The sequence below is a fragment of the Bacillota bacterium genome, assembly GCA_040757205.1.
In the GTDB taxonomy this organism is placed as follows: domain Bacteria; phylum Bacillota; class Desulfotomaculia; order Desulfotomaculales; family Desulforudaceae; genus Desulforudis.
In genome coordinates, this window is sequence record JBFLXL010000003.1 from 111,778 (window position 1) to 168,910 (window position 57,133).

Below are 57,133 nucleotides of genomic sequence, written 5' to 3' on the forward strand. Positions count from 1 at the left end.
CTGACCACGGTCGACGGCCTGTTCGCCGCCGGTGACGCCTCCGGCGCGTCCAGCCACAAGTTCTCCTCCGGTTCGCACGCGGAAGGCCGTATCGCCGCCAAGGCCGCCTGCAAGTACCTGGTCGACAAGAACCCCGACCTGCCGGCCCTGGACCCGGCGGTGGTCGAGGCCCTGAAGGCCAAGACCCTGGCTCCGCTCGACCGGTACGTGGAGTTCAAGGACTTCACCACCGCGCCGGAAGTCAACCCGAACTACATCCTGCCGAAGCAGTACAAGCACCGCATCCAGAAGCTGATGGACGAGTACGCCGGCGGCTGGGGCTCCAACTTCACCACCAGCAAGATGCTGCTGGAGAAGGGCATGGAGTACCTGCAGATGCTGAAGGAAGACTCCGAGAAGCTCGCGGCCCGCGACCTGAACGAGCTGATGCGCTGCTGGGAGAACGTCCACCGCACCTGGGTGGCCGAGTCCCACATCCGCACCATCCTGTTCCGCGAAGAGACCCGTTGGCCGGGCTACTACTTCCGCGCCGACTTCCCGAAGATGGACGACAGCTGGGAAGTCTTCGTGAACTGCAAGTGGGACCCGAACACGGGCGAGTGGGAAGTCTTCAAGAGAGACATCATCAAGCTGTAGCTTCCAGAGGGGAAACGCGGGCGAAATCCGGGGATTTCGCCCGCCACTTTCCTTTTTTTCTTCAACAGACGAAAGAGTCTGCGGTCTGCCTAAAGACAGAATGCAAAGCGCAACGACCGTGGAGATGGGCAGCGGACACACCAGCAGCCGTGGACGGGAGGCCCCAAGCCTCCCCACTATGTGTTTTTAGTCCCAATATTTACGTAGGGTGATAACAATATGGCCAACAAAAGCATCCTGGTTGTCGGGGGAGGGATAAGCGGGCTGACCACGGCCCTGGAAGCGGCGGAGGTGGGCTGCGAGGTTTACCTCGTGGAGAAGAACCCCTACCTGGGCGGCCGGGTCGCTCAGCTGCACCAGTACTTCCCCAAACTGTGCCCGCCGAACTGCGGGCTGGAGATCAACTTCCGGCGCCTGCGCAAGAACCCCAGAATTAAATTCTTCACCTGTGCCGAGGTCGAGAAAATCTCCGGCCGAAAGGGCGACCTCGACGTCACCGTCAAGCTGAACCCGCGTTACATCAAGGCGGAGTGCACTGCGTGCGGTGAGTGCACGGCGGTCTGCCCGGCCGAGCGGGTAAACGACTTCAACTACGGCCTGGACACCACCAAGGCGGCCTACCTGCCCCACCCGTTCGCCTTCCCCCTGCGCTACGTCATCGACCGCCGGGCCTGCCCCGACGGCTGCACCAAGTGCGTGGAGGCGTGCAAGTACAACGTGGTCGACCTGGCCATGGCCCCCGAAACGGTCAACCTGAAGGTGGGCGCGGTGGTGTACGCCACCGGCTGGCAGCCGTACGACGCCGCCAAGATCGGCTACTACGGTTTCGGGCGCGCAAAGAACGTCATCACCAACGTCATGCTGGAGCGGTTGGCGGTCCCGAACGGCCCGACCGAGGGCAGAATCGTCCGCCCGTCCGACGGGAAAGAGCCTCAGACCATCGCCTTTGTGCAGTGTGCCGGCTCGCGGGACGAGAACCACCAGGCCTACTGTTCCCAGATCTGCTGCCTGGCGACGTTGAAACAAATCACCTATATCCGGGAAAAGAACCCGGACGCCAAGATTTACGTCTTCTACATCGACATCCGGGCGCTGGGCAAGTACGAGGACTTCTACACCAAGGTGGCCAAGGACGAAAACGTGGTCTTCATCAAGGGCAAAGTCGGTGAGATCACCGCGGACCCGGCCACCGGAGACCTGACCCTCGAGACCGAGGACCAGGAGGCGGGCAAGACCGTCACCCAGACAGTGAACTTGGTGGTTCTGGCCACCGGTATGAAGCCGTCTACTTTGGAAGCCCCGGTCCCCTCGGAACTGGCCGCGGCCGACGCGGGCGGTTTCGTGGTTTCCGACATAGCCGGAACCGGCGTCGGCGGTGCCGGGTGCGCCCGGAAGCCGATGGAGGTTTCGGCGTCTGTGCGCGACGCCACGGCGGCCGCGCTCAAAGCCATTCAGGCTACGGTGGGGGGTGGCAAGTAGTATGACCAAGAAACAAGCCGTATACTTCTGCTCGGGTTGCGGTATCGGCGAGGCCCTGGATCTGGCGGCCCTGACCAAGGTGGCGAACAAGGAGTTCAAGATCCAGGACGTAAAGGAGCACCCCTTCCTGTGCGGCCCCGAGGGTGTCGCCCTGATCAAGCAAGACGTCGAGGCGGGATTCAACGCCCTCACCATCGCGGCCTGTTCGGACCGGGTTTGCTACGACGTGTTCAACTTCGGTCCGGTGATCGTGGAGCGGGTGCCCTTGCGGGAACGGGTCGCCTGGGTGCAGGAGCCCGGTCACGAGGACACCAACATGATGGCCGAGGACTACGTACGGATGGGCCTGACCCGGATCAAGGCCGCCGAACTGCCGGAGCCCTATATGGCTGAGAACCCGTCCAAGACCATCCTGGTGGTGGGCAGCGGTCTCGCCGGCCTGACGGCCGCGTTGGAGGCGGCCAAAGCCGACTACGACGTGGTGCTGGTGGAGAAGAGCGCGAAGCTTGGCGGCTGGGCCGGACAGGCTTACAAGATGCCGCCCACGAAGGAGCCGTACACCGACCTCGAGGAAAACCCCGTTCCGGCGCTGGCCAAGGCGTTGGCGGACCACCCGAAGGTCAAGGTCTACAAGGATGCCGTCATGGAGCAGATCGCCGGCGGTCCCGGCGTGTTCGACGCCAAGATTAAACAGGGCGGCACCGTGGTGGAGGAGCGGGTCGGCGCCGTGGTGCTGGCGGCCGGATCCCGGCCGTACGACCCGAAGAAGCTCGACTACCTGGGCTACGGCAAGCCCAACGTGGTCACCCAGTCCGACGTGGAGGCGCTGGCCGTCAGCGGCGATTTGAAGAACGTGAAGCGCGTGGCCTTCATCCAGTGCGCCGGGTCGCGCGACGCGGACCACCTGCCGTACTGTTCGGCCGCCTGCTGCGTGGAAACCCTGAAGCAGGCCGCCTACCTTAAGGAGTTCAACCCGGAAGCCCAGGCCTACATCTTCTACAAGGACATCCGGGCGACGGGCAAATACGAGTACTTCTACAAGGCCGTCCAGCAGACGGGAGCGGTGTTCATCAAGACCGAAATCCCGGGCGTGGCTGTGAGCGAGGACGGCGGCAAGCTGGCGGTGGCCGGTAAGGACCTGATCCTGGGCGAGGAGGTCAAGATCGGCGGCCTCGACCTGGTGGTCCTGGCCAACGGCATGCAGAGCAACGCCGGCTTCGGTGAGGAGATCATCGCCCAAGCCGAAGAAGAAGCGGCGGCGGCCAAGGAAGAAGAAGCAGTCAAGACCGACCAGATCATCAAGTCGGGCCTCCTGAACCTGGCCTACCGCCAGGGTCCGGAGATGCCGGCGTTAAAGTACGGTTTCCCGGACTCGCACTTCATCTGCTTCCCGTACGAGACCCGCCGGACCGGCATCTACGCCGCCGGCACCGTCCGGGCGACCATGCAGATCCCGACCGCCATCGAGGACGGCACCGGCGCGGCCCTAAAGGCCATCCAGTGCGTGGAGGCCGTGATCCGGGGCGAGGCGGTCCACCCGAGAGCCGGGGACACCTCCTATCCGGAGTTCTTCATGCAGCGCTGCACCCAGTGCAAGCGGTGCACCGAGGAGTGCCCGTTCGGGGCGATCAACGAGGACGAGAAGGCCAACCCGCTGCCCGAGCGGACCCGCTGCCGGCGGTGCGGCACCTGTATGGGCGCCTGCCCCGAGCGGATCGTCTCCTTTAAGGACTTCTCGGTGCCCATGATCGGCGGCATGGGCAAGTCGATCGAGGTTCCGGAAGAAGACGAGGAAAAACCGAGAATTCTTATCTACGCCTGCGAGAACGACGCCATCCCGGCGCTCGACATGGCGGGCGTCAGCCGCCTGCGGTTCGCTCCCTGGGTGCGTGTCATTCCGCTCCGGTGTCTCGGTTCGCTGAACCTGGTCTGGATCTCCGACGCCATGTCGGGGGGCTTTGACGGCGTGATGCTGCTGGGCTGCAGACACGGTGACGAGTACCAGTGCCACTTCGTCAAGGGCAGTGAACTCGCCGAGATCCGCCTGTCCAAGGTTGCGGAGACCCTGGACCGGCTGGGCCTTGAGTCCGAACGCTGCCGCATGCACCAGATCAGCATTATGGACTACTTCCGGATCCCGCAGCTCCTCGAGGACTTCATGAAGCGGCTCGACGAGCTCGGTCCGAACCCGATGAAGGGCTTCTAGTTCCGGCGGGGGGCCGGGTCACTGGCACCGCCTGCGTGGCCCGGCGCTCCACCCCGCCAGACGGGCGCGGGGGTGGCTGGAATCAGGATCCTGGATCTTTGGCAACCAGGGCGAGTGCGCCGCGTTCCTCCTCCGGTTCGGCCGCGGTTTTTGGCGGCGGTATGGGGTGAGGTGCCGTACCGGGATGACCCGCTGATTCGTATTCCCCGGCGGAACAGTCAAGCGCTGCGCTTTCAGGCCTGAAAGGTTTGGTTTTGATTCTACGGTATAAAATCTGGACCAGTCTGGAGGGGGTAGAGCAATATGACCGCCGACAAGGGGACATCAAGGTACGACCCCACCTTTGCGAGAGAGCTTTCCAAGATGGAAAACGGGGAGTACGTCAGCCAGTGCATGCAGTGCGGTTTGTGCGTGGTGACCTGCCCGGCCCGGCACTTGATGGATCTGCAGCCGCGGAAGTACTTCAAGGCGATCCAGGCCGGCGACAAGGACAAAGTCCTGAAGGCGAACACGCCGTGGCTGTGTACTTCATGCAACCTGTGCACGGTAAGGTGTCCGCGCGGCATTCCGATCATCGACTTCATGCACGGGATGAAGAAGTACCTGGCCGACACCAAGGGCGCCAAGGTTACGCCGGGAGCGCTGTTTTCCAAGACCTTCTTCGACAACATGATTAGCCGCGGCCGCCTGTGGGAGGCCTTCCTGACCGGGATGTTCTACCTGAAGGCCGGGCCCAAGGCCATGCGCGACGCGATGAAGATGACCGACGTGGCCATACCGATGGTGATGAAAAGGCGCCTGCCTCCCTTGCCCGGCAAGGCCGTCAAGGGCAAAAAGGATTTGAAGAAGATCTACAAGAAGGCCTCCGCACTGGCGAAGGAGGGACACTAGATGGCGTACATTTACTATCCGGGCTGCGCGTCGGAGGCGACCGGTAAATCCAACCACATTTCGTTCGAGGCGGTGGCGCACGCCCTGGGCCTGGAACTGGCGGGCGAGATTCCGGACTGGAACTGCTGTGGCGCGACCCTGGTGGCCAACGCCATCGGCGACTTCGCCCAGATGGCGCTGGCGTGCCGCAACCTGGCCCTGGCCGAGAAGAAGGGGCACGACATCATCGTCGCCTGCAGTTCCTGCTACCTGAACCTGGCGTGGCCGAACGAGTTGATGCGGATCAATCCGGAATTCGGCAAAAAGCTCAACGAGGCTTTGGGGGCCGCGAACCTTTCCTACAGCGGCAAGCTGAAGATCAAGCACGTGGTGGACGTGTTGGCCAACGAGATCGGCGTGGAGAGAATCAAAGAGCGGACCATCAAGCCGTTGAACGGCTTGAAGGTGGCCTGCTACTCCGGCTGTCAGACGGTGCGCGCTCTCCGGCGCCCGGACTTCGACGACGTGGAGTACCCGCAGGTGATGGGCCGGATCGTGGAGGCCGTGGGCGCGGAGGCGGTGGACTTCCCGCTGGCCGCCCGGTGCTGCGGCGGTTCGCAGCAGTTCGCCAACCCGGAGCTGATCTACGACCTGACCGGCAAGGTGCTGGATTCGGCGGCGGCCGCCGGGGCGGACGTCATCGTCACCACCTGCCCCATGTGCGCCATGAACACTGACGTGTTCCAGGAGAAGATCGGCAAGCTCAACAAAAAGAAATACAAAATGCCGGTCCTGTTCCTGACCCAGCTGATGGGCGTGGCCTTCGACCTGAAACCGAAAGACCTGGCCTTTGGCTACAACATCGTCTCGCCGTACGGCAAGCTGAAAAAGTACGGGGTCAAAAAGTAACCCAAACAGGGGGACAAACCAAAAAAGGGGACAGTCCCCAACCAAAAAAGGGGGACAGTCCCCCTTTTTTTCTTCTCTCCGGTTCATAAGCCGCGCGGTATAGTGAACCCGGCAGGGAACAACAAAACAGGTGACCGTGGCGCTGTGATTCCTGAAAGCCGGCTGACTCGCCGGCTCTTAGAACCGCGTGTGCTGCGGGGGTGACGGGGTGTGGGCGGATATTCGTTCAAACTGTCGGCACGGGTGCTTCTATTGCTGCTCGGTGTTTTGACGCCCGAGCTTTCCTGTCGTCCGGCCCTGAAGACCCCGCCGTACCCGCCGCCCGGCACGTCGGCGGCGTTGACCTGGAACGCTCAAATGAGGATAATAAGAGCAAGAACATTTTGTCCGGGGGGGTTAAGCACGTGAGTTGGAGAAGGAAGCTGGCGTTCACGGCCCTTGTGGCTCTGGTAGCCGGGATAATGTTTGCCGCCGGCAATATGGCGGTCAGGGATTTCCGGCCGCAGGAGCCGCTCACCAACGTCAACAATCGTACGGCGGTGGCTGCTCCCGAGTTACCCGGTGTAGATTCCGGCACGATCGTCAAGATCGTGGAGCGTGCCGGGCCGGCGGTAGCCAAGATCGACACGGTGGTGCCGGCCTCCGGCAGGGAATGGAGTCCGTTCTTTGACGATCCTTTCTTCCGTGACTTTTTCAGCCGTCCCGACATCTCACCCCCGCAGTCCGGCCCCAGCCGCCGGGGCATGGGGTCCGGTTTTCTGTTCTCTAAGGACGGCTACATCCTGACTAATGAACATGTGATCCGCGGTGCCGAGGAAATCTGGGTAACCCTGACCGGATTTGAAACACCGCTCGCCGCGAAGGTGGTGGGCTCGGATTACGACCTCGACCTGGCGGTCATCAAGGTGGAAGCCCCGCGCAAGCTGCCCCACCTGAAACTGGGTGATTCGGACAACGTACGGGTCGGTGAGTGGGTGATCGCCATCGGCAACCCCTACGGTCTGGACCATACGGTCACCGTCGGGGTGATCAGCGCCAAGGGCCGGCCGGTGACCATCGAGGACCGGTATTACGACAATCTTCTGCAGACCGACGCCTCCATCAATCCCGGGAACAGCGGCGGCCCGCTGTTGAACCTCCGGGGCGAGGTGGTGGCGATCAACACGGCCGTCAACGCCCAGGCCCAGGGGATCGGCTTCGCCATCCCGACCAGCACCATCCGCCCCGTACTCGACGAGTTGATCGAGACCGGCGGTATCAGCCACGCCTGGCTGGGGGTGCAGTTGGACACCGTTTCCCCGGAACTGGCTCGCTACCTGGAGCTGCGAGCGACCACCGGGGCGCTGGTGATCGGAATTGTGGCCGACAGCCCGGCGGCCAGAGCCGGCTTCCGGCCGGGGGACGTGATTCTGGAGTTGAACGGGGCCCAAGTGAGTAACCCGGAAAAAGTGATCCGGGCGATCCGGACCCATAAGGCGGGCGAAACCTTGAAGGTGAAAGTGTTCCGGGACGGCGGCGCACACGAGCTGGAAGTGAAACTGGGCGAGAAACCAGCCCGCCGCTAACCCCGCCCCGAAAAGCGCCGCACGCCGTAAAAGGCGTCTGACATCTTTTATACCTTTGGCGAAAAAGGGGCCAGGCCCCTTTTTCGTGGCGACCCTTTTTCATGGTGCGCCAATAGGGCCGGGACCAACCAACCCCGGATGCTATGTCTGTTCCGGACCCCCAAAAAGGGGCCTGACCTTTTTAGACTTTCTTGCGTTGAAGGTCAGGGAAAGCAAAACAGGAAAATAGGGAAAAAGGGGCCTGTGCAGGGAAAAAGGGGCCTGGCCCCTTTTTAGAGGGGGGCGGGCTTGAACCGGCGCAGGCGCAGGGAGTTCAACACAACGGAGAGCGAACTGAAGGCCATCGCCGCGGCCGCGAGCATGGGGTTTAAGAGGATGCCGTAAAAAGGATACAGCACCCCCGCCGCCACGGGGATGAGCACGATGTTGTAGGCGAAGGCCCAGAAGAGGTTTTGCTTGATCATCCCGATGGTGGCCTTCGATAGCCCAATAGCCTTGACCACGCCGCGCAAATCCCCGGTGATCAACGTCACGTCGGATGCTTCCATGGCCACGTCGGTGCCGGTCCCGATGGCGATGCCCACGTTGGCCTGGGCCAGGGCCGGAGCATCGTTTAAACCGTCGCCGACCATAGCCACGACCTTGCCTTCTTCCTGAAGCCGCTTGACCTCCCGCGCCTTGTGTTCCGGCAGCACCTCCGCCAGCACCCGCTGGATGCCCGCCTTCCCGGCGACGGCCTCCGCCGTCCGGCGGTTGTCCCCCGTCATCATGATCACTTCGAGGCCGAGCCTTCTCAACTCCCGGACCGCTGCGGCCGAGTGCTCCTTCAAAGTGTCGGCCACCGCCAGGACCCCGGCCGCCCGGCCGTCCACGGCCACGAACACGCACGTCTTCCCCTCGTCCGACAGGCGCCGGGCGTCTTCTTCCAGGTCCCCGACGGCGACCCCCCGCTCGTTCATCAGCAGCCGGTTTCCGACCAGCAGCGCGCGGCCGTCCACCCGGGCCTGCACGCCGTGGCCCGGCACGGCCTCGAACGCCTCCGGTTCGGCCAAAGCCAGTCCCCTTTCCTTCGCGCCTGCCACGACCGCCTCTCCCAGCGGGTGCTCCGATCGTGACTCGACCGAGGCCACCCACCGCAAGAGTTCCTCTTCCGCTTCCCCGAAGCCCTTCCCCAGAATTACGTCGGTCAGCGCGGGCCAGCCCTCGGTCAGGGTGCCCGTCTTGTCAAACACCACCGCCTGCACGCGGTGGGCGGTCTCCAGGCTTTCGGTGTCCTTGAACAAAATCCCGTTCTCCGCGCCCACCCCGGTGCCGACCTGGATGGCGGTCGGAGTGGCCAGACCCAGGGCGCACGGGCAGGCGATGATCAACACGGCGATGGAAGTGGTCAGCGCGAAAATGAAGGCCGGCGGGGGGCCGAACAGATACCAGAGCGCGAAACTCAAAACGGCCGTCCCCACCACCGCCGGGACGAAATAGGCGGCGACCACGTCCACCAGGCGCTGGATGGGCGCCTTCGACCCCTGGGCTTCCTCCACCAGCCGGATGATTTGGGCCAACACCGTGTCGCGGCCCACCCGGATCGCTTCAAAAGTGAAGGAGCCGGTCTTGTTGATGGTCGCCCCGACCACCTCGTCTCCGGCGCCCTTTTCAACGGGAAGGCTTTCCCCGGTCAGCATCGATTCGTCCAGGGCGGACCGCCCGGACACCACCACGCCGTCCACCGGCACCCGCTCACCGGGGCGCACCAAGATCAGGTCGCCCACCTCCACCTCGGCGATGGCGATGTCCACCTCCCGCCCGTCCGGCCGGATCACCCGGGCCGTCTTGGCTTGCAGGCCCATCAGCTTCCGGATCGCCTCCGAGGTTTTGCCCCGGGCCCGTGCCTCCAGCAGGCGGCCGAGCACGATCAGGGTGGTGATCACGGCGGCGACGTCGTAGTAGAGCTGGTACGGAAAGCCCAGCCCGGTCAGGAAATCCGGGAAAAGGGTCATGGCCGCGCTGTACGTCCAAGCCGTGGTCGTGCCCAGGGCCACCAGCACGTTCATGTCCGCCGCGCCGCGGCGCAGCGCCGCGTAGGCGCCGGCGTAGAAGCGCCGGCCGGAACCGAACTGCACGGGCGCCGTCAGGAAGAGCAGCACCAGCGGCGCGGTGAGGAAGTGCGGCGCAAACCCCGCCCAGGGAGGGTACATGTGCGGCAGGCTGCCCAACAACACCACGGTGGAGAAAAACGCCCCCACGGCAAAGTCCCAAGTCAGCCGGCGCATGTGCCGTTCCCGGGCGGCACGCTCCCGGTCCTCGCCGGCCTGCGCCTCGAGGGCCTCCACCTGGTAGCCGGCGTCGCGAACGGCCTGCTCCAGCGCACGTACCGAAACGACTCCGGGATCGTAGTCCACCGTCGCTCTCTCCGCGGCCAGGTTGACGGCGGCGTGGTGTACGCCGCCGGTGCGGGCCAGCGCTTCCTCCAGCCGCCGGACGCACGAGGCGCAAGTCAAGCCCCGGACGGGCAGGGTCACCCGCACGCCTCCGGCGGGCGCGGCCTGGTACCCGGCGGCGGACAGGGCCGCCAACAGCTCGGGGACCTTGACCCGGGCGGGCTCGTAGGTGACGGCCGCCTTCCCCGTGGCGAGGTTGACGGTGGCCTCCAGGACTCCCGTGACTCCGGCCAGCGCCTGTTCCACCCGCCTTACGCAAGCGGCGCAGGAGACACCCTCCACCTGGAGGTCAAGCCTCCGGGTGTCGGCCGCCCCATTCCCCCACCCCCCAGGCCCGGCAAAGCGGCGCGGTTTCTCGTTCAACCCTTACACCTCCTGTCAATCCAGAAGCCAGAAGCCAGAATTCAGAATCCAGAATCCAGAACGGGAAGTCCGCCGGGAGTTGGTGTTAGGGTTTCCCCGGCCGGCGGCGCGCACTCATCCGGGATCCGTGAGTGGTTCACAAGGCGGGACAACTCCATTATAATGAAAAAAACAAACTACCTGGGAGAAGAATGAGCAAGTTCTTTCGTCTCTTATTTCTGGTTTTACTGTTTTTCCTGCTGCCGACCGGCGGCGCGCAGGCCGGGGAACCCCAAATCGTGGGCGAAGCGGCGGTACTGATGGACCTGGACACCGGCCGTTTCCTGTATGAAAAGAACGCGGACCGGGCGATGTCCCCGGCGAGCACCGCCAAAATCCTGACCGCCCTCGTCGCGGTGCAAAACGGTCGTGACCGGCTGGACGAGCGGGTTGTGATGAGTGAGGCCGCGATCCACGTCGGCGGCTCGGCGATTTGGCCCACCCCGGATGAGGAGTTCAGCCTGCGGGAGTTGCTCTGGTCCGTCATTCTGGTCTCGGCCAACGACGCGGCCACGGCGGTGGCCGAACACGTGCACGGGTCGGTCGAGGAGTTCGTAGCGGCCATGAATGCCCAAGCCTGGCGGTTGGGGGCGCACAACAGCCATTTTGTGAATCCGCACGGTCTGCACGACGAGCGGCAATACACGACCGCCCGGGACCTGGCCCTGATCGCCCGTGCCGCTCTCGCCCAACCCCTGATCCGGGAGATGACCGCTACAAAGACGTACCGGCTCACCCGGGCCGACCCGGACGCCTTGAGCCTTTTGGTGAACCACAATAAGCTCCTTTGGCGTTACGAAGGGGCGATCGGGCTCAAAACCGGGTACACCGTCCCGGCCGGGCAATGTCTGGTTTCGGCCGCCGAGCGCAATGGGCGGACGGTGCTCGCCGTGGTGCTGAAAAGCGAAGGCACCAACATTTGGACCGATTCGGCCGCCCTTTTGGACTACGGGCATAACCGCTTCCGCTCTCTGGTCCCCGTGCGCGAGGGGGACGAAATCGGCTCGGTGCCGGTGGTGTTCGGGAACGGCAAGGCTGTCCTGCGTGCCGGTTCCGGCGTGACCCACGTGGTGCCGGTGGACGATCCCGCACCGGTGCGGTGGCAACTCCGCCTGGAACGGGAGTTGATCGCGCCGCTTGGCGCCGGCGAACAGGTGGGCACCCTGATCGTGCACTGCGGGGATGAAGAAATCGGACAGGCGCCGGTCCTGGTCGCCGCCGCCGTCCCCCGCCTGCCGAGTACGACCTGGTGGTACCGCGCGGGGCTGGTGCTCGGAGGCCTCTTTTTGCTGATTTTGGGCCTGCGGTTCAGCATTCGGCGCAGCCGCGCCCGCTACTACCGTCGTCGCCGCCGCCGCTAGCCGCCTTAAACCCTTTGAGCCGGCCCGGTCATACTTGCCCGACTGCACCGGATGTGCAGGAGAAGGGCCTTAGAGGGGATGATGAACTGTGTCGGAGGAGTTGTTGCGGTTTATCCGCAACTATAGTCATGATTTTCTAAATCACCTGCAGGTCATTTCCGCGCTGGCGCAACTGAATAGAACCGAGCGCATCCGGGAATACATCGGACAGGTGTCGGACCAGCTCCGGGAAATCACCAAAATCGCGGTTATTCACCCCCCGGAACTGGCGACCGCCCTGCTGGCCTTCCAGCAACAGGTGACCAGGTACGGGGTTCCCGTGCTGGTGGAAGTTCAGGCCCGAGCGTCCGGACAATGGCCGGCGGCGCCCGGAGGCGAGGCGCTCTTGCGGCAGGCTTTCAGGGAACTCGGGGCTTTGATGGGTTTCCTGGAAGGTTCCGCCGAACCGGTGGCCCTGACCCTGTCAAAACCGGCGGACGGCTTTGACGGTTTTGTCTGCGAGGTCGACCTGCCCCCGACCGGAAACATATCCGCCGCGGAACTGGAAGAAAACCTGGCACCGACCAACGGATTGCTCGCACCGCTGGGAGCGCGGGCCGACGTCATCGAGACCCCGGCCGGCCCCCGGATCAGGATTCAATTCCCCCGGCGGGAGGTATAGGCCGGTTGTTCAAAGACTACGCCAAAATAAACGTTAAGGCCGGGGACGGCGGTAACGGCTGCGTCGCTTTCCGGCGTGAAAAGTACGTTCCCTACGGCGGCCCTTCGGGAGGAGACGGCGGCCGGGGCGGCCACATCGTTCTGCGGGCCGACGGGGGCCTGCGTACGCTGGTCGATTTCCGGTACCGCACCCACTACAAGGCCGACCGGGGAGTCCACGGTCAGGGTAAGAACATGCACGGGCGCAAGGGCGAGGACTTGGTCCTGCGGGTGCCGGTGGGCACGGAGGTCCGCCGGGCCGGGGATAAAACCCTGCTGGCCGACCTCACGGCCGACGGGCAGGAGTACCGGGTGGCGCGCGGCGGCCGGGGCGGCCGGGGAAACACCCGCTTTGCCACCGCCAACCGCAAGGCGCCGAGTTTTGCCGAGAAGGGCGAGCCCGGCGAGGAGTTCTGGCTGGAACTGGAACTGAAACTCCTGGCTGACGTCGGGCTGGTCGGATTCCCGAACGCCGGCAAGTCGACCCTTATCTCCAAGGTGTCCGCGGCGCGGCCCAAAATTGCGGACTACCCCTTCACCACCCTCGAACCCCATCTGGGCGTGGTGCGCGTGGGCGAGGGCGAGAGCTTTGTGCTGGCCGACATCCCCGGGCTGATCGAGGGCGCCCACCAGGGTGCCGGGCTGGGTCACCGGTTTTTGCGGCACGTGGAACGCACCCGGGTCCTGATCCACGTGGTCGACGTTTCCGGCCGCGAGGGCCGGGACCCGGTGGCCGACTTCGAGACCATCAACCGGGAACTGGCCGCCTACGATCCCCGCCTGGCCGCCCGCCCCCAACTGGTGGCGGCCAACAAAATCGACCTGCCGGAGGCGCGTGAGAACGTCCGGCGCCTGGTGGAAGCCGCCGGCGGGCGGCACGAGGTGTTCGGGATCTCGGCGCTCACCGGTGAGGGTTTAGAGCGGCTGGTCTACCGGGCATACCACCTGCTGGACACCATCCCGGTGGAGACAGCGCCCGCCTTTGTCGTCCCGGAAGAGCGGGAGGCGGACGTGAATCTCTTTCTGGTGGCCAGGGACGGGGACACCTACGTGGTGGAAGGGGAAGGGATTGAGCGCCGGGTGGCGATGACTGACCTGGACAACCCCGAGGCCGTACATCACCTTCAGCAATTGCTCGTCCGGATCGGAGTGGAGGACGCCCTCCGGGCGGAAGGAATCAGAACGGGCGACAATGTCCGCATCGGCCGCTTCGAATTCGAGTATAGCGAGAACCCTACCGGTTGAAGTCGGGATATGTTATTCTTTTAGAATCCAGAATCCAGAATTCAGAATCCAGAATAAAAGACAAGAAGACAAGAGAATTCGGAATTTCGGGGATTGGAATTCGGACGGAATTCGGGGGATGGAATTCGGGGGACACAATACTTAATTCCAACCGGAATTCCGTTGGAATTCGGGGGACACAATACTTAATTCCAACGGAATTCCGGGGACTCCGGAATCTACAAAAAGAGAAGTGAGCGTGCGCGTGGAGAGGGCGGAATTCAAAGGATTCAAGCGGCTGGTGGTCAAGGTCGGCACCAGTTCGCTGACGCACGAGACCGGCAAGCTGAACCTCGCCGCCATTGAGCTGCTGGTGCGGCAACTGGCCGACCAGCACAACCAAGGCCGGGAACTGATCCTGGTCACCTCGGGCGCCATTGGGGCCGGGGCCGGCAAACTCGGGCTCCGGCGGGGACCCCGCACTATTCCCGAAAAACAGGCCTGCGCCGCAGTGGGACAGGGAGTATTGCTGCACATGTACGAGAAGTTCCTGGCCGAGTATGGCATCACCGCCGGCCAAGTTCTGCTCACCAGGGAGGACTTTTCGATCCGCCGGCGCTTTCTGAACGCCCGGAACACCCTCGCCAGCCTGCTGCAATTCGGGGTGGTGCCGATCATCAATGAAAACGACACGGTGGCCGTGGACGAGATCAAGCTCGGCGACAACGACCAACTGGCCGCCTTGGTGGCCGGGCTGATGGACGCCGACCTTTTGCTGCTGCTCACCGACACCGACGGCCTGTACACCGCCGACCCGAGGGCCGATGCCCAAGCCCGCCTGATTCACTGGGTGGACGAGGTCACCCCGGACATCGAGAAGCTGGCGGGAACCGCCGGCAGCCGGCACGGCACCGGCGGGATGATCACCAAACTGCAGGCGGCCCGGATTGCCACCCACTCGGGAGTGGTCACGGCCATCGCCCGGTGTTCGATGGAGAACGTGATTCGCCGCGTCCTGGAAGGGGAGGAAATCGGCACCGTCTTCCAGGCGGTGCCGCGCCGCATGGAGATGCGCAAACAGTGGATCGCCTATGGCGCTTCGGTGGCCGGGAAGATCACGGTGGACGCCGGCGCGGCGCAGGCTCTGCGTGAAAAAGGCAAAAGTCTCTTGCCCTCGGGGGTGGTGGCGGTGGAAGGCCGGTTTGGAATGGGCCAGATGGTCAGCATTGTCGATCCGGCCGGGACGGAGATCGCCCGGGGCTTGGCCAACTACTCGGCCGCGGAGATCGAGCGCATCAAGGGCTGCAAGACCGCCGCCGTGCCCGAGATTCTCGGCTACCGGCACTTTGACGAGGTTGTGCACCGGAACAACATGGTTCTCGAACTCTAAGAGGAGGTGTCGACTTATTGGATAAACTGTGGGCGCCGTGGCGGAGCCGGTACGTGACCGGGGCGGCGAAAGACCCCAACCCGGAGTGTATCTTCTGCCAGAAACTGCACGACGATCCGGAGCGGGACGCTTCGAACTACCTTCTCACCCGGACCGGGAACTGCTTTGTCATCCTGAACCTCTTCCCCTACAACAACGGCCATTTGCTCGTCGCTCCCAAGCGGCACGCGCCCGACATCGAGGAACTGGCCGCCCAGGAGATGCTGGAACTGTTCGAAGTGACGCGGTGGATGGTGGAGATTTTGCGCCGGGCCTTCCAACCGGACGGGTTCAACATCGGGATCAACGTGGGCCGCGTGGCCGGCGCCGGCATCCCGGGGCACTTCCATATACACATTGTGCCGCGGTGGAACGGGGATACGAACTTTATGCCGGTGCTCGGGGACGTCAAGGTGATCTCCGAGGCGCTCGACGACTCCTACCGGAAACTGCGCGCCGCCCTGGAGGAAACAGAAGCGAGGGAGGGGGGCCAATAAGCGAGGTTGATCGGTTGCGGAGTGCGCTGAGGCAGATCCGCGACAGCCCCTAGAGGTGCTATAATAACCTCGGACGCCCCAAACATCGAAAACGCTTGCATTTTCCGGGATCAACCATTATAATTGTCCCAACCCAATCCGGTTCGAGGTATCGAGTATGAAGTTGGGAGTGATGGGCGGGACCTTCGATCCCGTTCATTACGGTCACCTGGTGGTGGCCGAGGGTGTCCGTTACGAATACCGGTTGGACAAAGTGATCTTTGTTCCTGCCGGGCGGCCCCCGCATAAAAGGGACCGCCCGATCTCCGGTTCCGAACACCGCCTGGCCGTTACGGCCCTGGCCATCGCTTCAAACCCCTTTTTCGAAGTATCGGATCTGGAAATAAAACGGCCGGGTCTTTCGTATACGTACGACACGATCCGGGAATTGCAGGACGTGTACCACCCGGACGCCACCTACTTTATCACCGGCGCCGACGCGGTACTGGAACTTCTGTCCTGGCACCGGTTTCCGGAATTGCTGGCGAGATGCCGTTTCATCGCCGCCACGCGGCCGGGGCACAACCTGGAAAACCTTGCGGCAAGGCTCAGGCTGTTGCCGGCCTCCTTGGCGGAGCGGATCACGGCGTTTGAGGTGCCGGCCCTGGCGATTTCATCCTCCGACATCCGGCGCCGGGTGAGCGAGGGGAGACCGATCAAGTACCTGCTGCCGGAAAGCGTCGAAGAGTACGTTTTGAACAACGGTCTTTATCGATAAGGATTGCATCAGGAGACATCCTTTTGCAAATAATATGGAGCAAAGTGAGGTGAGAATATTGGTGCGTACCCTGTACGTAGGTAATCTGCCCTGGGGCACGAAGGCCGAAGACCTGGATGAGGCTTTCGGAGCTTACGGCGAAGTGGTTTCCAGTCGCATCATCACCGACCGGCAGACGGGCCGCTCCCGTGGCTTCGGCTTTGTGGAGGTCAAGGACGAGGATGTCGAGACGATGATCAACGCCATGAACGGAACCGAGTTCGGCGGCCGGATCATCACGGTGAACGAAGCCCGTGCCAGAGATGATAACAATGAAAGACGCTTCTAGGGCCTAGAACCCGCTGCGGCCTTGCAAGACCACCTGCCGAGGAGGAATGGCATGTCGTTGAGTCCCCGGACCTTGGTTGAAACGGCGGTGCGGGCGGCGGGGGAAAAAAGAGGCGACGACATACTGGTTCTTGATATCAGTGGTCTCACGATATTGAGCGACTACTTCGTGCTGGTCAGCGGCCGTTCCACCACCCATGTCAAGGCCATCGCCGATCACATCCGGGAGAAGCTTGGCGAACTGGGCGCAAAGGCACCCCGGTCGGAAGGATACCGGGAAGGTCTCTGGGTCCTGCTGGACTATGGGGACGTTGTGGTACATGTCTTCACGCAGAGCGAGCGGGACTTTTACAACTTGGAACGCCTCTGGGGGGACGCACCGGTCGTCCATTTGCCGGCTGGGCTCTAACACGGATGACCTTCGTATTGTTTGTTTTATACATCTGAATGGTCCGGGTTGAGGCGTTCCGAAAAATCCAACGCGGTTGACTTTTGTACTGCTTTGTCTTATACTGGTGTCTGTGATGGGGCTGTGGCGCAGTGGGAGCGCGCTACCTTGGCATGGTAGAGGCCGCGGGTTCAATCCCCGCCAGCTCCACCATTACGAAAAAGACTTGAAGCCTCTCATCCTGGCCGGGATGGGGGCTTTTTCATTTGAAGGCGCGTCCATACGGGAACGCCTTTTTGATATATGGAGACCGAGATACAGGAGTCGGAATACGAAAGGTAGAATACAGGGAGAATATTCTATCCCAACGGAGGTTCGTTCCAGGTGGAAGAGAAGTACATTTTCGCCGACATTGAAGAGAAACTGCGCCGCAGGTGGGAAACCGAGGGCATACATCACGTGCCGGACTTCTCCGGCCGTCCCAAGTATTACTGCCTGGAGATGTTCCCCTACCCCTCGGGCAACCTGCACATGGGGCACGTGCGCAACTACGCCATCGGCGACGTGGTGGCGCGGTTCAAGACCATGCGCGGCTACGACGTTTTGCACCCCATGGGCTGGGACGCCTTCGGGCTGCCGGCGGAGAACGCGGCCATTCAACACGGCGTGCCCCCGGCCAGGTGGACCCGGGACAACATCAACGCGATGCGCACACAGCTTAAGCTGCTGGGTGTGAGTTACGATTGGCGCCGGGAGTTTGCCACTTGCCACCCGGGGTACTACCGGTGGACGCAGTGGCTTTTCCTGCAGTTCTACCGCTCACGCCTGGCTTACAAGGCCAAGGCGCCGGTCAACTGGTGCCCCTCGTGCGTCACGGTGCTGGCCAACGAGCAAGTGGTGGCCGGGGATTGCGAGCGGTGCAAGACCACCGTCGAGCGGCGCGAATTGGAGCAGTGGTTCTTCCGGATCACCGCCTACGCCGACCGCCTCCTGAAAGACCTGGCGAAACTCCCGGGCTGGCCCGAGAAGGTGAAGGTCATGCAGGAGAACTGGATCGGCCGCAGCACCGGCGCCGAAATTGCCTTCCCGCTGGCCGGAACGGACGATGCGATCCGGGTCTTCACCACCCGCCCGGACACGCTGGGCGGGGTGACCTACATGACCATCGCCCCCGAGCACCCGCTGGCGCTGCGGGTGACCACGCCCGAGTACCGGGCGGCGGTGCAAGCCTTCACCGAGCGGGCGCGGAGTTTAAGCGAACTGGACCGCACGGCCGGCGAACACGAAAAAGAGGGCCTTTTCACCGGCGCTTACTGCACAAACCCCCTCACCGGGGAGCAGGTGCCGGTGTTCGTGGCCAACTACGTGCTCATGGAATACGGGACCGGCTGCGTGATGGGCGTGCCGGCGCACGACCAGCGGGATTTTGAATTCGCCCGCAAATACGGCCTCCCGGTCCGGGTGGTCATCCAGCCGGAGGGAGATGTTTTGGACGGGGACACTATGACCGAAGCCTACACCGGTCCGGGGCGCCTGGTGAACACCCCGGGTTTTGACCGCATGGCGAACGCGGAGGCGATCCCGGCCATCACCCGGCACCTGGAGTCGCGGGGTGCGGCCCGGTTCCAGGTGCAGTACCGCCTGCGCGACTGGCTGATCTCCCGCCAGCGGTACTGGGGAGCGCCGATTCCGATCGTGTACTGCGAGGGGTGCGGGGCGGTGCCGGTGCCCGAGGAATCGCTCCCGGTGCTGTTGCCCGAGGACGTGGCAAAAAAGCTGACCGGCGGTGCCGGCGGTGCCGGCGGTGCCGGTACCCGGCGCTCGCCCCTGACCGAGTCGCCGGAATTCGTAAACACCGGCTGCCCCGCGTGCGGCGGTCCGGCCCGGCGGGAGACCGACACCATGGACACCTTCATGTGTTCATCCTGGTACTACTTCCGTTTCACCAGCCCCCGGGAGGAAAACGGACCGTGGGGGCTCGAGCGGGTTGACCGCTGGCTGCCGGTGGACCAGTACATCGGCGGGGTGGAGCACGCCATCCTGCACTTGATGTATTCGCGTTTTTTCACCAAGGTGCTGTACGACCTGGGCCTGGTCAAGGTCCAGGAACCGTTCACCAACCTGCTGACCCAGGGCATGGTCTTAAAGGACGGGGCCAAGATGTCCAAGTCCAAGGGGAACGTGGTCAGCCCGGAAGATATCCTGAACCGCTACGGAGCAGACACCACCAGGCTGTTCGTGCTGTTCGCCGCCCCGCCCGAGCGGGACCTGGAGTGGTCCGACCAGGGCGTGGAGGGCTGCTACCGCTTCCTGCAGCGGGTCTGGCGGCTGGTGAATTCGGTGGCCGGCGAGATCCGGGGGGCTCGGCCCGAGCCGCCGGCCAACCTGGTCGGGGTGAACCGGAGCATGCGCCGGCTGACCCACCAGACCATCAAGAAAGTCACCGAGGACATCGAAACCCGTTTCAACTTCAACACGGCCATCAGCGCGGCGATGGAATTAGTGAACGGCATGCACCACTTCCGCGACCGGGTGGCGCCGGTAAACCGGGATCCGGCCGTCATGCGGGAGGCGGTGGAGCGGTTGCTCCTCCTGCTGGCGCCGTTCGCCCCGTTCCTGGCCGACGAGCTGTGGGCGCGCACCGGACACCCGGAGAGCATCCACCGGGAGCCCTGGCCGGAGTACGACCCGGAGCTTCTGGTCGAGGACCAGGTGGAGATCGTGGTTCAGGTCAACGGGAAGGTGCGCGACCGGTTGATGGTCGCGGCGGACATCACGCCGGAAGCGATGCGGGACACCGTACTGGAACAGTCCCGGGTGCGGGCGCTGGTGGCGGGCAAGGAGATCGTCAAGGTTATTCCCGTGCCCGGCAAGCTCGTCAACATCGTCCTCCGTTAACGTGGAGCGTGCGTACGCTCACGCCCGCCAAATCGGGGCGAAAAGGCAGGTGTCTGACAGCTTTTTCACCTTTTTCACTGAGAGCCGGCGGGAGGTCGTTGTAACAATGGATGAAGACAACGCATGGCGCGAGGACACTCAAACTCCGGGCGATGCGAAGTCGGCAGACCACCTTGAGCCGCCGCCATCCAAAGACTGCGTCCCGGACCCCGAAGCCGAGTCTTCCGGCGCCCTGACGCCCCGGCAGCTCGATATCCTGGTGTTCCTAACCCTCGTCGGCGAAGCGGACGAGGGCGACATCGCCTATGGTCTCCGGCTGGCACCTGAAGAATTGGCCCGCGTACCGGCCGGGTTTCTGGACAGTCCCGGTGAGTTCGTAGCCCGCCGGGAACTGGAAGCTCTGTCCCGCCTGGGGCTGGCCGCCACTGACGGAATCACATGGGAATTGACCAACCGGGGAAGAGAAGTGCTCGCAACCCTGGAACACAAGCAGCCCGCAGCGGAATAACCCCCAAAACCGCCCGGCGGCAATGTACCGCCGGGCCAAGCAACCGGGCCATCTTGACAATTACGCGATTCTTGCTAAAATAAGAGTCGTTGCCTCTTGAAGACTTCCGGGCTGGTGTAGCTCAGCGGCAGAGCAGCTGATTCGTAATCAGCAGGCCGTCGGTTCAAATCCGACCACCAGCTCCAGAAAAAGAAGCCAAGCCTCCGGACTGCTTGTTTCCGGAGGTTTTTGCGTGGAAGACGTGCCTGAGAAGCGGCCCTTGTGGTTAGTCGCCTAACGGCATCCAAAAGACCTCTGGTGGTTAGCCCAACGCAGGTAATATCAGCGGAGGTGTGTCAACCAACCAGACAACCAGGCAAACGGCAGATAAGCCGGGCCCGAGCGGGCCGGGCCGCGGCCTAGAACCGCACATTCGGGCGCCACCTGTCAAGCGCGCCCAGGAAGATGTGTGCCAGTCCAAAACCCAGGATCATCGCCCCCAAACGTCCGCCGATGAGGCGTCCGAGGGTCGAAGCACCGACGCCGAGTCCCATTACCGCTTTACTGGTCATGTCACCCTTCAACGTCGCCCACTCCCTTCAGGTTTGTGTTAGCGTGCCCGGCAAACGGATATCTGATGCCGACAAAACAATTGGATAAAACAGACACCCATGCCGCTCTAGCGGCGCCAGCAGAAGGATGAAAAAAATACCCCTCACCCTGACCCTCTCCCAGAGGGAGAGGGGATTTTCAGGGGAGTCAAAGGGAAAGCCTGGATCCGGCGCGAATAAAAACCAGTTAGCAGTATGCGAGGGTGGGCGCGGGATGTTATACCCTGTTGGGCCGGCGGCGGACGGCGGTGGCGGCGGGCCGCACCAGTTCCGGGAACTGGCCCCCGGACAGGTTGTCCGGTTGCAACTGGTGGAGCCGGGATTGAACGGGGCGATCGTCAGCCTGGACGGCCGGCTTTTCCGGGCGGCCGGTGTTCTTCCGGTCCGGCCTGGGGAGCGTTTTTGGGCGATGGTGGAAAAGGTGCAGTCCGAGCAGGTCACGGTCCGGCACCTGGCCCCGCTGGAGGCCGGGAGTTCCGGTCCGTCCGGGAAGGAGTTGCTGCTGGCGCTTGGTCTTTCGCCCGGGGCGGACACAGAGGCGCTGCTCCGGGAGTTATTGCGCCGGCGGTTGCCCGTGGACCGGGAACTGGTCTTTAGGCTCCTGGCGGTGGGGCGTGACCTGCCCCAATACGGCGGCAAGGAGCTATGGCCGGTTTTGGCCTGGCTGCAGACGCTGGAGTTGCCTTTAAGCCAGGGAGCCCTGGCCAAAGTCCTGGCTTACATTCTGGACTGGAATCCGGACCCGGACGGGCAGGAACTGCTGAACCAAGGCCGCTCGGGGACCGGGCGGGATGCGGTGCAGGCTTATGCCTTAAACGGCGGGGAGCGTCTGCAGGGCCAAGTGTACCTGGTCTTCCCCGGTGACGGGCCGGAACCGGAGGCCGGCGCAAGGGTCGTACTCCATCTGCGGTCCAGCTTCTTTGGTGAGTTCTGGGTGGGCCTCGAAATGGACCATACCGGATTGGGCGGGCGGTTGATCACGCCTGAGGCCCGGTGGGCCGGCCGGTTTCAGGAGGCGGTGGGGCTGCTGGAAGAACGGTTGGCCGGCTTGGGATATCCGGTACGGCCGATAACGGTGGAGGTCCGCCGGGTGAGTTGCGTGGCGGAGCTGCTGGCGGGCTTCGTCAGCCCCGTGTACGTGCCCCTGGACATCCGGGTGTGATCCCGGAAGTGGAGGTGTGCGGCCCGGATGTGTCGCCGGTCAGCGCAACAGGCGGCGGACATCCGGGTGTGATCCAAAAAGTGAAGGTGTGAGATTGTGGAGCGGGAACGGAACTCCGGCGATGCGCAGGGCCCGGCCAAGCCCCGGGTGGCGGCGGCACTTGACTACCAGGACGGGCCCGACGCCGTTCCCCGGGTGGTGGCCGTGGGCAAGGGCCTGTTTGCGGTCCGGATTGAAGAAGTGGCGCGGTCGTCCGGTGTACCGGTGTACCGGGATCCGCAGTTGGCCTGGACGTTGGCCGGTCTGGGCCTTGACCGTGAAATCCCGGCGGAGTTGTACCAAGTGGTGGCGCAAGTAATCGCCTGGGTATATTACCTTGAGGACCGGCAGCCGCCGGGCGGGGATGAGAGGCAAAAGGCCGGAACGGGGAGTGGCCGACGATGAATGAAGTGGTGATTTACACCGACGGAGCCTGTTCCGGGAACCCGGGACCCGGAGGCTGGGCCGCCGTGATTCTCGAGGGGGACGCCCGCCGGGAACTGACCGGGTCGGATCCGAAGACCACCAACCAACGAATGGAACTTCTGGCGGCGATCAGGGCGTTGCAGGCGCTGGGGGAAAACCCGCACCTGGTCACCCTCTTCAGTGACTCGGCTTACCTGGTGAATTGCTTCCGGGACCGGTGGTACGAACGCTGGGAACAAAACGGCTGGGTGAACGCCAAGAAACAGCCTGTTCTGAACCGGGACCTTTGGGCTGAACTGCTGCGTCTCGCCCGGCGGCACCGGGTCACCTTCCGGAAGATCAAGGGGCACGCCGGTGACGAGTTGAATGACCGCGCCGACGCCCTGGCCCGGGGGGCTATTCCCCCCTGCGGCCGCTGAAGCAGCGCCTGGCTGGCTGACCCGTCTGATCGGTCGTCAGTGGTCGGTCGTCAGTCGTCGGTCGAGTCCCCACCGACCACCGACCACCGACCACCAATCCGTCCGTCTAGTTGCCCGTATAGCTGGTGCCGTGTATCAGGCGGTAGATTCCGTCCTCGATTTCCCGGGTGAACTGGGCGCTGATGTCCGGCGAGCCGGGGGCCAGGTCGAACATCACCTCGACCTCGAAGTTGTCAAACACAAAGAGTTCCAGGCGTGACAGCGCGATCACGCCGTTTCGGTGCCTGGCCTGCTCGCGTTCCAGCGTCTCCTCCACCATCCGGTTGATCTCCAACAACGGTATCTTGATCATCACCAGGACTTCCTTTCTCAAGAACCAATAAATACGGCAAAGCTGGCGGCGAAACCCGAGCAAAACGGGGGCCGGACAGGAAAAAGCCCGCCCCGCAGCGGGCGGGCTTTGCCGTTCTCGGGTTTGCCTGCCCGGGTCACTTCTTGGCCTTGGCCATCCTGAGGTCTATAAACCGGTCCTTCAGCTTCGCCATCACCAGCGGCATTGTCGTGTACTCCATCTCGTCCAGGGGCAGCCGGTGCGGCTCGAAGGGACCGAGGCTCCGCATATAATCGGCGATTTCGTTGCACAAGGCCCGCGCCCGGTCGAAGGCCGGGTCGTCGAACATGTCCTGCGGGCCGATCAACTTGCCCTGCGCCAGTTGGAAGCCCAGCGCTACCACGCGCGGCGGGCCGTCGAACCGGGTCGGGCAGGATTTGGCGACCGAAACGGGCATCAGCGGCCCGCTGTGCGAGCCCCGCATCCACCCTGAAACGAGGTGCGGGCGGGCGAACGGCTCCAACACTTCGCCCACCGCCGGGAACCCGCTCTGGCAACGGATGATGCACACCGGGTCGTCCTTGCCCACGTAACGCCCGGCCATCAGGTTCAGCCGCTGGGTGCTTGACGACGCCGCAATCTGACCGCTGGCCTTGTGGAAAATCCGCTTGATCGCGTAACGCCCGGGCGCGCCGATGAAGACCAGCATGTCGTAGAGGTCCTCGGGTGCGGAGAAAATGATTTTCTTGTGGGCGATGAGGTCACGCACTTCGAAGTTGAAGCCGCCGTGCATGTTCGGGTCGATCACGAGGCCGATGGTGTTGAACGGATCGGCGAAGATCTTGTAGAGCGGCAGGTTCCAGGCGCCGGGCTCGGTCTTGTCAGCCATGAGGACCACGACCGGCTCACTCTTGCGCTCCACGACCTCGATTTCCGCCACCCCGGGGCCCAGTCCCTTGATGTTGCCGGAGAAAGCGTCGCCCAGAAGGTCCTGGCCGGCCCCGTAGAGCTTGAGTTTCTTGGCGACCTCGGTGCAGGCCACGAAAGTGTCCCACGCCAACTGGTGAATCTCACCGTTGTTCCGTCCCCGCTCGTGTGTGAGCACCAAGTTGATATCGTCACCGACGTGGGTCACATGAAAGTCTATTAAGAGCGGGCTGCCCGACAGAATGCCTTTGGCCTTTTCCAGCAACTCCGGGTGGACCCCGGAATGTCCCACAAATCCACCAACGTCCGCTTTGATTACGGAGAGTGTGACCGTCTTGTCCATGTTTTCCTCCCCCTGCATCTTGTGCTCAAGTCTGACCATACTATTTCTACGTTACGTTGGAATATCCTTTAGAATGCCACCTGAAATTCCCTCGTGCTTTCGCCGTTTGCCGCCGCAGGCCGGGCTACGGGCCGGGCTATTTGACCGTGGGCGCCGTATACGGGCGGCGGGCGTGGAAAACGACGTTGCGGGCGAAGTCCAGGTCCCGCCAGCCGCGGACGAGGGTTTGCTTATGCTCCAAATCCTTGTAGATGGTAAAAAAGTACTCGATTTCCCGGAGGCGGTGGCGGTCCACGTCCGCGAGCGTGCGGAACCGGTCCATGCGCGGGTCCCGCGCCGCCGCCGCCAGGATTTTGACGTCCCGACCCTTCTCGTCAGCCATTTCCAGGGCGCCCAGCACGCGGGCCTCCACCAGGCAGCCCGGGAAGGTGGCTGTGGAAATCATGACCATCACGTCGAGTTCATCACCGTCCTCGGCCAGAGTGTTGGGGATGAACCCGTAGTCGGTGGGATAGTGCACCGGCGAGTACAGCACCCGGTCCAAGCGCATGACCCCCCGCCGCCGGTCATATTCGTACTTGTTGGAGCTGCCCCTGGGGATCTCGATGGTCACCTCAACCTGTAGGGGCGGTTCAGTGTAGGGGATGGACATTTCTCGCGAGTCACCTCCGCCCCTAGCTTGCCCCGGCCGCGCCGCCCGTACCAGTCCCGGCGATAGGGGGTTCTATTCAATTCAATTCAATTCAATTCTCCAGACTTCCCGATTCATTTTCAGCGGTACCACCTGGTACCAGTCCCGGCGATGGGGCGTTCAATTCAATTCGGCAAGTGACTCGGTCGGATCACGGAAGCGGGACATTCAAAACAGCCCGTAGAAAAAGCATGTTGCGGGGTGCGGCCACGCCGGCATTTTGCGCCGCGAGGGTATAGACATAAGTTGCGGGGTGCGGCCACGGCGCATACAATTGATGCGGGAGGTGGGAGCGTGTTCAAACGTTATGCGCTGTATCTGCTGCGTTGGCAGCTGTCCACGCCGGTACTGGCCGTGGTGCTGCTCTGGTTGAGTGACTTTCACGTGACCTTCGCCACGGTCATCGCCAATCTAATCGGCGGCCTGATTTTCTTCTGGGTCGACAAGTTCATCTTCACCTCGCCCGTCCTGGCCCCCCAATGGGAGATCCGCGAGAAAGTGGCCTGCGCGGACTGCGGCCTGGTAGCCCGTGGCTTTCGCCTGGTGCGCACCAAAAACTACGACAAAACCCGGGACAAACACCCGGAGTTTCGCTGCACCGACTGCTCCGGCCGCAAGCTCGAGGAACTGCGGCAGCGCGGCGTCAAGCTCGACTGAGGATGATCTTTCTCTTCGGAAGACAGCCTTGGAAGCTATGCCATCTCAAACAATAAGTTGACTTTAAACCGCGCAATGCCCTAGATTGGATAATAATATCCTGATATCCTAAGCAAAAGACGCAGGTGGACGCGGTAAAGATTGCGAAGAAAGGGCGCGGTCTAATGATAAACACTGCTATAAGAGATATTATGACCACCAGAGTGGTCACCGTATCAATGGATGATCCAATCGGGGTAATCTTGGAAATCTTCAAGCACGCCGGGTTTCACCATGTGTTGGTTGTAAGCCCTGAAACCGGGGCATTTGTTGGAATCGTCTCGGACCGCGACGTGTACCGCAATGTCAGCTGCTTCATTGGGACTCTGTCGGAGCAAGACCGTGACCAAAACACACTGAAAAAGAAAGCGCACCACATCATGACCCGAAACCTGATTACCGCCACCGAAGATATGACGGTCAGGCAAGCCGCCGAGCTGATGTTGGCCAACAAAATCTCCTGCCTTCCGGTCCTTTGCCCCGATCGGACAATCAAAGGCATTGTCACTTGGAAGGATCTCCTGCGGTGCGCTTTTGACCTGCCAAAACGGAAACACGCGTCCGGCAGCCTGCCTCAAGGATAACCGGAGCGCCGGGATATGGTATGATTTCACTGCCTGGAAGGATTGACTGCTGCAAAAATTCACTGGGGGGGCTTGCGGCGCATGGGCCAATTTCAAGAGAAGGTTTCGAGACGGGAGTTTATCTATGTGGCGGCCGGAGTAGGACTGGGCTTGGCCGCCCTGTCGACGGCCGGTTGCGAAGCCGGGGAAGAGGCTGAACCGGACCGGGCGCCGGTGAATCCGGGCGCGCAGATTTTCTTGCCGGCACCCGCGCTGGATGGGGCGGTGTCCGTGGAGGCGGCGATAAAGGGTCGAAGATCCGAAAGGAACTTTCGGCCGGCTCCCCTGGAGATGAAGCAATTGTCCCAACTACTTTGGGCCGCTCAGGGCATCACCGATCTCCATCCGGATCCAGCCCAAAGGTTTCGCCGGGCTGCGCCGAGTGCCGGCGCCCAGTATCCCCTGGACATCTACGTTGTGGCCGGGCTGGTCGAGGGGCTGGAAGCGGGGGTCTATCATTACCGGCCCCGGGAGCATGCGGTGAGTTTGCGCACGGCGGCAGATATACGCCGGCAATTGGCCGGGGCCTGCTTGGGACAGGCGTTCATTGCGCCGGCCCCGGTTTCAATCGTTATCACGGCCGAATACGGCCGGATAACCGGCCGGTACGGGGAGCGGGGAATCAGGTATGCGCAGATGGAGGCCGGTCACGTGGGGCAAAACCTGCACCTGCAGGCCGAAGCCCTGGGGTTGGGAACGGTTGTGATCGGTGCCTTTAGGGACGACGAGGTGGCCGAGGTGCTGAATCTTCCCCGAAAGCACGAACCGTTGTCTGTGATGCCGGTCGGTTACGTTAATTGACTGCATCCAAGTACAGCTCCACTTCGGCCAGCCATCCGGTGCCGGGTGTACCCGGCATAGTTTTAAATAACGCTGGCAAAAAAAAAGGAGACCTCCCCCGCCCCAGCGTTAGCGGCTGTTGGCAAGAGTCCCCGTGTAAGACGATTATGAAAGGCTGAAAGCCTTAATATTACTGGTGGGCGCGGCAGGTGTCGAACCTGCGGCCTCTTGAATGTGAGTCAAGCGCTCTCCCCCTGAGCTACGCGCCCGTGCATAAACATTGTAACACGAATCGGCCCGGCACGCAAGAGCGAGGCCGGCGCTGCGGCGCTGCCTCCCGGAAGTTCTTTTTCGGAAGCCCGCCTGGCAGGGCCGTTTGCAGAAGGGAAAAGCGTTTCGGCTTCATAGACCATTTGCGTCGGGACGGCGGGTCTAAAGAAGTGAAGACCGAATCTACCGGTGGTTTCGTTCCTTTGGAGCGCTATTTGCCGGCAAGTGAGACTAACGTTCCAGTGCCCGTTGGGGCTCGGTTTTTTCGTAGGTGCTGCTCAGCACCACGAAGTCCACCCGGCGGTTTTTCTGCCGCCCGCGGGGCGTGTCGTTCGTGTCCTTCGGCCGGTATTCGCCGTACCCGGTGGCCGACAGGCGCCCGGGGGGGAAGTTGTGCCGGGCGATCAGGTACTGGACCACGCTGGTGGAACGGGCGACCGAGAGTTCCCAGTTGGAGGGGAAACGCGGCGTGTTGATCGGCACGTTGTCCGTATGGCCTTCGATCCGGATGTAGTTCGGGGTCTGGAGCAGGATCAGGCCCAGCTTGCCCATGATTTCCCGGGCGGTGGGAGTGAGGTCCGCGGAACCGGTGGCAAACAGCACGGTGTCCTGCACGCTGATCACCAGGCCCCTTTCCTCAGTTCTCATCTCAATATTAGCAGTCAACCCGGCCTCCTCCATAAGTTCCTGCACCTGCTTTTGGACCGGGGCAATCTGCGCCAAAAAAGTGGTATCGCCGGCCTCGACGAAACCTTTGTCCAATTCCATCGGGAACTGCTCCTGAGGACCGAGTGAAGCGTCCGGCGCCTCAATGAGCACGCTGCCCCTCCCGCCCAGAGCGTGATGGAGCGAGCGGGCCAGGGCCGCGAATTTGTGGGCGTCCACGCTGCTCAAGCTGTACATGACAATAAAAAAACAGAGGAGCACGGTGACGAAGTCCGCGTACGGCACCGCCCACCGTTCACGCCCCCCTCCGTGTCCGCCGCCCCCGTGTTTACCCGGCCGCTTCACTGGTTTCCTCCTCCACACTCTTCTTGGACGACGTGCGGGTGTTCGGGTTCAGAAAAGCGTTCAGGCGCTCCCGGATGATAATGGGGTTGTTTCCGGACTGGAGCGCGATTACCCCTTCCTGAACCAGCAGGCGCAGCATTACCTCCTTCGACGTGAGGGTCTTGAGTTTGGTGGCGATGGGGAAGCAGATCAGGTAGGCGAACACCACCCCGTACAGGGTGGCCACGAAGGCGGAGGCGATGGCCGGGCCGAGCTTGTCCGGCTCCTGGATGTTCCCGAGGGCGACGATGAGGCCCAAAATCGCCCCGGCGATACCCATGGTCGGGGCGAAGGCCCCGGCGGTTTCGAAGAACTCGTGCGCCACCCGGTGCCGCTCCTCCAGGGCGTACAGTTCGGTTTCCAGCACCCCCTTGACCACCTCCGGTTCGGCGCCGTCAATCACCAGTTGCAGACCCTTGCGCAGGAAAGGATCCTCCACGCCCTCCAGGTAGTTTTCCAGGTAGAGGAGCCCCTCACGCCGTGCCTTCTCGGCCAGCGACACGATTTCCTCGATCATCTCCGTCGGGCTCTTGGCCCTTTGCTGGACCAGCATGCGCAGGCTCCGGAACACGTCCGGGATGTCCACTTTCCTGAGAGTGGCGATGGAGGCGCTTAACGTGCATCCAAAAACGACGGCCATCGCCGCCGGAACGATCAAGGAGGAGAGGTGCCCGTCTTTCAGGATGAAACTGAGGACTACGAAAGCTAGAGCCGCGATAATGCCGAGCAAGGTGGTCGGATCGATGCGAATCGCCCCCAATTTTGCCGAGATTACGAAGAGAAGGTCAAATTCTTCTTTCTTAACGAAAGACCCCCGGATTCCTGCCTCCGGGAAGGCACAAATCGAGAATGCTGCCGTCACGCGGCAACTTTCCCGTTACTAATTATCGGCACTCCTGACGGCTTACCCAAGACATGCCCGCAATAATTTTCCCCGGCCTGAATTCGCGGCCTGTTTTTAGAAGCGCACTCAAGTTTAATCTCCGGGCGGCCGATTAAACCCTTAGCACTATCGGCTTGCGACAGACGCACCGGTGCACTTTCAATCCGAGGAGGCGGACACCAATGATTGACACCCGGTCTGCCAGAAAGGGAGAAGAACAATTGGTGGTTTTCCAACTGGCCGGTCAAACCTACGGTGTGGATATCGCCCAGGTTTTTGAGATTATCCGCATGGAAGTGATCACCCGGGTACCGAAGGCACCCTCGTTCGTGGAGGGGGTGATCAAACTGCGCGGGAGCATCATCCCGGTGATCGATCTCCGCAAACGTTTCGGCATGCCTCCGGCCGAATCCACCGCCAACAGCCGCATCATCATCGTGGAGATGGGAGGCATAACCATCGGTGTGGTGGTGGATGCCGTCTCCGAAGTCCTGCGTATCTCCCGAGCCGACATTGAGCCGCCGCCGCCGATGGTGGCCGGCGCGGACGCGGCCTACCTGCGTGGAATCGCCCTGTGGCGGGAACGCCTGATCATCTTGCTCGATCTGGAGAAGATTCTGGCCGAGAAAGACCAAGCGCGGCTGCGGCAGTCGAAGATGGAGCTGGCTGAGAAGTCCGCCTGAGGAGGGTCGGCATGTTTTCGTCCGAGGAAATCCAGGTCTTTCTGGACGAACTGGAAGAGAAGATAGAGATACTGAACGACGGTTTTCTGGCGCTGGAGCGGGACGGGGACAACCCCGAGACCATTCAGGAGATTTTCCGGGCGGCGCACACCGTAAAGGGTTCTTCCGGGATCCTGGGATACAACCACATGTCGTCCCTCACCCACGAGATGGAAAACCTCTTTTCCCTGTTGCGGGACGGCCGGGTGCGCAGTACGCCCCACATGGTGGACGTGCTGTTGGAGTCCCTGGACACGCTGAAGATGTTGCGTGACGAAGTCACCGGGACCGGGGAAACAGGCCGGACAGTCGACATCGGCCCCGTGGTGGAAAAGCTGCGGGGATTTCGGGAGCAGGCGGGGACCGGGGGCGATGGGCGCGGCACGGCCGGCTTTTGCCCGGCGGCCGGTCCGGAAGAGACCGCCGAAACGGCGTTCTCGGACGCCGTTTCGGACGTGATCCGGGAAGCGGCGGACCAGGGATACGGCGCCTACCGCGTCCGGGTGGACATTGATCCCGACTGCCGGATGAAATCGGTGCGCGCCTTTCTGGTGTTTCAGACGCTGGAGAAGGCCGGGGTGCAGGTGATCTGGTCCGAACCGCCGGTCGATGAACTGGAGCAGGGCGGCTTTGGTGCGGGATTTGAGTTGCTGGCGGTCTCCGAGGAAGACGCGGACCGGCTGCGGGGCATTCTGACGCTCATCGCCGAAGTGAACGCTGTGACCGTGGTACCGGTCACCGCCTTGGACGAGGTGGGTGCCGGCCAAGCCGCGGCCGCGCCGGCTCCGGGAGGGACGCTCGCTCCGGCCGGCCCCGTTCCGGATTTCCCCGTAAAGCAAGCGGATTCATTGAACGACCACAAGAAGGCCGTCCGTACCGTCCGGATCGACGTCCGGAAACTGGACAGCCTAATGAACCTGGTCGGCGAACTGGTGATCGAGCGGACCAGGCTGGAGCGTTTCGCGGACCTCATGGAGTTGAAATATCGTTCCGAGGAAATGATCGACACCCTGAACGAAATCTCCAACCACCTGGGTCAGATCACCAGTGATCTCCAGGAAGAGATTATGAAGGCCCGGATGCTTCCGATCGCCCAAGTGTTCAACCGTTTTCCGCGGATGATCCGGGATCTGGCCCATAAGTTGGGCAAAGAGGTGGACCTGGTCATCGAGGGCCGGGACACCGAGCTGGACCGGAACGTAATTGAAATCATCAGCGACCCCCTGCTGCACCTGATCCGGAACGCTGTGGATCACGGGTTGGAGATGCCTGAGGAGCGGCTCGCGGCCGGCAAGCCGCGCGCGGGCACCCTCACCCTGCGGGCGTTCCACCAGGAGAACCACATTGTGATCATTGTTGAGGACGACGGACGGGGCGTTGATCCGGACCAACTGCGTGCCAAGGCCCGGCAGATGCAGCTCTTTGACGAAACGACCCTGGAGCGCTTGAGCGACCAGGAGGCGATGAACCTGATCTTTTACGCCGGCTTTTCCACCGCGGCCAATGTCAGTGATGTTTCCGGCCGGGGTGTGGGCATGGACGTGGTAAAAAGCCAGATCGAGCAGATTAACGGTGTGGTGGAGATGCGCAGCACTCCGGGGCAGGGTACCGCCATAAGCATCAAGCTGCCGCTGACCCTGGCGATCATCCGCGCACTGATGGTCGGCCTGGACTCCCACGTGTACGCCTTTCCGCTGAGCAACGTGGTCGAAACCATCCATTTGGACCCGGCGGCGATCCGTATGATCAGAGACAGCGAGGTCGTGGTGGTCCGCGGCGAGGTATTGTCCCTGGTCCGCCTGGGCCGTCTGTTCCGGCAGCGGGAGACCGGCACGGCGGAGAAGCTCTACATGGTGGTCATCGGCACGGGGCAGAACCGTGTCGGCGTTGTGGTGGACCGCCTCGTCGGGGAGCAGGAGATCGTAATCAAGTCCCTGGGGGATTTCCTGGGGCGGATACCCGGGATCTCCGGGGCGACCATTCTCGGGGACGGGAAGGTGGCCCTCATCGTGGACGTGCGGGCGCTTCTTGCGGAAATCACAGGCATTCACGCCCACCAATGCAGAGTGTATGCCGCCGGTTAAGGTTTTCCTGGTCGACGACTCGGCGGTCGTCCGGACCGTGATCGGGAGGCGGCTGCGCGAAGCGGGATTCGAGGTCTTGGGCACCGCTATGAACGGGCAACAGGCCCTGCAGAAGATTCCTGCGCTCCGGCCCGACGTGGTGGTCATGGATGTGGAAATGCCGGTCCTGGACGGCCTGAGTACCCTGCGCGAACTCATGGCCAAACATCCGGTGCCGGTGATAATGCTGAGTGCCCACACCCAGGCCGGCAGCAGGGCGACCATCGAGGCCCTGGCTTTCGGGGCGGTCGACTTTGTACCTAAACCGGCCGGTACGGCCGAAATGCCCGCAATTATATCCGAACTCTCGGCAAAAATCGCCGCCGCCGTGGGTGCCTCGGTCAAAAGCTCCCTGATCCAGGTGGCGCCGGCACGGGGCAAAGCACTTCACGCGCCGGTCGCGTCCCGGACGCCGAAGAGAAAGACCGACCTGGTGGTCATCGGCTGTTCGACCGGAGGGCCCAACGCTCTCCGCGTTCTCCTGTCCGGGTTCCCGGCGGAACTGCCGGCTACGGTGGTTGTCGTGCAGCACATGCCCGTCGGGTTCACAGCTTCACTCGCCGAACACCTGAACGCCATCTGCCTGCTGGAGGTCCGGCACGCCCGGGACGGCGACCCGGTGTTGCCCGGCCGGGTGCTCATCGCCCCGGCCGGCAAGGTCTTTGGTTTTCGGACCGATGCGGACGGCGTACGCGCCGTTGTGACTGAAGACAACACCCCGCTGGCGCCGGGGACCTTCCGCCCTTCCGTGGACGTAGTTATGAGCAGGGCGGCGGCCGTATACGGCCACCGGGTGATGGGGGTCCTCCTCACCGGAATGGGGCGCGACGGCGCCGACGGAATGTTGGCCATCCGCAAAAAGAACGGCTATACCATCGCCCAGGACGAGAGTAGCTGCGTGGTGTACGGCATGCCCCGGGCTGCCGTGGAGAACGGTTCCGCCCGCCGGGTGCTGCCACTTTCACAGATTGCCGCCGAAATCATGGGAAAGCTCTAAAGTTGCTCCAGTTTCGGGCGATAAACTTAAAGAAGGGTTTCGAACACTAAGGAGTTGGCATCCGTGAAGATAGATAAAACCGGCGGTGTGGACCTGACGCGCATCTACAGCCGCCAGACGGCGGAACGCAAGCCCGGGGAGCCGTTGCGGCCGGGTACCGGAGAAGGAGACAGTGTGGAACTCTCCAGTCAGGCGCGCGAACTTCAGTCTTTCCGGCAAAAGCTGGCTGAGTTGCCCGTCGTCCGGACCGAATTGGTGGAGCGGTTGAAGGCTGAAATTGAAGCCGACACCTTCAAAGCCGACGCCCGGAAGATCGCCGAAGGTTTGTTGCGGGAGTGGGGCGGGGAGGCCGAATGACCACCGCTGACCTGGCCGCCTGCCTCCGGCGGGAAATCGAGTTGGCGGCCGGGATTGTAAGCACCCTGGACGAACAGCTAAAAGCCTTGCTCGGATTGGACCTGGCAGGGCTTGAGGCGTCCGTGCCGGCCCTGGATGAACTGATAGAGGAACTGCGCCGGGCCGAGGGGCGGCGCCAGGCGGCAGCGGGGGTGATCGCCGCGGAGTACGGGCTCGATGCCGACGCGCCGCTCCGGGAGCTGTTGGCCGCCCTGCCCGCGCCGGAGCGCCGGGAACTGGAACAGGCGCGCCGGCGCCTGGGAGCGCTGATCGAAGAAATCTGTCGCTTAAACCACGCGAACTATGCACTGATGCTGAACGCGGCCCGCTTCAACCGGGCTGTCTTACAGTTCGTCGCGGGTACGGCCGCGACCTATGCGCGGGACGGGGCGCCCGGCGAGGCCGGGGAGGCCCGGTCCCTGATCTTCAACCAAGAAGCGTGATCCCTGATTTTGAGTTTTGGATTTTAGGGGGGTCGCCGCGTGTCCTTTCTCGGCATCGAAATCGCCCGGCGCAGCCTGCACGGGCACCAGCAGGCGATGAACGCAGTAGCGCACAACATCGCCAACATCAACACGCCGGGGTACAGACGGCAGGAGGCCGTGCTCCAGACCACGACGGCCGTCGCCTACCCGTCGGTGTTCTCCCCGCGGCCCGGACAGCTGGGTACGGGGATGGCCGCGGTCGAAATCAAACGCTACAGCGACGCCTACCTGGACCGGCAGGTGCGGGAGGCCCGTTCGGCCATCGGCTACTGGTCCGGGGTGGAAACCGCGCTGCAACGCGTGGAGGCCGTTTTGCCCGAACCCACCGATTTCGGGATCCAGGCGCTTCTCGGGAATTTCTTCAGTGCCTGGCACTACCTGGCCCAGGACCCGGGTAACCCGGGCTCCCGGGCGGCGGTGCGGGGCGCGGCCGAAACGTTGGCGAACAGCCTTTCGCTGGCCCATTACTCGCTGACGAACATCAGAAACGGCCTCGTCGGCGATGGCCCGGTGCCGGCGATGCAAAACAACCTCTTTGCGCAGCAGGTGGACCGGATTAACTCCATCGGCCGGCAGATCGCCGAACTGAACTGGGAGATCGCCTACCAGCGCACCGCCGGCGCCAACCCGAACGACCTCCTGGACCGGCGGGACCACCTGTTGGAGGAACTGGCCAAACTGGCGGACGTGGGTGTAAGCGTGACCGACGCCGGGCTCAACCTGATCAGCGTCCGGGTTTACGGGCTGGAACTGGTTGATGGCGGCCGCTACCTGGAAACCGGCCGCGGGTTCACGGAACTGGCCGCTGACGGTCCAGGTCTGCAAGCGCTGATAACAGCGCTGGGTGGCAGCAGCCGGGGCGAGTTGGCCGGCACCTTCGCCGCGGGCGCGAGGGTAAGGGATTATCTGGGCCGCCTGGAAACACTGATGTCCAATCTTAGCCTGGCGGTAAACGGTGTGTTCAACAACCAAGAGTTTTTTAGATACGAAAACGGCGTCCTGAACTTGGGGAACAGAGCCGGCGAATTGCTCGGCGCCGTCACTGCGGGGCAAGCTTGGGCGGTTGCCCAGCTTCGTGAGCAACTCGTGATCGATACCGACGGCGACGTCAGGAAAGACACCACTCTGGACGGTTATTACCAGCGGCTGATCACCGAGATCGGCGCCGATCTGAACACGGCCAACCGGGGTCTTGACAACGTGAGCGCTATTCTGGGCCAGATCGAAGCGCTGCGGGAGTCGGTTTCCGGGGTGAACCTGGACGAGGAACTGACCCGGATGATCCAGTATCAGTACGGGTACCAGGCGGCCGCCCGCGTGATCACGATGCTGGATGAGCTGCTGGACACCCTGATTAACCGAATGCTCTAGCGAAAAAGATGCCTGTCCCCATTTTTTGCATTGGGGGGTTAGTTGTATGCGGATCAGCACCCACTTGTTCTATAAGAACATCTTGAGCAATATTCACCGGGAGCATCTTGGTGCCGCCCGGGTTCAGGAGCAGATCGCCGACGGGCAGCGGATCAACCGCCTGAGCGAGGACCCGGCGGCCCTGAGCCAGGTCCTGTCGTTGCGCACCGCCACCAGCGAAATCCGGGACTACGTACTGGGCATTGATTTACAGAAGTCGCGCTTAAACCGCGCCGAAGAGGCGCTCGCCCAAGCAACGCAGGTGATGCAGGACGCCCGGGCGCTGGCCGTCCAGGGCGCCACCGGCACCTACTCTGCCGCGGATATGCAGAACCTGGCGTTTCAAGTGGATCAGATGATCACCGCGCTGGTGGGTTTCGCGAACGCCTCCCGTGGGGGCGTCAAGCCCGAAGGACTTTTCAGCAGGGCCGTTGTGGATGGGCAGGAAATGGTGGTGTACACTCCGCCCGGCCTATCGACCCCGCCGGTCGGGGGGGAGGGTTGGGGCCGGGTGCTCACCCTCAACATGCTCGTGGAGACTATTGACCCGGGCCAAGTGTTCAAGGTAGAGAGTCAAGTGCTGGGAGGCACCCCCGTTGAGCGCGCCACCATGTTCGATGCCCTGTTCGACTTGCGCGACCGGTTGCGGGCGGGCGACCGGATCGGAGTGGCGGGCCTGATCGGCACCCTTGAAGGTCACATCGACACCCTGGTGCAGGGCCGTGGTAACCTGGGCGGGCGTGGTTACCAGTTGGACAAGATCCAGGGCCAGATCCAAATACAGAACGAACAGTTGACCGAGGTGCTGTCCAAGATCGGGGACACGGACGTGGCCGAGGCGGCGATCCGGATCAACCGGCATGAACTGGTGCTCCAGGCCACCCTGTCCACCGCGGCCCGGCTGATGCACGTCAGCCTGCTCAACTACCTGCGATAAACTAACTCAGGGGACAGGCGCGCTTTTAGCAGACTGACCCAGCAACGCCTCCAGGGGACTGTCCCGTTTTCGCGCAGCGAAAACAGGGACTGTCTCCCTCGGACTCCGGCAGCCTGAAAAGCCAAGCGGTAGCTAGTATCTATCTTGCCAGATCAAGCGCGATGACTTTTATGGCGAAGTACCAGGCCAAAACTTCCGGGGACTGTCCCCCCTCGCACCACACCCAGGCACCTCAGGGGGTTCTCCCCTTAAGCCACCCTTGATCGGGGGTGATCCGGATGAAAATCGGAGCCGGGGGACTGCAGTCCCTGGCCCAGTACGACGCCGTGGCTCGCCGGACCGAAAGCGCGGACCGGGTCAACCCGGCCCGTGAACTTGCGCAAAACCCGGCCCCGAGCGACCTGCGGGACATGGTCCGTGCCGTGGAGCGGCTGAACCGGATGGCCGAGATGTACAACCAGCAGGTCGTCTTCCGCCTGAACCGTGACCGCGGAGGCAAGCGCCACCGGATCCGGATGATGAATAAGGAGACCGGCGAAACCATCCTGGAAGTCGACGTCAACGAGCTTCCCGCCCTGGCGCGGCAGTTCTCCAACGCGGTGGGACTGGTCATCGACACCGAAACCTGAGCGGAATCAGCGCCGATAATTTGTGATACAATCATAGTATCAAATATCTTAGGAGGTTTACAATGGTTGGCAGACGGTTCAGAGTGGTAATAATGTACGACCCGGAATACGCCGGATATGTCGTTGATGTTCCGGAATTAGTCGGATGCATGAGTCAGGGGAAAACCATCGATGAGGCATTAAACAACATCAAGGATGCTATTAAGGGATGGCTCTACGTTGAAGAAAAACATGGCCGGAAAGATGTTTACGAAGCAAGGGAAGTTTTCCTGGGGGAGGTTACCGTCTAATTGGGGAAATTGGCTAACATATCCGGCAAGGATGCAGTGAGGGTGTTCCAGAAATTCGGTTATCAGTTGGATCACCAAACAGGTGGCCATATGATTCTTTATCACGATTCCAGACCCACGCTATCGATTCCAAATCATAGAGAGTTGGCTTCAGGCTTATTAAGAGGTCTGATAAGAAAGAGCGGCCTAACAGTGGATGATTTTCTAGAAGCGAAATAAATCACCTGAAAAGGGACTCGACCCTTTTCAGGACCGGCCGCTCCTTTTTACTCCTTCCGGTCCACAAAAGCCCCGCTGGTCAGGCTCCCGCCCCCCGGCTCCCGGCCCCCGTAGCTTCGAAGAACATCCCGGCCCCGCCGCGCCCGCCCGATCTCTCCCCGCACCAGATCACGGCTTTCCTCCAGGCGCTGCCGGTTAGCGGCGTCCATCTCCGCCGCCTCCCGGAACAGGACCTCGATCGCCGCCCGCACCTGCCGGGCTTCCACCTCCGACCCGCCACCCGCCGGCTGCGCCGCCAGCTGAAAAAGGGGTCTGACCCCTTTTTCAGGACCGGCCGCGCGTACCGCCTGGAGGTGGTCGAAGCGGTCCATGCACTGCTGACGCTCCTCCGCCAACGCCATGAAGCGGTCCAGGGCCTCCTCGGAGGGACTGTCAGGGGGACTGTCCCGAGGGGGACTGTCCCCCTCGGGTCCCAGGGGGACTGTCCCCTTTTCCAGGGGGACTGCTCCCTTTTTCAGGGGGACTGTCCCCTTCCCGGCGAGCGCTTCGCGTTGTTCCCGTACGATCTCCAGTATCCGTCGCGCAAGCTGCAGCTGCTCCTCTGCGATCGGGCTCCGGGTCGCCGGGCTGTTCCCCGGGCTCTTTGCCTCGCGGCTGTCTTTCACATTCCATCGACCGTCCTTGTTTCACCCGAGACACCCATGCCGCTCTAGCGGCACGATCGGAAGGATGAAAATACCCCTCACCCTGACCCTCTCCCAGAGGGAGAGGGGATTTTCAGGGTAGGTTGCGCGTTTGACGGCTCTCTTGCTCGCTCCGGCTATCTTTCCGGTTCCATTGGTTCCTGCTCCGGGGCGCGGTTCGGTTCGAGGGCCCGGCTCCAGGCTTCTTTCAGTGCCCGGACCATCCGGTCCACCTCGGCCAGCGTCTCCCGGTCCTTCTTCAGGTTGGCCTGGACGAGCCGGTCGTGGATGTAGTCGTAAAGCGCATCCAAATCCTGCCCGATTCTAAAATCGGTGTTCAAAGTCCCCCGCAGGTAGGAAACGATATCCTGGGCCCTTACCAGGGCGTTGTGCGCCCGCGGCAGGTCTTTGTCTTCCAGCGCCAGGTCGGCCTGTTTGGCAAACTTCAGAATGCCGTTGAACGACATCAGCACCAGTTGTCCCGGCCTCGCGTTCAATACGGCGTTTTGCTGGTACTGTGCAAAGGGGTTGACAGCGGCCACGGGATCACCTCCTTATTCAGAATTCTACCCCCGGAACATTCCCCCGCCGAACTGCTGCGCAAGCCACGCGCTTTGGGTATTCATCCGGGAAATGGCCTGCTCCAGGGCGGTGAACTGTTCCCAGTAGCGGTCTTCGAGCTTCTGCAGGCGTTTTTCCGACCGCTCTACCTGCTCCCCGAGCGTCCCGATCTGGCGGCCCAGCCAGCTGGAATCGTAAGACGAAGCTTGGGTTGACGATCCCGCCCGGGCGGTAAGCTGCTTGACCGCGGTGTCCAGGTAGCCGTACAGCCTTTGCCCGATGCCCCGCTCCTCGTTGGTGGCGCCGCTCTGGTTGAAAAGCTTGGCCACGCCTTCCGGGTCTTGATCAATGGCGCGCCGGAGCTTGGCCTCGTCAATCACCAGCTTGCCCTGATCGGCGAAGCTGCCGGGGGTGATGCCGATGTGCGTCAAGTGGTTCAGCGACGCGCTCAAGCCGGCAACCGGGGTGAAGATGTCCGCCCGCAGCCGGCTGACGATGCCGTTCAGGATGTCGTCGTGGCGCAGCAGGCCGCTTTTGGCCTTCTGCTCCCACTGGTCGATCTGCTTATCGGTCATATTTTCCCGGGCGGGGTCGTTGTCCAGGAGAGGGAGGTAATCGCGGAAACGCTCCTCCCGCAACTTTCCGTTGAGCAAATCCAGAATGCCGTTGTACGCGTTAATGAAACCCTTGATTTGCTGCAACACGGACGTGGTGTCGCCGCGGACGGTCAGGACGGCGGTGCCCGTCGCCTTCAAGCTGAAGTGCACGTTGTTCAGCGCGAAATCATTGGTGGGGCGGGTGACATTCAGGCCGTTGATTGTAGCCAGGGCGTTGGTGCCACCCTGCTCGGTGGCGGTGCCGAGTCTCAACACCTCGGCCAGAAACCCGGTGGTCCCCACCCCGATTTCGTGACCCGCGGCATTGTTGTCGCCGGTACGGGTCGTGGAGATGGACACCCGGTCCGAGGAATGCTCGTAGAAAGCCGTCAACCCGAGCGCCTTGTCCGCTGAGATGCGGGCCAACACCCCGTTTAAGGTTTCGGTGTACGCGTCCACGGTAAAAGTCTTGTTGTTGGACGTACCGTCGTGGTTGAAGGTGGTGAGGCTGAAGTTGAAGGTGTGGCCGTCAGGGTTCCACCTGAAATTCGTGTCGAAAAACTTAGCCCGTTGAGACCAGAGCGTCGCATCCGGATTCACCTTGTCCGCGCTGCTCGCCGACACCGCGCCGACGCTGGTCTTATGGGCGGTCGTGGCCAGAGAGGTCACCGTAACGGTGTAGTCCGCATTTGCGGCCGCCGGCGTGGCCGTGGCGGTCACCGCCGCCGGGTTTGACGATGCCACCGTCTTGGCCAGAAAGGTGGAATCGAGCTGCATGGGGAAGACGGTCTTGTTGCGGAAGGCGAGCAGGGCGGAGTTAATACTGCGGTAGTCCTCCCGCTGCCACTCCAGCACCTGGCGCTCCTGGCGCAGCCGGTCCACGGGCTTGCGGTGGGTCTTCATTAAATCCTGGATCATTTTTTGGGTGTCCAGGCCCGTGGCCAGCCCGCTGATGCGGTTGACACTCATCCTTACCATCTCCTTAAAATGGGGACAGGCACCTTTTCCGGAGCGATAACGATGCCTACGGGAACGGCCGGCTACTTGCCGGAAAACGAGCCAGTCCCCATTTTACGCCGCCTATACGCTCCGCGCCGCAAGACGACCGACAACGCTTCAATTCCGAGAATGTAGCCAGGCTGCATCCCATCCGCCGGTCCGACCACCGACCACCATTTCAGCGGCGTTCATCCACAAAAAGCCCCGCCATTTCCCACAGTTTGGCCACCAGATCCAGGATGTCTTCCGGCGGGATCTCCTTGACCACCTCATTAGTCTCCGTGTTCATTACGCGCACAATGATTTCTTTGGTGGGCTCGTGGACCGAAAAATCAAAACTCCGGTTACGCGCATAAAGCGCCCGGTTCACCGACTCGACGGCCGTGGCCAATTCCTGCTCCAGGGACGGCACGGCATGCGGCGCGCCCTTGTTGGCTTCGTTTTCCGCTTTGCGCGGGACGCCTTCCGGCGTCCCGGCCCGCACCTGCTGCTGCCGACGCTGTGCGGCCTCTTCCGGAGGCCTGTTCGCTGTTACCGATTCCACCCGCACCTGTTACACCTCCACCAACATCTTGGGTGAAATGGGGACTGGCTGGGACTTTAGTCACTTTATCGGGTGATCCGGCGAAAAACTTTAGCCGTCCGGCAGGAGTCGGTTCATCCGGTGTCGAAAATAACATGCATGTCATGACCGGGAGCCATCCTCGCGGATGGCTCCCCCGACCACTTTTTTCACTTAGGGGGACCGTCCCCCGCCCCTGAGCCTTCGGTCAGACTACCGGCCACCGACTCCCGACCACCAACCACTGACCACTGCTTTATCTCTCTTCACCCCGTCTAGGCGAGCAGTTGCAGTACGGCCTGCGGCTGCATGTTGGCCTGCGCCAGCATGGCGATGGAGGCCTGGTTCAGGATGTTGAACTTGGTGAATTCCATCATCTCGGCGGCCGTGTCCGCGTCGCGGATCCGGGATTCGGCGGCCGTCAGGTTCTCGGCGGTGACGCCCAGGTTGGAGATGGTGTGGTCAAGCCGGTTCTGGATGCCGCCGAGGCGGGCCCGGTTCGTTGAAACCGTACCCAGCGCTTCATCAATGACCTTGACGGCGATGTTGGCCTGCGCGTGGGTGTCCACCTTAATGCCTTGTACGGCCAGGGTGACGGCGTTGGTCTTTCCAATGTTCACCGTTATCAACTGGCCCGCGTTGGCGCCGACCATCAAGCGGGCGGCGTTGTCGGCCGCGGCATTCTGGGCCACCTGAGTAATCACGAACTGGTTGAGGTACCGGCTGGCCGTGGTCTTCTCGGTGCCCGCACTGTCGAACACCCGCATGGTGAAACCGGCGATGTGGTTCACTTCGCCCGGGCTTTGGCCGTCGAACCTGATCTTGCCGCTGACTACGACGGCGCCGGTGATCCAAGCGGTAGCGTTCATGTCGGTGGCCAGACCGCCCGTAACCGGACCCAGCCTGGACCCGGTGGCGACGGTGAAGGAGCGGGTCACATGTACGCCGTTCACGACCGCTTCGTACCGGATCGTATCTGTGGAGGCGATGCCCAGGCTGTTGCCGGCGGTGTCACGCAAACTGATCAGCGTAGTGCCGCCGGTAGCGAGGTTGCCTGCGCCATCCCGGTGCAACACCGGCCCCTCGAGCCTGGTGGCCTGCGACGTGGTCGCCGCCGAGAGCGAGCCGTCGAGCAGGACCCGGGCGTTGAACTGGGTGCTGTTGCTGATCCGGTTCACTTCGGACACCAACTGGTCGACCTCTCTCTGGATTTGCCCCCGGTCGGAAGTGGTCAGGGTGTCGTTGGTGGCCTGGACGGCCAACTCGCGCATGCGCTGCAGGATGGTGTGCACTTCCTGGAGCGCGCCTTCGGCCGTTTGGACCATCGAGATGCCGTCCTGGGCGTTGCGGACGGCCTGGCCGAGACCCCGGATCTGGCCGCGCATCTGCTCGGAGATGGCCAGCCCGGCGGCGTCGTCGGCCGCCCGGTTGATGCGGAAGCCCGAGGACAGTTTTTCCAACGCCCGCCCGGACATCATCTGGTTGATGCCCAGATTCCGGTGGGTATTGAGGGCCGCGACATTGGTTTGTACTCTCATCGTTATCCCCCCTTTGATTTTTTTCGTTTGAAGTTAGAGCGTGGCCACGTCTACTTCCGGGAGTCAATCTCCCTAACCCTTATTTTCGGTGACCGCCCGCCAAACTTTAGTCATCACCGCCGAGAATTTTTCAATTACAGACGCTGCACGGTGATGGGCCGGTCCCCATCTTGCCCAGTTCGGCGTGGTAGCGTTCGGCGCGGCCGCCCACCGCGGTGGCGAAGTTGTACAGCATGGCGATAAAGTCCCGGACCTGGGCGGCGTCGGCGGCATCCAGGTCTAGTTTGCGGGTGCGCACCAGGAGGTCCAAGTTGCTGACCGTGCGCCGGATGATTTTCTGGTAGGCGGTGTGGTTCAATATTTGGTTGAGCCGGGGCACCGCCGTGCTCAGCTGGCCCGCCAGCGCGGGCATCCCGGCCGACCCGACCCGACCCGACCCACTGACGTGGGTGCCCCGCGTGGGTACCCCGAGCGGGTGCCCCGCGTGGGTGTCCCGGTATTGGTCGTGCAGGGGGGCCAGCGCCAGTACGGCGGCGGTGGCCGTCTCACGCAGGGCGGCCAGTTCCCGGCGTACGGTGGCCAGCGGCTCCCGGAGTTTTTCCAGGATTTCCTGGGGGGACGGCTGCCCGAGGCTTGATTCCGGGCGGGTGAAGCGCCGGTCGGCTTGCTCCCGCGCCCAGGCGGCGAAGTCCACCGGAGTAGTGCCCGCGATGGGCAGGCCGGTGCGCGAAGCGTTATAAACCCGCACGTTCCGCCGGCCGGCCTCGGCGATGTACATTTCCAGCTCGCGCAGCATAGACAAAAGCTGTTTGGTGGTATAGGCCGTTTCCCCGGCGATGTTGGTCCGGGGCAGGTAGTCGGTGACCGTGGTTTTTCGCCGTCCGGCGTAGTAATGCTCCGGGTCCGGGAAGGACAAGTCCTGCCCGAGGAGGATGATTTCCGGACAGCCGAGGTCGAGGATGAACTTGAAAGTGGGGATGGCTACCGAGGCGGCGTCCGGCAAAACGCCCTTATGGTTAAAGCCGGCCAACTCACCCAGCCATTGGGGCAAATACTCCTGATCGGCGAAGGCGGACACTTTCGGTCCCCGGAATTCGGCCGCCACCCGGGGGTGCAGGGATGAAAAAAAGACCAGCGTGGTATCGGGCAGGTCCAGGCAGTCCTTTAAAGCAGCGTAGTTGGCCTCGCCGGGGTCGATGGAAACCACGTAATCGGGGTGAATGCCGGCCTGGGCCAGTGGGATAAGGCCGGTGCCCGCCGCGATGATCGGCACCCGGCCGGCCAGGCCGCGCAAGACGTTCAGGTGTTCGTTCAGCGAAGGCCCGGCGGCCGCCATCACCGCCGGGGTAGCGGTCAGACCATTTTGAAGATCGGAGACGCCGGGATTGGCGAAAATCGCAAACAGATTGGCGATGCTGTTTTCAAGCCACACATCTTTCCAATGCTCCCGGGTTGCCAATCCCACCCGGATGTGGCGCAGTGAATCCAGCAACCCTTGCCGCCATTGCTGGTGGGCTTGCTCAAACAGGTCGCGATAAGCCGGTATTTCGGCCACCTTCACCTCCCCGGCAAAAGTGCCCTGCGTTATCTGGATGAAGGCCGGGCTGTCGACCGAGAAGTCCAGTGTGGGTTGGATGAACACCCGCTTATGCCTGATGAGGTGGCGCACGTCACGGAGTTCCAGCAGCCGCCGCCACCATCCGGGTTCGGTTTCAAAAACCATAAAGTGGGCGCCGGGGTCCTTTTGGAGCAGAGCCTCCAGGTGGTAGCCCAGACCCAGCCCGAAAACGAGATAAACCCGGCCGGTCGCGGAGAGGTCGTTGACTATGCCCGCCGCCCAGGCGTAAGCCTCGCGGCGCGGATCGTACCGGCTGGCGAGCGGCTGATCCCGCCACACCGGAACCGGGTCGCCGTTTTTGGCGGTAATCACCGCCAAACCAGCCGCAGCGGGCGAGTTTTCGAGCAACTCGGCCAGTGCCGGATCGCGGCGCCGGATGGCGCGCAGATTCTGTTCCCAAATCATTGTTGCCCACCATCCGCCACTTCGATGCGGGCCAGCCGGTCATTAAGTCCCTCCAGCGTACCTTGTAACTCATAAAGCAAAAAATCTCCCTGTTGGACAGCATGGTTCGCCTCCGCGACCTGGAGCAATTCCCGGGCCGCGTCCCGCAGGCGCTCCGGCCAGCCGTCGAGCCCGTAACCGCGGGCCGAAAGCTGAACGCTTAACGTCTGTAAATACTCCAGGCCCTCCGCCAATTGTACCAACATGTCCGGGGAACCTTGGCCGCCGTAAAAACGGTCCGCGATGCCGGGCAGCTGCTGGAGCCAGCGGTCGAGAAAACCACGGGCCTCGGCCAGCGTGGCGGCGAGCAGTTCGGATTCGGAGAAAAACACCAGCGTCACCCGTGTTTCGCCGTCAAGCTGTTGGAGGCGGTCTTCTATTTCCGCGAAAAAAACCTGTTCGCCCGCCTCGGCGCGGTAAAGGTAAAGGCCTTCCCGGAGGTGGTCGGCGGTCAATTCGGGCCACCGGCTCAAGGCCTCCGCGACGGGCAAGGTAATCTCTTTCAACCAAGACCAACTCCTTCCGGGGAGATTGCCCCTTCGGGCTCCAGGGGGACTGTCTCCTTTTCCAGGGGGACGTTCCCCTGCCGGCCGGCGACATTGTCGCTCATTCCGCTTCCCGCCTCGCACCTTATACCCACCTCTCACTTCCCACCTCTCACCTTGTCGGCTGCTTGTTCAGGCAGCTTGACTATTTTAAGAATTGCCGGCTGTTCTTACTTGCATAATTCTGCGGTTGAGCAGGGTTTTCCTGGTTGGAGTAGAAATATGTCGCAGTATCTGGCCAAAGCGATCTCAAGATGTAAAGGTCGGAGGCGGGTGTAAAGCGTGTTAAACGGCAGATCGGTTCTGGTCACGGGGGGTACGGGCTCGTTCGGGCAGAAATTCGTGGAGACGGTGCTCCAGCAATACGAACCGCGCCGGCTGATCATCTTGAGCCGGGACGAGCTGAAGCAATACGAAATGCAGCAGGTAAAAAGCCCGGTGGAAAACCCCTGCCTGCGGTATTTTCTCGGTGATGTGCGCGACAAGGACCGGCTTTACCGCGCTTTTTACGGCGTCGACCTTGTGGTGCACGCGGCGGCGCTGAAACAAGTACCGGCCGCCGAGTACAATCCCTTCGAAGTGGTCCAGACCAACATCATCGGCACGCAGAACGTCATCGACGCCGCCATCGATAACGGGGTCCAAAAGGTCATTGCTCTTAGCACCGATAAGGCGGTGAACCCGGTAAACCTTTACGGGGCGACCAAACTGTGCCTGGAGAGACTGGTGGTGGCGGCGAATTCCTACGCCGGCGGCCGCACCAAATTCAGCGTGGTCCGCTACGGCAACGTGGTCGGCAGCCGTGGCAGCGTGGTGCCCGTGTTCCTCAAGCAAAAAAAGGCGCACGTTTTGACCGTCACCGACGAGCGGATGACCCGTTTTTGGATCACCCTGGAACAGGGAGTGTCGTTTGTGCTCGGTTGCCTGGAGAATATGCAGGGCGGCGAGGTTTTTGTGCCGAAGATTCCCAGTATGCGGATCATTGACCTGGCCCGGACCGTTTGTCCCCACTGCCGGATTCAATTTATCGGCGTCCGCCCGGGAGAAAAGCTCCATGAGTTGCTCATCTCCAAGGACGAGGCCCGTAACGTTGTGGACCATGGAGACTACTTCGTGGTGAAACCTTCTTTTCCGTTTTGGAAATCCAAAGTTGAACAACAAGGGCGGCCGGTCCCGGAGGAATGGGAATACGCGAGCAACACTAACGAGCAGTGGCTTGAAAAAGACCGGTTGCAGGAGCTGATCGAGCAATTAACAGACTAATCATTCGTGCCGATGCCAATGCACAGATCGGTACGGGCCATTTGATGCGCTGCCTGGCTCTGGCCCAAGCCTGGCGGGAGCACGGCGGGGAGGCGGTTTTTGTTACGGCCTGTGACAGTCCCGCTATGAAGCAGCGGCTTTGGAACGAAGGATTTGACGTGGTGGAAATACAGGGCGCGCATCCGGACCCTATGGATGCGGGGACGGTAATGAACGTGCTGGCGGCGCATCCCGGAGCCTGGCTGGTGCTGGACGGTTACCACTTTGATTCCGCCTATCAGCGGCTGGTTAAAGAAAGAGAAACAGGCCGCCGGTTGCTGGCCATTGACGACACGGCTCATCTTGACCGCTATTATGCGGATATCGTTTTAAATCAGAACCTGCATGCCCACAGTCTGCATTATTCCCACGCACCTTACACGCGGTTGCTTTTGGGCACGAGGTATGCGCTGTTGCGCCGGGAGTTTTGGGCCTGGCGTGGTCACCGGAGAGAGGTTCCAGCAGTAGCGAAGAAGGTCCTGGTGACGATGGGCGGCAGCGACCCTGACAATGTCACCCTGAAGGCCATCCAAGCCCTGGTTCGCATCGACATTCCGGATCTGGAAGCGGTGGTGGTCATCGGCCCATCGAACCCGCACCGGGAGGCGTTGCGCCGGGCGGCCGAATCCAGCCCGTTTCCCGTCAGCCTGGCCGAGAATGTTGAAAACATGCCGGAGTTGATGGCGTGGGCCGATATGGCTGTTTCGGCCGGGGGAACCACGGTGTGGGAACTTTTGTTTTTGGGAGTTCCTACACTGGCCTTGCCGATCGCCGACAACCAGCGGGAAATCATGAGCATCTTGACCGAGTGGGGTTTCGTGGATGGTCCGGATCAGGATCCGGACGAAATCGGAGCAGAGGCAAATTGCCCGATTGGCATAAAAATGCAGCGCCTTGCTTTGGACGAGGATAGGCGTACTCTTCTTGCGCGGCGCGGTCGGCAACTGGTCGACGGGCGCGGTGTACTGCGCGTTGCGGAGGTGCTGAGGGGTCAAACGGCAGATAACCGGGTGGCGGCCGGGCATCCTTTTGGAGAAGGGAATCAAGCAGACCGTCGTTTATGAAAGAAAAAGGGAAAGGAAAAGGGAAAGGGAGAGGCAATGAAAGACCGGTACAAGGTCATCATGAACCCAAAATACGGTTATCGGCACCTTGCCCCCTTGCCAACGGCGGAGAAACTAAACGACTTCTATCGTGAACAGTATTATGACCTGGTGGCGGCCGGCGGCCGTGCGCCTGGAGAACAACGGTTGATGCAAGGTGGCGGGGAAAGCAATTCGGAACTGGTATGGCTTTCGAAAACCACGTGGAGCGATATACAAGACACTCTGGAGCAACATCTGAGCCACAAGAAAGAGCGATGGTTGCTGGATGTGGGTTCCGGCCCCGGTTGTTTCGGAAAATATATGCAGGAAGCAGGGTGGCACGTGGTGGGGATTGAGCCGTCCGGAAAGGCGGCGGAAATAGCCCGATCCTCCGGCATTACCGTGTTTAATTCCGTAGAAGAGTGCTTCGGCCGGGTGGAAAGGCGCTTTGATGCCATTGTACTCCTGCAGGTACTGGAGCATATACTTGATCCCGCGGGTCTTATCCAAAGTCTCCGTCGGCTTATGCTTGAACAAAGCATTTTGGTGATTCAAGTTCCTAATGACTTCTCGGCAATTCAAGAATGCGCTTGCGGCAAACTGAACCTGGAACCATGGTGGATTACCGCTCCGGATCATATAAATTACTTTAACTTTGAATCGCTGGTGGGTTTTCTGCGCAAGCTCGACTTCCAAGTAGTGGAGATGTTTGGCGATTTTCCGATGGAGATGTTTTTGTTCTTTGGCGATATTTACGTAGGGAATCCGGATATCGGCAGCCAGGTTCACAAAAAGCGAATGGCCTTTGAGTTGGCATTGCCCTCGGAATTAAGAAGGAATTTGTATCGGTGTTTTGCCGGGAACGGTCTTGGTAGGCGTTGCCTGGTGTTTGCGCAGCCTTTGGGAGATGAGCAATGAATGTATTGATTACAAGCGCCTCGCGCAAAGTGTGGCTGATAAAAGCCTTCCAGCAGGCTTTGGCGGAGGAAGGCGGAGGCCGGGTTGTCGCCGTAGATGCCAGCCCTTTGTCTGCCGCCCTCTATTTTGCCGATAACAGTTATGTTACCCCTCCCGGGTTGGGCGATGATTTTTTGACGGCCATACAAGGGATCTGTCAAAAACACACCGTGAGCCTTCTCATCCCCACCCGGGACGAAGAGTTGCCCTTCTTTGCCCTGCTCCGGCCGACCTTCCGGCGGATGGGCGTGACGGTGATGGTTCCTAACCCGGAGGTGGTCGAAATCTGCCGGGACAAACGTTTATTCATTGCTTTTTGTCTTGAGCATGGGTTTTTGGTTCCCGAAACGTATGCGTCAGCCGGGGAGATCGCTGGGTTTCCGGTCTTTGTCAGGGAGAGGTTTGGCAAGGGGAGCAAACGGGCTTTCCGGGTCGAGGCCGCGCCGGAATTGGCCCACCTGCTGCCACGCCTAAAGGAGCCGATTATCCAGCAGTACATAGAGGCCCCGGAATACACCGTGGATTTGTGCGCCGACTTTTCCGGCCGGGTTCTATCGGTTGTTCCCCGGGAGCGCGTCTCCATCTTCGGAGGAGAGGCGTTTATCGGTAGGACGTGCAAAAACTTTGATATAATGCAAGAAGCCGCACGGCTGGCCCAATCCCTCCATCTTATTGGGCATAACACTATCCAGTGTTTTTGGCATGAAGGGAAGGTCAAGTTCATAGAGGTGAACCCCAGGTACGGAGGGGCCGCCAACTTAGGCTTTGCCGCCGGTGCTTTTACACCGCGCACACTGATACGCCTGGTCCTGGGTAAAGAGGTCAAAACAGTGATCGGCGAGTTTGAAGATGGGTACGTCATGCTTCGCTATACCGAAGACCTTTTCCTCGGTGCGCAAGAGGTAGATCAAGCTGAACGGTTCAATTAGGACCGTGTTCATTGATCCGGTGATTATGGAGGAGGAAAGTCAATGCGCGATATGGTGATCAATGGGCGCGCGATCGGCCCCGGGCACCCTGTGTATATCGTCGCTGAGCTTTCGGCCAACCACAATCAGTCGTTTGACCGGGCTGTCGCCATGGTGCAAGCGGCAAAGGAAGCCGGTGCGGATGCCGTCAAACTACAGACTTACACACCGGACACGATAACAATAAACGTCGATTCGTCTCCGTTTCGCCATTCGCCGGATAGTCTTTGGGCTGGGAAGACACTTTATGATCTCTACGCCGAAGCCTACACGCCCTGGGAATGGCAGCCCAAACTCAAGGAAGCGGCGGAAGAACTGGAACTCGGCTTCTTCTCCACGGCGTTTGACCCAACAGCAGTCGACTTTCTGGAGGCAATGGACGTCCCGGTCCATAAGATCGCCTCCTTTGAGCTGGTGGATATCCCCCTCATAGAAAAGATGGCCCGTACCGGCAAGCCGTTGATTATTTCCACGGGTATGGCCAGCCTGGGAGAGATCGAAGAAGCCGTCCGGGCGGCCCGCGGCGCCGGGGCGGCACAGATCGCGCTGCTCAAGTGCACCAGCGCCTACCCCGCTCCGCCGGAGCAGATGAACCTGCGCACCATCCCACATCTGGCCCGGGCGTTTGGAGTGCCCGCCGGCCTTTCCGACCATACCCTCGGCATCGCCGTACCCGTGGCGGCCGTGGCCCTGGGTGCTTGTATCGTGGAGAAACACTTTACGCTTTCACGGAGCATGCCGGGTCCGGACAGCGCTTTTTCACTGGAGCCGCACGAATTCAAGGCGATGGTGGAGGCGATCCGGGCGGCCCAGAAGGCCCTGGGCGAGGTTCACTACGGCGTGAGCGAACGCGAGGCCGCGAGCAGGGTTTTCCGGCGCTCCCTTTTTGTGGTGGAAGATATGAAGGCCGGAGCGGTGTTCACGGAGGAAAACGTGCGTTCCATCCGGCCGGGACACGGCTTGCATCCGCGCCACTTGCAAGATGTACGGGGGCGCAGGGCCACGCGGGACATTCCCGCCGGCACCCCGCTCGCTTGGAATATGGTGGGGTGGTAGAGAGTTATAAGCTAAAACAACGTCCGTATGCCGGTTATCACCCGCTGGACTTCTTCGTCCGTAATGGCCGGAAAGAGCGGCAGGGTAAGGGTGGCTTCGTAGTAAGCCTCAGCCCGGGGGCAAAGGCCCGGCGGGTAACCGAGGCGTTGGTAGTAGGGGTGGCGGTAGACAGGAATGTAGTGCACTTGGGTGCCGATGCCGTATTGCCGCAACAAGGTGCATACCTCACGGCGCGTTCTGCCGATTGCCTTCCAATCTATCCGCACCACGTAGATGTGGTAGGCCGATTCCCGGTCCGGCTTCCGGGCCGGTGGGCGGATGGCCGGTGCAAGCGCCGAGAAGGCCTGGTCGTAGGTTCGGGCGATTTCCCTCCTTCTTCTCAGGAACCTGTCCAGCTTTTTCAACTGTGATCTGCCCAGGGCGCACTGCAGGTCGCTAAGGCGGTAGTTGTGCCCGAGACACTGCACCTCGTAATACCAGGGCTCCGGATCGGCTCCGGGGTCGAGGTTGAGCAAAAGCGCCGGATCGCGGGCGATGCCGTGCTCTCGGAATGCCCGAAGCCTTTGTCCGAAATCGGTCTTGTTGGTCAACACCGCACCACCTTCGCCGGTGGTGATGTGTTTGACCGGGTGGAAGCTGAAGACGGTCATATCGGACAGGCCGCCTATGGACCCCCCCCGGTATGTGGCCCCCAGAGCGTGGCAGGCGTCTTCAATGACGTGTAGATTGCGGCGCCGGGCGATCTCGCGGATTTCCTCCAGATCGCAGGGCTGCCCCGCGAAATGTACCGGGACGACGGCACGGGTGCGGGTGGTGATCAGGCTCTCGATTTGGGCGGCGTCGATGTTGGCCGTCTCCGGCTCAATATCGGCGAAAACCGGCTTTGCGCCGAGAAAAAGCGCCGCGTTTGCCGTCGCGGCGAAGGTAATGGGAGAGGTGATCACCTCGCTCCCCGGTTGCAGGCCGGCTGCAAAGTACGCCCCATGCAGGGCGGCCGTGCCGCTCGAAAAGACGACGGCGTGTCGGGCGCCACAGAAGGAAGCCAGTGCCTCCTCGAAGTCAACCACCCTTGGTCCCTGGGTCAGCCGGTCCGAGCGCAAAACTTCTACGACGGACCGGATGTCCTCTTCATCGATGGATTGCCGGCCGTACGGAATAAAGCGCATGCCTTCCTCCCCCGAATACAAAGGCCAATTGTTTTAGCTCCGGTCGGCTAGTCCCGGCCGGGTCGGCTACACCGTGCGCTGGCGCACGTGGGCGTTGATCTTCAGGAGTTCCGGCTCCCGGTCCAGGAGCGCCAGCACGTCGCGGATCTCAATGATTTCCCCCGGCCGGTACAGGCGGTCGTAGATGTGCGTGAGCAACCGGTAATCCGCTTCCTCGTCCACGCAAAGACGCCGGCCGGGACGCTGCAAGGCGGCGGGTGCCGGATAACGGGCGCACCGGAACTGTTCCGGGTGCCGGTAAATATACAGCGTGACGTGCTCGCGGGCCGGGGTGCCTTGCGCCAGGCGGTGGGCCCGGTCCAATGCCTCGCGGGTGAAGATTTCGGTGTCCAGCCCCCGGGGCAAACCGTCGGCCACCCCGGCGCCCACGTAGTCAAAATGGTGGGCGCGGAAATACTGCACCACCCCGTCGACCGTATCCGGATCGATCAAGGGACAATCCCCGGTCACGCGCACCACCAAGTCGGCCCGCACCATTTCCGCCGCCTCGGCATACCTGGCCAGCACGTCTTGTTCGCTGCCGGCGTACCACGCCACGCCGGCCTGTTCGGCTAGGTCGATTACGGGTCGGTCCTGCGGCGAGGCGGTGGTGGCAATCACAATTGCATCCAGGGTCCCGGCCGATCGCAAGCGCTCAATTATGCGGGACAACATCGGTCGTCCGGCAAGGGGTTTTAGTACCTTTCCCGGAAAACGCGTGGAACCGGTACGGGCCTGGACGATGCCCACCGTATGCAAGGCTGCACACCTCCCCGGTCATCCATACGGTATTGTAACATAAAAACGCCGGCTCGTTGCGGTTCGCGTTTCCGCCGGCCAAACCATACATAAATCCTCAATCCGGCAAGGTTTCCTGGAAAACATGGCCGTCCGCCCCGCCGGACGGCGCGACCCGCAGCCGCGGAAAACGAACAGACGGTCCCATAGTTTCGTGCCGCCACATCCCATTTGCATCTTGCTTGTCATTCTTTAGGCCGATACGCGCCTTCCCCACGCCCGGCATAGATCGGAAAAAAATTTTGTTTACTTGTCAGATTTTATATCATTCATGGGGAAGGAATTCGGGAGAAATCGTCAAATCAAACAAGTAACGCCAAGGGAAAGATGTACCAGTTTGGAGAAAAAGTGCCACTAACTGCATATACCCTGATAGGGCAAACCGGTACGCAAGTCCGGGACGCAAAGCTACGGGTCCTGAAGTTCCATTGGAACAGGACGGCTGAGCCGCTGGGGTTTACTTTAGCGGAGCCGCCCGATGGGGCGGTTTTTATGCGGTGGTGGATGTATGGGAGTCTTGTCCGGGCGTATGTCGAAAGTTAGGGAATCTGAGCAAAGGGGGACTGGAGATGATCGGCAAGGATCCGGTGATGTCTTTGCTGGCACGGGCACTGGACGGAGAGGCGCTCAGGCAGCGGGTGATCGCGCACAACATCGCCAATCTCAATACCCCCGGTTTCAAGCACTCCCGGGTCGATTTCCAGTCGTTTATGCAGGCGGCCCTCGACGGTTCCGCCGGCCGGCTGAAACAGACCGATCCCCGCCACCTCGCGGGGCGGGCCGGTGACGTGGCCGGGCCGGGCGTGGAGATTGTCCGGGGGACTTCCCAGCGGGCGGACGGCAACAACGTCGATCTGGACCGGGAAATGGTGGAGTTGGTGGACAACGCCTTCGGGTACCGGGCGGTCAGCCAGTTCTGGTCCGGCAAGCACGGCATTTATGCCCACGTTATCAGGGGCGGGAGGTAGGTAGAGCGTGAGCTTTTTCAAGAGTTTTGCGATCAGCGGTTCGGGCTTGACGGCCGAGCGCCTGCGGCTGGACCTGATCAGCAACAACATCGCCAACGTGCACACCACCCGGACCCGGGAAGGCGGTCCCTACCGGCGTGAGGTGCCGGTTTTCGCCCAGCATCTCGAACGGGTCCGGGAAGGGGACAGCCCCCCTGGGGTCCAAAGGGGACAGTCCCCCTTGTTCGCCGTGTCCCCCTTTTTCACCGGCGCCGGCGTGCGCGTGACGGCCGTGGTCAAGGACCCGAGCCCGCTCCGGATGGTGCATGAACCCGAACACCCGGACGCCGACGCGGCTGGATTCGTGCGGTACCCGAACGTGGACCTGAACCGGGAATTCGTGGACCTGATGGGCGCGAGCCGGGCGTACGAGGCCAACGCCGCGGCGTTCGACGCCGCGAAGCAGATGGTGCAGCGCGCCCTGGAACTGGGCCGCGGTTAGGTTACGGTTAGGTTAGGGGGGAAGGCGCGTGATCAAGGAAACCGTCCTGCAGCCCCTGTTTCCCGCCCTGAGCCCTGAGAAGCGGACCGCGGGCTCCGGGGGGGATTTCGGGCGGCTGTTGAACGAGGCGGTGAACCGGCTGAACGAGAGCCAGGTCCGGGCGGACACCGCCGTACGGCAGTTCCTGGCCGGGGAAGTGCAGGACGTGCACCAGGTGATTATCGCCCTGCGCGAGGCGGAACTGACTATGCAGCTTGCTGTGGAGGTGCGCAACAAGGTCCTGGAAGCTTACCAGGAGATAAACCGCACGCCGCTGTAACCCGGGCGGTGCGGTTTTCCGGGGCTAAAGCCCCCGACGGCCGGACACGTTTGACGGTTGCGGGGAGAAAGTCGGCGTCTTGGGCCTGATCATTACCCGGTAGAGTGTGTGCGCTGCTCTTTTGGGGGCGGCGGCCGCCGAGCCCTGGAGGTAGCTGGATGGAAAGTCAGGTCGTGGTGGCCAGGATGAACGAACGGTGGCAAGCCTTGAGCATCACCCACAAGGTTGCGCTCGTTCTGCTGGTCCTGGGGTCCTTGCTGGCTCTTTACTATCTGGGACAGTTTGTCCGGCAGATGAACTACGCTACTCTCTTCGCCCGGTTGGAACCCCGGGAGGCCGGGGCGATCGTGGAACAGCTCGACGGGATGCGTATCCCCTACATCCTGAGCGACGGGGGTACCACCATCCGGGTTCCCCGCGCCCACGTGGACCAGGCCCGGATTCACCTGGCGACCTCCGGGGCCCTCGGGGCGGACGGCGCCGGCTGGGAACTCTTCGACCGCACCAAACTGGGCATCACCGAATTCGAACAGCAAATCAACTACCAACGGGCCCTCCAGGAGGAGCTGCGCCGTACCATCGTCCAGTTGGACGAGGTGGAAGCGGCCCGGGTGCACCTGGTGTTGCCTGAAAAGAGTGTGTTCGCCACCGAGAAAGCCCCCCCGACGGCGTCCGTGGCCGTAAAGCTCCGTCCCGGCGCGGACCTGAACCAGAGCCAGGTCCGGGGGGTGGTGGCGTTGATCTCCGGCAGCGTGGAGGGGCTGACGCCGGAAAACGTGCACCTTGTCGACATGCGGGGCCGGCTTTTGAACCCGGACGGGCGTCAGGACCCGGTTTCGGGTCTGGCGCTCACCCACCAGGAAATCAAGCGCAACTACGAGCGCGAACTGGAAATGCGGCTCCAGAACATGCTCCAGCGGATCGTGGGCCCCGACCGGGTGGTGGCCATGATCTCCGCGGATTTGGACTTTTCCCAGCAGCAATCGGTGTCCACCGTGCCCTACGGGGAAGCGCAGATGGTGAGCGAGCAGACGGTGCGGGAAGAGAGCGAGGGTACCGGCGCCGGGGGCGGCGTGCCCGGAACCGACGCCAACCTGCCCCCCCCCGCCTACCCCTTGGCCGGTGGCGGGACAGAGAGCCAATCGTACGCACGCGAGGAGCGGACGGCGAATTACCAGGTGGGCACGCTGCAGCGGACGGTGTCCCAGCCGCCGGGAGAGGTTCGGCGCCTGTCCACCTCGGTGGTGGTGGACGGGGAGTTGAACGCCGCCCAAACCGAACAAATCCAGGACGTGATCACCGCCGCTTTGGGCTTCAACCCGGAACGGGGGGACCAGATCCTGGTGGCGCCGATGGCTTTTGACACCACCTACCAGGAACAGCTCGAAGCAGATTTGCAGAAGGCCGAGGCGTCGGCGGCGGAACGGGAGCGCCAACAGCTTATCTACTACGCGGCGCTGGCCGGGGGCGCGCTGCTCCTGCTTCTGATCCTGATTATCACCGGCGTGGTGGTAGGCCGGCGTCTCGGGCGGACTCCGCGCCCACGCCTGCAGCCTGAGGTGGAGGAACTCGCCCCCCTGTCGGTGGCGTCCGCGGAACCAGTGGCCCGATTAAGCGACAGGCAGCGGGGCGCCCGGGAGTTGGCCAAGCAAAAACCGGAAGAAGTGGCGCAGATCATCAAGGTTTGGCTGAGCGAGAAATAGGGGGCGGGAGTAGTGACGACCAAACCGGGACTGAAAAAAGCGGCCATCTTCCTGATCTCGCTCGGGTCGGACCTGTCGGCGCGGGTTTTAAAGCACGACTTCTTCGACGAAGAGATTGAAGAAATCTCCTTTATGGTCAACCAGATGGAGCGGGTGCCGCCCGAGGTCCGGGACACGGTCCTCGATGAATTCGCTCAGCTCTACGAGGCCCGGCAGTACCTGATCCAGGGCGGGCCGAAATATTGCCGGGAGATGCTGGATAAGGCGGTCGGCCGGGAACGGGCCGAAGTCATCTTCAAGAGGCTTACCGCCACCCAAAAGACCATTCCTTTCTACTCGCTGCGGAAAACCGACCCCAAACACATGTTGAATTTCATTCGGGACGAGCACCCGCAGACCATCGCCATGATCTTGTCCTACCTGGAGCCGTCCCAGTCCAGTATCATCCTGGGAGCCCTGCCGCCCGAGGAGCGCAGTGAGGTGGCCCGGCGGATTGCGACGATGGAGCGGGCCTCCCCCGAGGTGGTCCAAGACGTCGAGCGGGTCCTCGAGCGCAAGCTTTCCATTGTGATGACCGAAGAGGTGATGGACGTCGGCGGGGTGCAAGCACTGGTGCGCATGCTGAACATGGCCGACCGCTCGACCGAGAAATCGATTTTGGAGGAACTGGAGCGCGACGACCCCCGGCTGGCGGAAGAGATCCGCCAGCAGATGTTC

At 62.1% G+C, this 57,133-nt stretch carries 58 protein-coding genes, 3 tRNA genes and 1 riboswitch (2 of these 62 running past the window's edge); of the genes, 44 read left to right on the plus strand and 17 right to left on the minus strand.

Features of this window, described 5'->3' with window-relative positions; translation table 11 throughout:
• From aprA to AB1402_03470, 6 genes are all read left to right on the plus strand, one after another.
• Positions 1-636: the end of an adenylyl-sulfate reductase subunit alpha gene (gene aprA, locus AB1402_03445; GenBank protein MEW6540659.1), read on the plus strand. The gene continues 1,254 nt to the left of window position 1, outside the view; 636 of the gene's 1,890 nt are visible here — the last part of the coding sequence; its start codon lies off the left edge, out of view; it ends in the stop codon at positions 634-636.
• 219 nt (positions 637-855) lie between these two features.
• Positions 856-2,115, plus strand: coding sequence for a CoB--CoM heterodisulfide reductase iron-sulfur subunit A family protein (locus AB1402_03450; GenBank protein ID MEW6540660.1), 1,260 nt, complete (start codon positions 856-858; stop codon positions 2,113-2,115).
• Between the two features lies 1 nt (position 2,116).
• Entirely contained in the window at positions 2,117-4,321 is a 2,205-nt protein-coding gene (locus AB1402_03455; protein MEW6540661.1) for a hydrogenase iron-sulfur subunit, read from the plus strand.
• A 303-nt stretch (positions 4,322-4,624) separates the two neighbouring features.
• Entirely contained in the window at positions 4,625-5,212 is a 588-nt protein-coding gene (locus tag AB1402_03460) for a 4Fe-4S dicluster domain-containing protein (GenBank protein ID MEW6540662.1), read from the plus strand.
• A complete protein-coding gene (locus AB1402_03465; protein MEW6540663.1) occupies positions 5,213-6,100 on the plus strand; it encodes a CoB--CoM heterodisulfide reductase iron-sulfur subunit B family protein in 888 nt (295 codons plus the stop codon).
• A 404-nt stretch (positions 6,101-6,504) separates the two neighbouring features.
• Positions 6,505-7,665 (plus strand): trypsin-like peptidase domain-containing protein, encoded by a 1,161-nt coding sequence (locus AB1402_03470; protein ID MEW6540664.1) that lies wholly within the window; start codon positions 6,505-6,507, stop codon positions 7,663-7,665.
• 272 nt (positions 7,666-7,937) lie between these two features.
• Here AB1402_03470 and AB1402_03475 read toward each other — a convergent pair whose 3' ends face one another.
• Entirely contained in the window at positions 7,938-10,463 is a 2,526-nt protein-coding gene (locus AB1402_03475) for a heavy metal translocating P-type ATPase (GenBank protein ID MEW6540665.1), read from the minus strand.
• Positions 10,464-10,654: 191 nt separating this feature from the next.
• Between AB1402_03475 and AB1402_03480 the strand changes: the two genes are divergently transcribed.
• From AB1402_03480 to AB1402_03535, 12 genes are all read left to right on the plus strand, one after another.
• Positions 10,655-11,863, plus strand: coding sequence for a D-alanyl-D-alanine carboxypeptidase family protein (locus AB1402_03480; protein MEW6540666.1), 1,209 nt, complete (start codon positions 10,655-10,657; stop codon positions 11,861-11,863).
• An 88-nt stretch (positions 11,864-11,951) separates the two neighbouring features.
• A complete protein-coding gene (locus AB1402_03485) occupies positions 11,952-12,524 on the plus strand; it encodes a Spo0B domain-containing protein (GenBank protein ID MEW6540667.1) in 573 nt (190 codons plus the stop codon).
• Positions 12,525-12,529: 5 nt separating this feature from the next.
• The gene (gene obgE / locus AB1402_03490) at positions 12,530-13,807 is read left to right on the plus strand and encodes a GTPase ObgE (protein ID MEW6540668.1); all 1,278 of its coding nucleotides are present in this window, start codon (positions 12,530-12,532) and stop codon (positions 13,805-13,807) included.
• Positions 13,808-14,051: 244 nt separating this feature from the next.
• Positions 14,052-15,176 (plus strand): glutamate 5-kinase, encoded by a 1,125-nt coding sequence (gene proB, locus AB1402_03495; GenBank protein ID MEW6540669.1) that lies wholly within the window; start codon positions 14,052-14,054, stop codon positions 15,174-15,176.
• Positions 15,177-15,193: 17 nt separating this feature from the next.
• Positions 15,194-15,712, plus strand: coding sequence for an HIT domain-containing protein (locus AB1402_03500; GenBank protein MEW6540670.1), 519 nt, complete (start codon positions 15,194-15,196; stop codon positions 15,710-15,712).
• A gap of 157 nt (positions 15,713-15,869) precedes the next feature.
• The gene (nadD, locus tag AB1402_03505; GenBank protein ID MEW6540671.1) at positions 15,870-16,469 is read left to right on the plus strand and encodes a nicotinate-nucleotide adenylyltransferase; all 600 of its coding nucleotides are present in this window, start codon (positions 15,870-15,872) and stop codon (positions 16,467-16,469) included.
• A 58-nt stretch (positions 16,470-16,527) separates the two neighbouring features.
• Positions 16,528-16,797: an RNA-binding protein gene (locus tag AB1402_03510; protein MEW6540672.1), complete on the plus strand. Its 270-nt coding sequence runs from the start codon at positions 16,528-16,530 to the stop codon at positions 16,795-16,797.
• Positions 16,798-16,848: 51 nt separating this feature from the next.
• Positions 16,849-17,205, plus strand: a complete 357-nt coding sequence (gene rsfS / locus AB1402_03515; protein ID MEW6540673.1) for a ribosome silencing factor — start codon at positions 16,849-16,851, stop codon at positions 17,203-17,205.
• A 117-nt stretch (positions 17,206-17,322) separates the two neighbouring features.
• A tRNA-Ala gene (locus AB1402_03520) sits at positions 17,323-17,397 on the plus strand.
• Between the two features lie 171 nt (positions 17,398-17,568).
• A complete protein-coding gene (gene leuS, locus AB1402_03525; protein ID MEW6540674.1) occupies positions 17,569-20,082 on the plus strand; it encodes a leucine--tRNA ligase in 2,514 nt (837 codons plus the stop codon).
• Positions 20,083-20,188: 106 nt separating this feature from the next.
• Positions 20,189-20,590, plus strand: coding sequence for a hypothetical protein (locus AB1402_03530; protein MEW6540675.1), 402 nt, complete (start codon positions 20,189-20,191; stop codon positions 20,588-20,590).
• Between the two features lie 110 nt (positions 20,591-20,700).
• Positions 20,701-20,775 (plus strand) — tRNA-Thr (locus tag AB1402_03535).
• A 213-nt stretch (positions 20,776-20,988) separates the two neighbouring features.
• Here AB1402_03535 and AB1402_03540 read toward each other — a convergent pair.
• A complete protein-coding gene (locus AB1402_03540) occupies positions 20,989-21,153 on the minus strand; it encodes a hypothetical protein (GenBank protein ID MEW6540676.1) in 165 nt (54 codons plus the stop codon).
• A gap of 241 nt (positions 21,154-21,394) precedes the next feature.
• On the opposite strand from AB1402_03540, the gene AB1402_03545 reads away from it, so the two are divergent.
• The 3 genes from AB1402_03545 (at position 21,395) to rnhA (ending at position 23,226) form a co-directional block, all read left to right on the plus strand.
• Complete coding sequence (locus tag AB1402_03545) at positions 21,395-22,342, plus strand: hypothetical protein (GenBank protein MEW6540677.1); 948 nt, start codon at positions 21,395-21,397, stop codon at positions 22,340-22,342.
• 96 nt (positions 22,343-22,438) lie between these two features.
• Positions 22,439-22,786, plus strand: coding sequence for an EscU/YscU/HrcU family type III secretion system export apparatus switch protein (locus AB1402_03550; GenBank protein MEW6540678.1), 348 nt, complete (start codon positions 22,439-22,441; stop codon positions 22,784-22,786).
• On the plus strand, positions 22,783-23,226 hold the full coding sequence (rnhA, locus tag AB1402_03555) for a ribonuclease HI (protein MEW6540679.1): 444 nt from the start codon (positions 22,783-22,785) through the stop codon (positions 23,224-23,226). Before AB1402_03550 ends, rnhA begins: the two co-directional genes overlap by 4 nt.
• Before the next feature lie 106 nt (positions 23,227-23,332).
• Here rnhA and AB1402_03560 read toward each other — a convergent pair whose 3' ends face one another.
• The 3 genes from AB1402_03560 to AB1402_03570 form a co-directional block, all read right to left on the minus strand.
• On the minus strand, positions 23,333-23,578 hold the full coding sequence (locus tag AB1402_03560) for a hypothetical protein (protein ID MEW6540680.1): 246 nt from the start codon (positions 23,576-23,578) through the stop codon (positions 23,333-23,335).
• 136 nt (positions 23,579-23,714) lie between these two features.
• On the minus strand, positions 23,715-24,827 hold the full coding sequence (fbp, locus tag AB1402_03565) for a fructose-1,6-bisphosphate aldolase/phosphatase (GenBank protein ID MEW6540681.1): 1,113 nt from the start codon (positions 24,825-24,827) through the stop codon (positions 23,715-23,717).
• A gap of 136 nt (positions 24,828-24,963) precedes the next feature.
• The gene (locus tag AB1402_03570; protein ID MEW6540682.1) at positions 24,964-25,479 is read right to left on the minus strand and encodes an inorganic diphosphatase; all 516 of its coding nucleotides are present in this window, start codon (positions 25,477-25,479) and stop codon (positions 24,964-24,966) included.
• Positions 25,480-25,812: 333 nt separating this feature from the next.
• Between AB1402_03570 and AB1402_03575 the strand changes: the two genes are divergently transcribed.
• From AB1402_03575 to AB1402_03585, 3 genes are all read left to right on the plus strand, one after another.
• Positions 25,813-26,175, plus strand: a complete 363-nt coding sequence (locus AB1402_03575) for a hypothetical protein (GenBank protein ID MEW6540683.1) — start codon at positions 25,813-25,815, stop codon at positions 26,173-26,175.
• A 125-nt stretch (positions 26,176-26,300) separates the two neighbouring features.
• Positions 26,301-26,798 carry a CBS domain-containing protein gene (locus tag AB1402_03580; GenBank protein MEW6540684.1) on the plus strand — a complete coding sequence of 166 codons (498 nt, stop codon included), beginning with the start codon at positions 26,301-26,303 and terminating at the stop codon, positions 26,796-26,798.
• A gap of 81 nt (positions 26,799-26,879) precedes the next feature.
• Positions 26,880-27,638 (plus strand): SagB/ThcOx family dehydrogenase, encoded by a 759-nt coding sequence (locus AB1402_03585; GenBank protein ID MEW6540685.1) that lies wholly within the window; start codon positions 26,880-26,882, stop codon positions 27,636-27,638.
• A gap of 173 nt (positions 27,639-27,811) precedes the next feature.
• On the opposite strand, the gene AB1402_03590 is transcribed toward AB1402_03585, so the two are convergent.
• The 3 genes from AB1402_03590 to AB1402_03600 all read right to left on the minus strand — a co-directional run bounded on the left by AB1402_03590 (position 27,812) and on the right by AB1402_03600 (position 29,799).
• Positions 27,812-27,886: transfer RNA gene (locus AB1402_03590), tRNA-Val, on the minus strand.
• Between the two features lie 232 nt (positions 27,887-28,118).
• On the minus strand, positions 28,119-28,898 hold the full coding sequence (locus AB1402_03595) for a flagellar motor protein MotB (protein ID MEW6540686.1): 780 nt from the start codon (positions 28,896-28,898) through the stop codon (positions 28,119-28,121).
• Positions 28,882-29,799, minus strand: coding sequence for a MotA/TolQ/ExbB proton channel family protein (locus AB1402_03600; GenBank protein MEW6540687.1), 918 nt, complete (start codon positions 29,797-29,799; stop codon positions 28,882-28,884). Before AB1402_03600 ends, AB1402_03595 begins: the two co-directional genes overlap by 17 nt.
• 203 nt (positions 29,800-30,002) lie before the next feature.
• Here AB1402_03600 and AB1402_03605 point away from each other — a divergent pair, with 203 nt between their 5' ends.
• The 10 genes from AB1402_03605 to AB1402_03650 all read left to right on the plus strand — a co-directional run bounded on the left by AB1402_03605 (position 30,003) and on the right by AB1402_03650 (position 38,028).
• On the plus strand, positions 30,003-30,503 hold the full coding sequence (locus tag AB1402_03605; GenBank protein ID MEW6540688.1) for a chemotaxis protein CheW: 501 nt from the start codon (positions 30,003-30,005) through the stop codon (positions 30,501-30,503).
• An 11-nt stretch (positions 30,504-30,514) separates the two neighbouring features.
• Positions 30,515-32,626, plus strand: coding sequence for a chemotaxis protein CheA (locus AB1402_03610; GenBank protein ID MEW6540689.1), 2,112 nt, complete (start codon positions 30,515-30,517; stop codon positions 32,624-32,626).
• Positions 32,613-33,662 (plus strand): chemotaxis response regulator protein-glutamate methylesterase, encoded by a 1,050-nt coding sequence (locus tag AB1402_03615; protein MEW6540690.1) that lies wholly within the window; start codon positions 32,613-32,615, stop codon positions 33,660-33,662. Before AB1402_03610 ends, AB1402_03615 begins: the two co-directional genes overlap by 14 nt.
• Before the next feature lie 63 nt (positions 33,663-33,725).
• Positions 33,726-34,019, plus strand: a complete 294-nt coding sequence (gene flgM / locus AB1402_03620) for a flagellar biosynthesis anti-sigma factor FlgM (GenBank protein ID MEW6540691.1) — start codon at positions 33,726-33,728, stop codon at positions 34,017-34,019.
• Positions 34,016-34,501: a flagellar export chaperone FlgN gene (flgN, locus tag AB1402_03625; protein ID MEW6540692.1), complete on the plus strand. Its 486-nt coding sequence runs from the start codon at positions 34,016-34,018 to the stop codon at positions 34,499-34,501. Before flgM ends, flgN begins: the two co-directional genes overlap by 4 nt.
• Positions 34,502-34,540: 39 nt before the next feature.
• Complete coding sequence (flgK, locus tag AB1402_03630) at positions 34,541-35,914, plus strand: flagellar hook-associated protein FlgK (protein ID MEW6540693.1); 1,374 nt, start codon at positions 34,541-34,543, stop codon at positions 35,912-35,914.
• Between the two features lie 46 nt (positions 35,915-35,960).
• Positions 35,961-36,890, plus strand: coding sequence for a flagellin (locus tag AB1402_03635; protein MEW6540694.1), 930 nt, complete (start codon positions 35,961-35,963; stop codon positions 36,888-36,890).
• Positions 36,891-37,168: 278 nt separating this feature from the next.
• A complete protein-coding gene (locus AB1402_03640) occupies positions 37,169-37,519 on the plus strand; it encodes a flagellar protein FlaG (GenBank protein MEW6540695.1) in 351 nt (116 codons plus the stop codon).
• A 62-nt stretch (positions 37,520-37,581) separates the two neighbouring features.
• Positions 37,582-37,809 (plus strand): type II toxin-antitoxin system HicB family antitoxin, encoded by a 228-nt coding sequence (locus tag AB1402_03645; protein MEW6540696.1) that lies wholly within the window; start codon positions 37,582-37,584, stop codon positions 37,807-37,809.
• Positions 37,810-37,845: 36 nt separating this feature from the next.
• Positions 37,846-38,028 (plus strand): type II toxin-antitoxin system HicA family toxin, encoded by a 183-nt coding sequence (locus AB1402_03650; GenBank protein MEW6540697.1) that lies wholly within the window; start codon positions 37,846-37,848, stop codon positions 38,026-38,028.
• Positions 38,029-38,075: 47 nt separating this feature from the next.
• Here the strand turns inward: AB1402_03650 and AB1402_03655 are convergent, their stop codons facing one another.
• From AB1402_03655 to AB1402_03685, 7 genes are all read right to left on the minus strand, one after another.
• The gene (locus AB1402_03655) at positions 38,076-38,693 is read right to left on the minus strand and encodes a hypothetical protein (protein ID MEW6540698.1); all 618 of its coding nucleotides are present in this window, start codon (positions 38,691-38,693) and stop codon (positions 38,076-38,078) included.
• Between the two features lie 155 nt (positions 38,694-38,848).
• The gene (fliS, locus tag AB1402_03660; protein ID MEW6540699.1) at positions 38,849-39,253 is read right to left on the minus strand and encodes a flagellar export chaperone FliS; all 405 of its coding nucleotides are present in this window, start codon (positions 39,251-39,253) and stop codon (positions 38,849-38,851) included.
• Positions 39,254-39,277: 24 nt separating this feature from the next.
• The gene (fliD, locus tag AB1402_03665; GenBank protein MEW6540700.1) at positions 39,278-40,837 is read right to left on the minus strand and encodes a flagellar filament capping protein FliD; all 1,560 of its coding nucleotides are present in this window, start codon (positions 40,835-40,837) and stop codon (positions 39,278-39,280) included.
• 208 nt (positions 40,838-41,045) lie between these two features.
• Positions 41,046-41,417, minus strand: coding sequence for a flagellar protein FlaG (locus AB1402_03670; protein MEW6540701.1), 372 nt, complete (start codon positions 41,415-41,417; stop codon positions 41,046-41,048).
• Positions 41,418-41,704: 287 nt separating this feature from the next.
• Positions 41,705-42,967 (minus strand): flagellin, encoded by a 1,263-nt coding sequence (locus tag AB1402_03675; GenBank protein MEW6540702.1) that lies wholly within the window; start codon positions 42,965-42,967, stop codon positions 41,705-41,707.
• A gap of 130 nt (positions 42,968-43,097) precedes the next feature.
• On the minus strand, positions 43,098-44,990 hold the full coding sequence (locus AB1402_03680) for a 6-hydroxymethylpterin diphosphokinase MptE-like protein (protein ID MEW6540703.1): 1,893 nt from the start codon (positions 44,988-44,990) through the stop codon (positions 43,098-43,100).
• Positions 44,987-45,535: a hypothetical protein gene (locus tag AB1402_03685; GenBank protein MEW6540704.1), complete on the minus strand. Its 549-nt coding sequence runs from the start codon at positions 45,533-45,535 to the stop codon at positions 44,987-44,989. Before AB1402_03685 ends, AB1402_03680 begins: the two co-directional genes overlap by 4 nt.
• A gap of 321 nt (positions 45,536-45,856) precedes the next feature.
• Here AB1402_03685 and pseB point away from each other — a divergent pair, with 321 nt between their 5' ends.
• Genes pseB through pseI form a run of 5 tightly spaced genes read left to right on the plus strand, consistent with a single transcriptional unit; the run spans position 45,857 to position 50,942 of the window.
• Entirely contained in the window at positions 45,857-46,837 is a 981-nt protein-coding gene (gene pseB, locus AB1402_03690; GenBank protein ID MEW6540705.1) for a UDP-N-acetylglucosamine 4,6-dehydratase (inverting), read from the plus strand.
• 44 nt (positions 46,838-46,881) lie between these two features.
• Positions 46,882-47,940 (plus strand): UDP-2,4-diacetamido-2,4,6-trideoxy-beta-L-altropyranose hydrolase, encoded by a 1,059-nt coding sequence (pseG, locus tag AB1402_03695; GenBank protein MEW6540706.1) that lies wholly within the window; start codon positions 46,882-46,884, stop codon positions 47,938-47,940.
• Between the two features lie 36 nt (positions 47,941-47,976).
• Complete coding sequence (locus AB1402_03700; GenBank protein ID MEW6540707.1) at positions 47,977-48,879, plus strand: class I SAM-dependent methyltransferase; 903 nt, start codon at positions 47,977-47,979, stop codon at positions 48,877-48,879.
• Positions 48,876-49,847: an ATP-grasp domain-containing protein gene (locus tag AB1402_03705; GenBank protein MEW6540708.1), complete on the plus strand. Its 972-nt coding sequence runs from the start codon at positions 48,876-48,878 to the stop codon at positions 49,845-49,847. Before AB1402_03700 ends, AB1402_03705 begins: the two co-directional genes overlap by 4 nt.
• A 42-nt stretch (positions 49,848-49,889) precedes the next feature.
• The gene (gene pseI, locus AB1402_03710; GenBank protein MEW6540709.1) at positions 49,890-50,942 is read left to right on the plus strand and encodes a pseudaminic acid synthase; all 1,053 of its coding nucleotides are present in this window, start codon (positions 49,890-49,892) and stop codon (positions 50,940-50,942) included.
• An 11-nt stretch (positions 50,943-50,953) separates the two neighbouring features.
• Here the strand turns inward: pseI and pseC are convergent, their stop codons facing one another.
• On the minus strand, positions 50,954-52,108 hold the full coding sequence (pseC, locus tag AB1402_03715; protein ID MEW6540710.1) for a UDP-4-amino-4,6-dideoxy-N-acetyl-beta-L-altrosamine transaminase: 1,155 nt from the start codon (positions 52,106-52,108) through the stop codon (positions 50,954-50,956).
• Between the two features lie 66 nt (positions 52,109-52,174).
• Entirely contained in the window at positions 52,175-52,897 is a 723-nt protein-coding gene (locus tag AB1402_03720; GenBank protein MEW6540711.1) for a glycosyltransferase family protein, read from the minus strand.
• A 414-nt stretch (positions 52,898-53,311) separates the two neighbouring features.
• A riboswitch (cyclic di-GMP riboswitch) is annotated at positions 53,312-53,400 on the plus strand.
• A 114-nt stretch (positions 53,401-53,514) separates the two neighbouring features.
• Between AB1402_03720 and flgB the strand changes: the two genes are divergently transcribed.
• The 5 genes from flgB to fliG form a co-directional block, all read left to right on the plus strand.
• Complete coding sequence (flgB, locus tag AB1402_03725) at positions 53,515-53,913, plus strand: flagellar basal body rod protein FlgB (GenBank protein MEW6540712.1); 399 nt, start codon at positions 53,515-53,517, stop codon at positions 53,911-53,913.
• Positions 53,914-53,920: 7 nt separating this feature from the next.
• Positions 53,921-54,394 carry a flagellar basal body rod protein FlgC gene (flgC, locus tag AB1402_03730; protein MEW6540713.1) on the plus strand — a complete coding sequence of 158 codons (474 nt, stop codon included), beginning with the start codon at positions 53,921-53,923 and terminating at the stop codon, positions 54,392-54,394.
• 28 nt (positions 54,395-54,422) lie between these two features.
• Entirely contained in the window at positions 54,423-54,713 is a 291-nt protein-coding gene (gene fliE / locus AB1402_03735; GenBank protein MEW6540714.1) for a flagellar hook-basal body complex protein FliE, read from the plus strand.
• Positions 54,714-54,871: 158 nt separating this feature from the next.
• A complete protein-coding gene (gene fliF, locus AB1402_03740; protein MEW6540715.1) occupies positions 54,872-56,416 on the plus strand; it encodes a flagellar basal-body MS-ring/collar protein FliF in 1,545 nt (514 codons plus the stop codon).
• 12 nt (positions 56,417-56,428) lie between these two features.
• Positions 56,429-57,133: the 5' portion of a flagellar motor switch protein FliG gene (fliG, locus tag AB1402_03745; GenBank protein MEW6540716.1), read on the plus strand. It continues 300 nt past the right edge of the window; only the first 705 of its 1,005 coding nucleotides appear in the window; the start codon lies at positions 56,429-56,431; its stop codon lies off the right edge, out of view.

What these genes read in the sequence shown, in the direction of transcription:
- AB1402_03450 (MEW6540660.1), top strand. Translation starts at nt 856, where the DNA reads ATGGCCAACAAAAGCATCCTGGTTGTCGGGGGAGGGATAAGCGGGCTG.
- AB1402_03455 (MEW6540661.1), top strand. Translation starts at nt 2,117, where the DNA reads ATGACCAAGAAACAAGCCGTATACTTCTGCTCGGGTTGCGGTATCGGC.
- AB1402_03460 (MEW6540662.1), top strand. Translation starts at nt 4,625, where the DNA reads ATGACCGCCGACAAGGGGACATCAAGGTACGACCCCACCTTTGCGAGA.
- AB1402_03465 (MEW6540663.1), top strand. Translation starts at nt 5,213, where the DNA reads ATGGCGTACATTTACTATCCGGGCTGCGCGTCGGAGGCGACCGGTAAA.
- AB1402_03480 (MEW6540666.1), top strand. Translation starts at nt 10,655, where the DNA reads ATGAGCAAGTTCTTTCGTCTCTTATTTCTGGTTTTACTGTTTTTCCTG.
- nadD (MEW6540671.1), top strand. Translation starts at nt 15,870, where the DNA reads ATGAAGTTGGGAGTGATGGGCGGGACCTTCGATCCCGTTCATTACGGT.
- rsfS (MEW6540673.1), top strand. Translation starts at nt 16,849, where the DNA reads ATGTCGTTGAGTCCCCGGACCTTGGTTGAAACGGCGGTGCGGGCGGCG.
- AB1402_03530 (MEW6540675.1), top strand. Translation starts at nt 20,189, where the DNA reads ATGGATGAAGACAACGCATGGCGCGAGGACACTCAAACTCCGGGCGAT.
- AB1402_03545 (MEW6540677.1), top strand. Translation starts at nt 21,395, where the DNA reads ATGTTATACCCTGTTGGGCCGGCGGCGGACGGCGGTGGCGGCGGGCCG.
- rnhA (MEW6540679.1), top strand. Translation starts at nt 22,783, where the DNA reads ATGAATGAAGTGGTGATTTACACCGACGGAGCCTGTTCCGGGAACCCG.
- AB1402_03560 (MEW6540680.1), bottom strand. Translation starts at nt 23,578, where the DNA reads ATGATCAAGATACCGTTGTTGGAGATCAACCGGATGGTGGAGGAGACG.
- fbp (MEW6540681.1), bottom strand. Translation starts at nt 24,827, where the DNA reads ATGGACAAGACGGTCACACTCTCCGTAATCAAAGCGGACGTTGGTGGA.
- AB1402_03570 (MEW6540682.1), bottom strand. Translation starts at nt 25,479, where the DNA reads ATGTCCATCCCCTACACTGAACCGCCCCTACAGGTTGAGGTGACCATC.
- AB1402_03585 (MEW6540685.1), top strand. Translation starts at nt 26,880, where the DNA reads ATGGGCCAATTTCAAGAGAAGGTTTCGAGACGGGAGTTTATCTATGTG.
- AB1402_03605 (MEW6540688.1), top strand. Translation starts at nt 30,003, where the DNA reads ATGATTGACACCCGGTCTGCCAGAAAGGGAGAAGAACAATTGGTGGTT.
- AB1402_03610 (MEW6540689.1), top strand. Translation starts at nt 30,515, where the DNA reads ATGTTTTCGTCCGAGGAAATCCAGGTCTTTCTGGACGAACTGGAAGAG.
- AB1402_03615 (MEW6540690.1), top strand. Translation starts at nt 32,613, where the DNA reads ATGCCGCCGGTTAAGGTTTTCCTGGTCGACGACTCGGCGGTCGTCCGG.
- flgN (MEW6540692.1), top strand. Translation starts at nt 34,016, where the DNA reads ATGACCACCGCTGACCTGGCCGCCTGCCTCCGGCGGGAAATCGAGTTG.
- AB1402_03635 (MEW6540694.1), top strand. Translation starts at nt 35,961, where the DNA reads ATGCGGATCAGCACCCACTTGTTCTATAAGAACATCTTGAGCAATATT.
- AB1402_03640 (MEW6540695.1), top strand. Translation starts at nt 37,169, where the DNA reads ATGAAAATCGGAGCCGGGGGACTGCAGTCCCTGGCCCAGTACGACGCC.
- AB1402_03645 (MEW6540696.1), top strand. Translation starts at nt 37,582, where the DNA reads ATGGTTGGCAGACGGTTCAGAGTGGTAATAATGTACGACCCGGAATAC.
- fliD (MEW6540700.1), bottom strand. Translation starts at nt 40,837, where the DNA reads ATGAGTGTCAACCGCATCAGCGGGCTGGCCACGGGCCTGGACACCCAA.
- AB1402_03675 (MEW6540702.1), bottom strand. Translation starts at nt 42,967, where the DNA reads ATGAGAGTACAAACCAATGTCGCGGCCCTCAATACCCACCGGAATCTG.
- AB1402_03680 (MEW6540703.1), bottom strand. Translation starts at nt 44,990, where the DNA reads ATGATTTGGGAACAGAATCTGCGCGCCATCCGGCGCCGCGATCCGGCA.
- pseG (MEW6540706.1), top strand. Translation starts at nt 46,882, where the DNA reads ATGCGCTGCCTGGCTCTGGCCCAAGCCTGGCGGGAGCACGGCGGGGAG.
- AB1402_03700 (MEW6540707.1), top strand. Translation starts at nt 47,977, where the DNA reads ATGAAAGACCGGTACAAGGTCATCATGAACCCAAAATACGGTTATCGG.
- AB1402_03705 (MEW6540708.1), top strand. Translation starts at nt 48,876, where the DNA reads ATGAATGTATTGATTACAAGCGCCTCGCGCAAAGTGTGGCTGATAAAA.
- pseI (MEW6540709.1), top strand. Translation starts at nt 49,890, where the DNA reads ATGCGCGATATGGTGATCAATGGGCGCGCGATCGGCCCCGGGCACCCT.
- pseC (MEW6540710.1), bottom strand. Translation starts at nt 52,108, where the DNA reads ATGCGCTTTATTCCGTACGGCCGGCAATCCATCGATGAAGAGGACATC.
- flgB (MEW6540712.1), top strand. Translation starts at nt 53,515, where the DNA reads ATGATCGGCAAGGATCCGGTGATGTCTTTGCTGGCACGGGCACTGGAC.
- fliF (MEW6540715.1), top strand. Translation starts at nt 54,872, where the DNA reads ATGGAAAGTCAGGTCGTGGTGGCCAGGATGAACGAACGGTGGCAAGCC.